The 54097-nt window shown below is 65.3% G+C and carries 60 protein-coding genes (2 of these 60 cut by a window edge); 26 read left to right on the top strand and 34 right to left on the bottom strand.

Annotated elements, in window-relative coordinates; translation table 11 throughout:
* Nucleotides 1–711, top strand: partial view of a dicarboxylate/amino acid:cation symporter gene (locus tag AQZ49_RS13340; protein ID WP_082701768.1) — the 3' portion only. It extends 591 nt beyond the left edge of the window; only the last 711 of its 1302 coding nucleotides appear in the window; the start codon falls outside the window, past its left edge; the stop codon is at nucleotides 709–711.
* 18 nt (nucleotides 712–729) lie between these two features.
* Here AQZ49_RS13340 and AQZ49_RS13335 read toward each other — a convergent pair whose 3' ends face one another.
* The 3 genes from AQZ49_RS13335 to dapB are packed head-to-tail and all read right to left on the bottom strand — an operon-like array spanning nucleotide 730 to nucleotide 2542.
* The gene (locus AQZ49_RS13335; protein WP_067616426.1) at nucleotides 730–1128 is read right to left on the bottom strand and encodes a hypothetical protein; all 399 of its coding nucleotides are present in this window, start codon (nucleotides 1126–1128) and stop codon (nucleotides 730–732) included.
* Complete coding sequence (gene nth / locus AQZ49_RS13330; RefSeq protein WP_067616424.1) at nucleotides 1125–1817, bottom strand: endonuclease III; 693 nt, start codon at nucleotides 1815–1817, stop codon at nucleotides 1125–1127. The genes AQZ49_RS13335 and nth overlap by 4 nt, the downstream gene beginning before the upstream one ends.
* Complete coding sequence (dapB, locus tag AQZ49_RS13325; protein ID WP_067616422.1) at nucleotides 1814–2542, bottom strand: 4-hydroxy-tetrahydrodipicolinate reductase; 729 nt, start codon at nucleotides 2540–2542, stop codon at nucleotides 1814–1816. The genes nth and dapB overlap by 4 nt, the downstream gene beginning before the upstream one ends.
* A 107-nt stretch (nucleotides 2543–2649) precedes the next feature.
* Between dapB and AQZ49_RS13320 the strand changes: the two genes are divergently transcribed.
* Nucleotides 2650–3348 (top strand): NAD-dependent deacylase, encoded by a 699-nt coding sequence (locus tag AQZ49_RS13320; RefSeq protein WP_067616420.1) that lies wholly within the window; start codon nucleotides 2650–2652, stop codon nucleotides 3346–3348.
* Here AQZ49_RS13320 and AQZ49_RS13315 read toward each other — a convergent pair.
* Nucleotides 3341–4105 carry a HesA/MoeB/ThiF family protein gene (locus tag AQZ49_RS13315; RefSeq protein WP_067616418.1) on the bottom strand — a complete coding sequence of 255 codons (765 nt, stop codon included), beginning with the start codon at nucleotides 4103–4105 and terminating at the stop codon, nucleotides 3341–3343. The genes AQZ49_RS13320 and AQZ49_RS13315 overlap by 8 nt on opposite strands.
* 114 nt (nucleotides 4106–4219) lie before the next feature.
* Here AQZ49_RS13315 and AQZ49_RS13310 point away from each other — a divergent pair, with 114 nt between their 5' ends.
* Entirely contained in the window at nucleotides 4220–5239 is a 1020-nt protein-coding gene (locus AQZ49_RS13310; RefSeq protein ID WP_067616416.1) for a ligase-associated DNA damage response exonuclease, read from the top strand.
* 1 nt (nucleotide 5240) lies between these two features.
* On the opposite strand, the gene AQZ49_RS13305 is transcribed toward AQZ49_RS13310, so the two are convergent.
* Nucleotides 5241–5561, bottom strand: a complete 321-nt coding sequence (locus AQZ49_RS13305) for a hypothetical protein (RefSeq protein ID WP_067616414.1) — start codon at nucleotides 5559–5561, stop codon at nucleotides 5241–5243.
* A gap of 104 nt (nucleotides 5562–5665) precedes the next feature.
* On the opposite strand from AQZ49_RS13305, the gene AQZ49_RS13300 reads away from it, so the two are divergent.
* On the top strand, nucleotides 5666–7267 hold the full coding sequence (locus AQZ49_RS13300; RefSeq protein ID WP_067616412.1) for a cisplatin damage response ATP-dependent DNA ligase: 1602 nt from the start codon (nucleotides 5666–5668) through the stop codon (nucleotides 7265–7267).
* A gap of 33 nt (nucleotides 7268–7300) precedes the next feature.
* The gene (locus AQZ49_RS13295) at nucleotides 7301–7744 is read left to right on the top strand and encodes a globin domain-containing protein (RefSeq protein ID WP_067616409.1); all 444 of its coding nucleotides are present in this window, start codon (nucleotides 7301–7303) and stop codon (nucleotides 7742–7744) included.
* Here the strand turns inward: AQZ49_RS13295 and AQZ49_RS13290 are convergent.
* The 4 genes from AQZ49_RS13290 to AQZ49_RS13275 are packed head-to-tail and all read right to left on the bottom strand — an operon-like array spanning nucleotide 7728 to nucleotide 11152.
* A complete protein-coding gene (locus tag AQZ49_RS13290; protein ID WP_067616407.1) occupies nucleotides 7728–8009 on the bottom strand; it encodes a DUF167 domain-containing protein in 282 nt (93 codons plus the stop codon). The two genes, AQZ49_RS13295 and AQZ49_RS13290, sit on opposite strands and share 17 nt — an antisense overlap.
* The gene (locus AQZ49_RS13285; protein ID WP_067616664.1) at nucleotides 7990–8550 is read right to left on the bottom strand and encodes a gamma carbonic anhydrase family protein; all 561 of its coding nucleotides are present in this window, start codon (nucleotides 8548–8550) and stop codon (nucleotides 7990–7992) included. Before AQZ49_RS13285 ends, AQZ49_RS13290 begins: the two co-directional genes overlap by 20 nt.
* The gene (hemB, locus tag AQZ49_RS13280) at nucleotides 8550–9542 is read right to left on the bottom strand and encodes a porphobilinogen synthase (RefSeq protein WP_067616405.1); all 993 of its coding nucleotides are present in this window, start codon (nucleotides 9540–9542) and stop codon (nucleotides 8550–8552) included. Before hemB ends, AQZ49_RS13285 begins: the two co-directional genes overlap by 1 nt.
* Before the next feature lie 47 nt (nucleotides 9543–9589).
* Nucleotides 9590–11152, bottom strand: a complete 1563-nt coding sequence (locus AQZ49_RS13275) for a M23 family metallopeptidase (protein ID WP_082701783.1) — start codon at nucleotides 11150–11152, stop codon at nucleotides 9590–9592.
* Nucleotides 11153–11281: 129 nt separating this feature from the next.
* Between AQZ49_RS13275 and AQZ49_RS13270 the strand changes: the two genes are divergently transcribed.
* A complete protein-coding gene (locus AQZ49_RS13270; protein ID WP_067616401.1) occupies nucleotides 11282–12313 on the top strand; it encodes a DUF3667 domain-containing protein in 1032 nt (343 codons plus the stop codon).
* Between the two features lie 228 nt (nucleotides 12314–12541).
* On the opposite strand, the gene AQZ49_RS13265 is transcribed toward AQZ49_RS13270, so the two are convergent.
* The 7 genes from AQZ49_RS13265 to AQZ49_RS21870 form a co-directional block, all read right to left on the bottom strand.
* Nucleotides 12542–13522, bottom strand: a complete 981-nt coding sequence (locus AQZ49_RS13265; RefSeq protein ID WP_067616399.1) for a quinone oxidoreductase family protein — start codon at nucleotides 13520–13522, stop codon at nucleotides 12542–12544.
* A 5-nt stretch (nucleotides 13523–13527) separates the two neighbouring features.
* Nucleotides 13528–15480 carry an ATP-dependent zinc metalloprotease FtsH gene (gene ftsH / locus AQZ49_RS13260; protein WP_067616398.1) on the bottom strand — a complete coding sequence of 651 codons (1953 nt, stop codon included), beginning with the start codon at nucleotides 15478–15480 and terminating at the stop codon, nucleotides 13528–13530.
* Between the two features lie 122 nt (nucleotides 15481–15602).
* Nucleotides 15603–16538, bottom strand: coding sequence for a tRNA lysidine(34) synthetase TilS (gene tilS, locus AQZ49_RS13255; protein ID WP_231739224.1), 936 nt, complete (start codon nucleotides 16536–16538; stop codon nucleotides 15603–15605).
* Nucleotides 16535–17548 carry a tetratricopeptide repeat protein gene (locus tag AQZ49_RS13250; protein ID WP_231739223.1) on the bottom strand — a complete coding sequence of 338 codons (1014 nt, stop codon included), beginning with the start codon at nucleotides 17546–17548 and terminating at the stop codon, nucleotides 16535–16537. The genes tilS and AQZ49_RS13250 overlap by 4 nt, the downstream gene beginning before the upstream one ends.
* Nucleotides 17549–17669: 121 nt before the next feature.
* A complete protein-coding gene (locus AQZ49_RS13245; RefSeq protein WP_067616395.1) occupies nucleotides 17670–18704 on the bottom strand; it encodes a helix-turn-helix domain-containing protein in 1035 nt (344 codons plus the stop codon).
* Nucleotides 18705–18818: 114 nt separating this feature from the next.
* Nucleotides 18819–21098, bottom strand: a complete 2280-nt coding sequence (ptsP, locus tag AQZ49_RS13240) for a phosphoenolpyruvate--protein phosphotransferase (RefSeq protein WP_067616391.1) — start codon at nucleotides 21096–21098, stop codon at nucleotides 18819–18821.
* Nucleotides 21099–21251: 153 nt separating this feature from the next.
* Nucleotides 21252–21410: a YdcH family protein gene (locus AQZ49_RS21870; protein ID WP_082701767.1), complete on the bottom strand. Its 159-nt coding sequence runs from the start codon at nucleotides 21408–21410 to the stop codon at nucleotides 21252–21254.
* A 346-nt stretch (nucleotides 21411–21756) separates the two neighbouring features.
* Here AQZ49_RS21870 and AQZ49_RS13235 point away from each other — a divergent pair, with 346 nt between their 5' ends.
* From AQZ49_RS13235 to AQZ49_RS13210, 6 genes are all read left to right on the top strand, one after another.
* Entirely contained in the window at nucleotides 21757–21954 is a 198-nt protein-coding gene (locus AQZ49_RS13235) for a YdcH family protein (protein ID WP_067616389.1), read from the top strand.
* A 79-nt stretch (nucleotides 21955–22033) separates the two neighbouring features.
* Nucleotides 22034–22567 carry a DUF1465 family protein gene (locus tag AQZ49_RS13230; RefSeq protein ID WP_231739222.1) on the top strand — a complete coding sequence of 178 codons (534 nt, stop codon included), beginning with the start codon at nucleotides 22034–22036 and terminating at the stop codon, nucleotides 22565–22567.
* A gap of 52 nt (nucleotides 22568–22619) precedes the next feature.
* Nucleotides 22620–23561 (top strand): MBL fold metallo-hydrolase, encoded by a 942-nt coding sequence (locus tag AQZ49_RS13225; protein ID WP_067616387.1) that lies wholly within the window; start codon nucleotides 22620–22622, stop codon nucleotides 23559–23561.
* Nucleotides 23562–23593: 32 nt separating this feature from the next.
* Nucleotides 23594–24592, top strand: coding sequence for a quinolinate synthase NadA (gene nadA / locus AQZ49_RS13220; RefSeq protein WP_067616385.1), 999 nt, complete (start codon nucleotides 23594–23596; stop codon nucleotides 24590–24592).
* Between the two features lie 146 nt (nucleotides 24593–24738).
* Nucleotides 24739–25842, top strand: a complete 1104-nt coding sequence (locus AQZ49_RS13215; protein WP_067616384.1) for an alkene reductase — start codon at nucleotides 24739–24741, stop codon at nucleotides 25840–25842.
* Between the two features lie 57 nt (nucleotides 25843–25899).
* Complete coding sequence (locus AQZ49_RS13210) at nucleotides 25900–26778, top strand: HpcH/HpaI aldolase/citrate lyase family protein (protein WP_067616381.1); 879 nt, start codon at nucleotides 25900–25902, stop codon at nucleotides 26776–26778.
* On the opposite strand, the gene AQZ49_RS13205 is transcribed toward AQZ49_RS13210, so the two are convergent.
* Complete coding sequence (locus AQZ49_RS13205) at nucleotides 26775–27062, bottom strand: hypothetical protein (RefSeq protein WP_156428295.1); 288 nt, start codon at nucleotides 27060–27062, stop codon at nucleotides 26775–26777. The genes AQZ49_RS13210 and AQZ49_RS13205 overlap by 4 nt on opposite strands.
* A gap of 17 nt (nucleotides 27063–27079) precedes the next feature.
* Nucleotides 27080–27745 (bottom strand): lipoyl(octanoyl) transferase LipB, encoded by a 666-nt coding sequence (gene lipB, locus AQZ49_RS13200; protein ID WP_067616377.1) that lies wholly within the window; start codon nucleotides 27743–27745, stop codon nucleotides 27080–27082.
* Nucleotides 27746–27904: 159 nt separating this feature from the next.
* Between lipB and AQZ49_RS13195 the strand changes: the two genes are divergently transcribed.
* Nucleotides 27905–28678: a hypothetical protein gene (locus tag AQZ49_RS13195; protein ID WP_067616375.1), complete on the top strand. Its 774-nt coding sequence runs from the start codon at nucleotides 27905–27907 to the stop codon at nucleotides 28676–28678.
* Here AQZ49_RS13195 and AQZ49_RS13190 read toward each other — a convergent pair.
* Nucleotides 28656–29282 (bottom strand): class I SAM-dependent methyltransferase, encoded by a 627-nt coding sequence (locus tag AQZ49_RS13190; RefSeq protein WP_067616656.1) that lies wholly within the window; start codon nucleotides 29280–29282, stop codon nucleotides 28656–28658. The genes AQZ49_RS13195 and AQZ49_RS13190 overlap by 23 nt on opposite strands.
* Nucleotides 29283–29516: 234 nt before the next feature.
* Between AQZ49_RS13190 and AQZ49_RS13185 the strand changes: the two genes are divergently transcribed.
* On the top strand, nucleotides 29517–30797 hold the full coding sequence (locus AQZ49_RS13185) for an MFS transporter (RefSeq protein WP_067616655.1): 1281 nt from the start codon (nucleotides 29517–29519) through the stop codon (nucleotides 30795–30797).
* Here the strand turns inward: AQZ49_RS13185 and AQZ49_RS13180 are convergent.
* Nucleotides 30763–31701 carry a CDP-alcohol phosphatidyltransferase family protein gene (locus AQZ49_RS13180; protein ID WP_067616654.1) on the bottom strand — a complete coding sequence of 313 codons (939 nt, stop codon included), beginning with the start codon at nucleotides 31699–31701 and terminating at the stop codon, nucleotides 30763–30765. The genes AQZ49_RS13185 and AQZ49_RS13180 overlap by 35 nt on opposite strands.
* A 222-nt stretch (nucleotides 31702–31923) precedes the next feature.
* On the opposite strand from AQZ49_RS13180, the gene AQZ49_RS13175 reads away from it, so the two are divergent.
* Both AQZ49_RS13175 and AQZ49_RS13170 read left to right on the top strand, forming a co-directional pair.
* Nucleotides 31924–33024, top strand: coding sequence for an inositol-3-phosphate synthase (locus AQZ49_RS13175; RefSeq protein ID WP_067616373.1), 1101 nt, complete (start codon nucleotides 31924–31926; stop codon nucleotides 33022–33024).
* 89 nt (nucleotides 33025–33113) lie between these two features.
* Nucleotides 33114–33875, top strand: coding sequence for a phosphocholine cytidylyltransferase family protein (locus AQZ49_RS13170; RefSeq protein WP_067616370.1), 762 nt, complete (start codon nucleotides 33114–33116; stop codon nucleotides 33873–33875).
* On the opposite strand, the gene AQZ49_RS13165 is transcribed toward AQZ49_RS13170, so the two are convergent.
* Nucleotides 33872–34822, bottom strand: coding sequence for a 2-hydroxyacid dehydrogenase (locus AQZ49_RS13165; RefSeq protein WP_067616368.1), 951 nt, complete (start codon nucleotides 34820–34822; stop codon nucleotides 33872–33874). The genes AQZ49_RS13170 and AQZ49_RS13165 overlap by 4 nt on opposite strands.
* A 17-nt stretch (nucleotides 34823–34839) precedes the next feature.
* Entirely contained in the window at nucleotides 34840–35331 is a 492-nt protein-coding gene (locus tag AQZ49_RS13160) for a DUF2141 domain-containing protein (protein WP_067616366.1), read from the bottom strand.
* A 330-nt stretch (nucleotides 35332–35661) separates the two neighbouring features.
* On the opposite strand from AQZ49_RS13160, the gene rpe reads away from it, so the two are divergent.
* Genes rpe through AQZ49_RS13140 form a run of 4 tightly spaced genes read left to right on the top strand, consistent with a single transcriptional unit; the run spans nucleotide 35662 to nucleotide 40716 of the window.
* Entirely contained in the window at nucleotides 35662–36363 is a 702-nt protein-coding gene (gene rpe / locus AQZ49_RS13155; protein ID WP_067616652.1) for a ribulose-phosphate 3-epimerase, read from the top strand.
* 5 nt (nucleotides 36364–36368) lie between these two features.
* Nucleotides 36369–38264 (top strand): heparinase II/III family protein, encoded by a 1896-nt coding sequence (locus AQZ49_RS13150; protein ID WP_067616363.1) that lies wholly within the window; start codon nucleotides 36369–36371, stop codon nucleotides 38262–38264.
* A 27-nt stretch (nucleotides 38265–38291) separates the two neighbouring features.
* On the top strand, nucleotides 38292–39869 hold the full coding sequence (gene purH, locus AQZ49_RS13145) for a bifunctional phosphoribosylaminoimidazolecarboxamide formyltransferase/IMP cyclohydrolase (protein WP_082701765.1): 1578 nt from the start codon (nucleotides 38292–38294) through the stop codon (nucleotides 39867–39869).
* A gap of 10 nt (nucleotides 39870–39879) precedes the next feature.
* Nucleotides 39880–40716: an acyl-CoA thioesterase domain-containing protein gene (locus AQZ49_RS13140; protein ID WP_067616359.1), complete on the top strand. Its 837-nt coding sequence runs from the start codon at nucleotides 39880–39882 to the stop codon at nucleotides 40714–40716.
* A gap of 58 nt (nucleotides 40717–40774) precedes the next feature.
* Here the strand turns inward: AQZ49_RS13140 and AQZ49_RS13135 are convergent, their stop codons facing one another.
* The 9 genes from AQZ49_RS13135 to AQZ49_RS13095 all read right to left on the bottom strand — a co-directional run bounded on the left by AQZ49_RS13135 (nucleotide 40775) and on the right by AQZ49_RS13095 (nucleotide 47062).
* Nucleotides 40775–41350 (bottom strand): cell wall hydrolase, encoded by a 576-nt coding sequence (locus tag AQZ49_RS13135; protein WP_082701781.1) that lies wholly within the window; start codon nucleotides 41348–41350, stop codon nucleotides 40775–40777.
* Between the two features lie 338 nt (nucleotides 41351–41688).
* Entirely contained in the window at nucleotides 41689–42024 is a 336-nt protein-coding gene (locus AQZ49_RS13130) for a DUF1491 family protein (protein ID WP_067616355.1), read from the bottom strand.
* A gap of 8 nt (nucleotides 42025–42032) precedes the next feature.
* Nucleotides 42033–42494, bottom strand: a complete 462-nt coding sequence (locus AQZ49_RS13125; RefSeq protein WP_067616353.1) for a PTS sugar transporter subunit IIA — start codon at nucleotides 42492–42494, stop codon at nucleotides 42033–42035.
* A 160-nt stretch (nucleotides 42495–42654) separates the two neighbouring features.
* Nucleotides 42655–43254, bottom strand: coding sequence for a ribosome hibernation-promoting factor, HPF/YfiA family (gene hpf, locus AQZ49_RS13120; RefSeq protein ID WP_067616351.1), 600 nt, complete (start codon nucleotides 43252–43254; stop codon nucleotides 42655–42657).
* Between the two features lie 46 nt (nucleotides 43255–43300).
* Nucleotides 43301–43993 carry a DNA polymerase III subunit epsilon gene (gene dnaQ, locus AQZ49_RS13115; protein WP_067616349.1) on the bottom strand — a complete coding sequence of 231 codons (693 nt, stop codon included), beginning with the start codon at nucleotides 43991–43993 and terminating at the stop codon, nucleotides 43301–43303.
* Nucleotides 43994–44125: 132 nt separating this feature from the next.
* The gene (gene coaE, locus AQZ49_RS13110) at nucleotides 44126–44725 is read right to left on the bottom strand and encodes a dephospho-CoA kinase (RefSeq protein ID WP_067616346.1); all 600 of its coding nucleotides are present in this window, start codon (nucleotides 44723–44725) and stop codon (nucleotides 44126–44128) included.
* Nucleotides 44722–45579 carry a shikimate dehydrogenase family protein gene (locus AQZ49_RS13105; protein WP_067616344.1) on the bottom strand — a complete coding sequence of 286 codons (858 nt, stop codon included), beginning with the start codon at nucleotides 45577–45579 and terminating at the stop codon, nucleotides 44722–44724. The genes coaE and AQZ49_RS13105 overlap by 4 nt, the downstream gene beginning before the upstream one ends.
* Nucleotides 45576–46178 (bottom strand): Maf family protein, encoded by a 603-nt coding sequence (locus AQZ49_RS13100; RefSeq protein WP_067616342.1) that lies wholly within the window; start codon nucleotides 46176–46178, stop codon nucleotides 45576–45578. The genes AQZ49_RS13105 and AQZ49_RS13100 overlap by 4 nt, the downstream gene beginning before the upstream one ends.
* A complete protein-coding gene (locus AQZ49_RS13095) occupies nucleotides 46175–47062 on the bottom strand; it encodes a pyruvate, water dikinase regulatory protein (RefSeq protein ID WP_082701763.1) in 888 nt (295 codons plus the stop codon). The genes AQZ49_RS13100 and AQZ49_RS13095 overlap by 4 nt, the downstream gene beginning before the upstream one ends.
* A gap of 351 nt (nucleotides 47063–47413) precedes the next feature.
* Here AQZ49_RS13095 and hemE point away from each other — a divergent pair, with 351 nt between their 5' ends.
* Nucleotides 47414–48442, top strand: coding sequence for a uroporphyrinogen decarboxylase (gene hemE, locus AQZ49_RS13090; protein ID WP_067616650.1), 1029 nt, complete (start codon nucleotides 47414–47416; stop codon nucleotides 48440–48442).
* Here hemE and AQZ49_RS13085 read toward each other — a convergent pair.
* A complete protein-coding gene (locus AQZ49_RS13085; RefSeq protein WP_231739220.1) occupies nucleotides 48381–49907 on the bottom strand; it encodes a hypothetical protein in 1527 nt (508 codons plus the stop codon). The two genes, hemE and AQZ49_RS13085, sit on opposite strands and share 62 nt — an antisense overlap.
* A gap of 62 nt (nucleotides 49908–49969) precedes the next feature.
* Here AQZ49_RS13085 and AQZ49_RS13080 point away from each other — a divergent pair, with 62 nt between their 5' ends.
* The 3 genes from AQZ49_RS13080 to rho all read left to right on the top strand — a co-directional run bounded on the left by AQZ49_RS13080 (nucleotide 49970) and on the right by rho (nucleotide 52123).
* Entirely contained in the window at nucleotides 49970–50149 is a 180-nt protein-coding gene (locus AQZ49_RS13080; RefSeq protein WP_067616648.1) for a hypothetical protein, read from the top strand.
* Between the two features lie 79 nt (nucleotides 50150–50228).
* A complete protein-coding gene (locus AQZ49_RS13075) occupies nucleotides 50229–50672 on the top strand; it encodes a CopD family protein (RefSeq protein ID WP_067616338.1) in 444 nt (147 codons plus the stop codon).
* A 194-nt stretch (nucleotides 50673–50866) separates the two neighbouring features.
* Nucleotides 50867–52123 carry a transcription termination factor Rho gene (gene rho, locus AQZ49_RS13070; protein WP_067616336.1) on the top strand — a complete coding sequence of 419 codons (1257 nt, stop codon included), beginning with the start codon at nucleotides 50867–50869 and terminating at the stop codon, nucleotides 52121–52123.
* 58 nt (nucleotides 52124–52181) lie between these two features.
* Here rho and AQZ49_RS13065 read toward each other — a convergent pair whose 3' ends face one another.
* On the bottom strand, nucleotides 52182–52568 hold the full coding sequence (locus AQZ49_RS13065; protein ID WP_067616333.1) for a nuclear transport factor 2 family protein: 387 nt from the start codon (nucleotides 52566–52568) through the stop codon (nucleotides 52182–52184).
* Between the two features lie 75 nt (nucleotides 52569–52643).
* Nucleotides 52644–53339, bottom strand: a complete 696-nt coding sequence (locus AQZ49_RS13060) for a dienelactone hydrolase family protein (protein WP_067616330.1) — start codon at nucleotides 53337–53339, stop codon at nucleotides 52644–52646.
* Here AQZ49_RS13060 and AQZ49_RS23005 point away from each other — a divergent pair.
* Nucleotides 53311–53727, top strand: a complete 417-nt coding sequence (locus AQZ49_RS23005) for a DUF6489 family protein (protein ID WP_369819126.1) — start codon at nucleotides 53311–53313, stop codon at nucleotides 53725–53727. The two genes, AQZ49_RS13060 and AQZ49_RS23005, sit on opposite strands and share 29 nt — an antisense overlap.
* On the top strand, nucleotides 53724–54097 hold the 5' end (the start) of the coding sequence (mnmE, locus tag AQZ49_RS13050) for a tRNA uridine-5-carboxymethylaminomethyl(34) synthesis GTPase MnmE (RefSeq protein WP_067616328.1). The gene runs 925 nt beyond the window's last position; the window shows 374 of its 1299 coding nt (coding positions 1–374); its start codon is at nucleotides 53724–53726; its stop codon lies off the right edge, out of view. The genes AQZ49_RS23005 and mnmE overlap by 4 nt, the downstream gene beginning before the upstream one ends.

The following is a 54097-nucleotide window of genomic DNA, read 5'->3' as shown; positions in this document are numbered from 1 at the left end:
CCGCTGGCGGTGTTCGGTGCGCTGGCCTCGGTGATTGCCACGCGGGGCCTGGGGATCGTGATCACCTATGGCGAATTCGTCGCCGAATTCTACGGCGGGCTGGCGCTGTTCTGCGCGCTGCTGCTGGCACTGGCCTGGGCGTTCATGGGGCGGCGCGCCGGGCTGCTGCTACGCTATATCCGCGAACCGCTGTTGCTGGCCTATTCCACCGCCAGTTCGGAAAGCGCCCTGCCACGGCTGTTCGAGGCACTCGATCGCTATGGCGTTCCGCGCCGCATTTCGGGGTTTGTGCTGCCGCTGGGCTATTCGTTCAACCTTGGCGGTTCGATGATGTACACCAGCTTTGCCACGCTGTTCATCGCGCAGGCCTACAACATTCCGCTGTCGGCGGGGCAACAGGTGGCGATGTTGCTGACGCTGATGATCACGTCAAAGGGCATCGCCGGGGTGCCGCGCGCCAGCCTGGTGGTGATTTCGGCCACGCTGACGCAATTCGGCCTGCCGATCGAGGGGATTGCGCTGCTGCTGGGGGTCGATACGTTCCTCGACATGGGCCGCACGGTGACCAACGTGTTTGGCAACGCCATCGCCACGGTGCTGATCACCCATTGGGAAGGTATGCTGCAGCCGCCACACGATCCCGATGCCCCCCTTGCGCTGGCCCCGCACGACACGCCCGAACACGGGCGCAAGGGGCTGCATCTCGAATAGGGTGTCCCTGCGCCGAGGCTATTTCCCGACCAGTTCAACCGGCTGGAACATGCCCATCCCGCACGATCCGCGCGGGCCGCCACCGGGGCCGCCGAATTCCATCACGGTGATGATATCGGTGTTGCACAGCTCGCTCAGCGATGTTTCGTATTTGAACGCGCGATACGTGCCCAGGCTGTTGCAGCGTTGCGGCAGCGTGACGCGATACCATTGCGTGCCGCCGGTGTGGAAATCGATCGTCCAATCATCCTGCACCCGGCTTTCGCGGATGCTGGTGATCGGGATACAGCTTACGGCCTTGCCGGTTACGCGCACGGCGGGCACATTCTTGCCATGGCCATCGTCGCCGCCCGCCATCGGTGCGCAGCCAGCCAGCGCCAGCACGGCGCAGCCCAGGGTCAAAGCGATCCGCTTCATGTCTTCGTCTCCCTAGCGACTCGCGCCTTTTTCACCGGCGCGGGTTTTGCCCCCGCATCCAGGATCTTGGGCTTGAAACCGCAAAGGTCAACCACCCCGCAGTGCCAGCATTCGGGTTTGCGCGCCTTGCACACATAGCGTCCGTGCAGGATCAGCCAGTGATGCGCGCCCAGCCGGAACGGGCCGGGCACTTTCTTGTCCAGGCCCTGTTCCACCGCCTCGGGCGTCTTGCCCTTGGCCATGCCGGTGCGGTTGCACACGCGAAAGATATGCGTGTCGACGGCAAAGGTTTCCGCACCGAATGCGCAATTGAGCACCACATTGGCGGTCTTGCGCCCGACGCCAGGCAGCGCGGTCAGCGCGTCGCGATCGTTGGGCACTTCGCCGCCGTGATCGCGGATCAGCAGTTGCGACAGCGCGATCACATTCTTGGCCTTGGCGTTGAACAGCCCGATCGTCTTGATGTGCTCTTTCAGCCCGTCTTCGCCCAGCGCGACCATCTCGGCGGGCGTGTGCACAATCTCGAACAGCCGCCGGGTCGCCTTGTTGACCCCCACATCGGTCGCCTGCGCCGACAGCGTCACCGCCACCAGCAACTGATAGGTGTTGCCATAGGCCAGCTCGGTTTCGGGCGCCGGATTGGCCTCGGCCAGACGGCGGAAAAATTCGAAGATCGCCGCGCGATTCAAAGGTCCAGCACCTCTGGCATGGTATAGCGCCCAGGCGCGCGGCCCAGCAGCCAGTGCGCCGCGCGCACCGCACCGCGCGCGAAAATGCCCCGGTTTTCTGCCATGTGCGACAGGGTCAGACGCTCGTTGTCGGCCAGGAAATGCACCGCATGGTCCCCCGCCACGGTGCCCCCGCGCAAACTGGCAAAGCCGATCGCGCCGACCGGGCGCGCGCCGGTGATCCCGTCGCGCCCGCGCTCGGCCACCGCGTCGAGGTCTTCCCCGCGCCCGCGCGCCGCCGCCTGCCCCAGCAGGAGCGCGGTACCCGACGGCGCATCGACTTTCATGCGGTGGTGCGTTTCGACAATCTCGATATCCCAGTCGGGCCCCAGCCGCTGTGCCGCCTCGCGCACCAGATGCGCCATCAGCGTGACGCCAAGGCTGGTGTTGCCGGTTTGCAGCACCGGGATCGACACCGCCGCCGCATCGATCAGCCAGTGATGACGCTCTTCCAGCCCGGTCGTGCCCACCACCACCGGCACCCCTGCCGCAATCGCTGCCTCCAGATTGCCTTCCAGCGCGCCCGGCGCCGAAAAATCGACCAGCACCTCGCTCGCCCGTGCCAGCGCCGCGACATCGCCATCGCGGTCGATGCCCCCGGCATAGTCGTGCCCCGCGTCGGCAATCGCCGCCTGCAAGGCCTGCCCCATGCGCCCCGCGCTGCCGATAATGCCGATCCTGGCCATGGTATCCCCTGTTGCGCGATCGCGTCTTGTGCGCATCTAGCGAGTGGCGGGCAACCCGGCAATCGGCCCCATGGTCAACCGCGATCGGGCGCGCCATGATGCAAGCCATGACCAAGCCCCCTTCGATCGTTATCCTGACCGGCGCCGGCATTTCCGCCGAAAGCGGCATCGACACCTTTCGCGGCGGCGGCGGGCTGTGGGAACAGCACCGTGTCGAAGATGTCGCCACGCCCGAAGCCTTTGCCCGCGATCCCGATCTGGTGCTGCGGTTTTACGACATGCGCCGCGCCGCGATCCAGACCAAATTGCCCAATGCCGCGCACCAGGCGCTGGCACGGCTCGAACGCGAATGGCCGGGACGGGTCACCGTGGTCACCCAGAATGTCGATGATCTGCACGAACGCGGCGGGTCACAGGGCGTGATCCACATGCACGGCGAACATCTCAGCGCCTGGTGCACCGCCTGCGACACCCGCCATCGCTGGACCGGGCCCCTGCTCGACCGGCCGCCCTGCCCCACCTGCGGCGCACGCGCGCTGCGCCCGGATATCGTGTGGTTCGGCGAAATTCCCTATCGCATGGACGATATCCAGCGCGCGCTGGCCGATGCCGATCTGTTCGTGTCGATCGGCACGTCGGGTGCGGTCTATCCCGCCGCCGGATTTGTCCGTCTGGCGCGCGAATTGGGCGCGCGCACGCTCGAGCTCAATCTCGAACGGTCGCAAGGGTCGGCCTGGTTCGACGAATCGCGGCTGGGCCCGGCCAGCGCGGTGGTCACCGGCTGGGTCGAGGACTTGCTTACCTAACCCCGCAAGTGCCGCAATCCGGGTCCTTGGCAATCCGCATCGTGCGCAGGCCGGGGCTCAGCCCGTCGATCACGTGCAATTGCCCCCATTGCGGATCGCCCAGCGCGGCCACCCCCGCCGTTACGACGCGCAGCGCGTGCATCGCGGCAAAGGCCCCGACCAGGCCGACCATCGCGCCCAGCACGCCCAGATCGGCGCACGTATCGCAATCTTCGGCATCGAAGGCATCGCCGACGAAACAGCGGTAACACGCCGCATCGGGCAAATGTCCGGCGAAATTGGCGACCTGGCCCTGAAACCGGCCCAGCGCCGCGCTGGTCAGCGGCACGCCGAGGGCGACACAGGCATCGGCCACCGCCAGCCGCGTGGCAAAATTGTCGGTGCCGTCGAGCACGACATCGGCCCCCGCCAGCAATTGCGCCGCGTTGTCCGGCCCGATGCGCGCATGGTGCGCAACCACCGCCAGCGCGGGATCGAACCGCGCCACCCATTGCGCCGCCACCGCGACTTTGGGCTGGCCGATATCGGCAGGCGTGAACAGGGTCTGGCGTTGCAGGTTCGAGGCCTCGATGACGTCATCATCGATCAGCGTCAGCCGTCCGATCCCCGCGCCTGCCAGATACTGCAGGGCCGGATTGCCGATCCCGCCCATCCCCACCAGCACGACATGTGCGCGCGCCAGTGCGGTCTGCCCGGCCCCGCCAAGTTCGGGCAGGACAATATGGCGGGCGAAGCGATCGAGACGGTCGGGGGTCATGCCAGTCGAAATAGGGTGGATGGCGGATTTTGCGAGCAGTTTTGATGCCCCGGCAGACCCGGCGGAACGCAAGGGCAGTGGTCGTTGCCCGCCCGACGCACTACCTGATGCACGATGATCGCCGAATTTGCCTGGATTCGCCCCGAACCGGGCGGGCTCTATATCCGCCCCGCCGATGTGTGGGTCGATCCGACGCGCGCGGTGCCCCGGGCGCTGATCACCCACGGTCATGCCGATCATGCGCGCAGCGGGCATGGGGTGACCATGGCCACGGCGGCCACACTGGCGATCATGCGCGAACGCTATGGCAATATCGGTTTGGCCGAAACAATGGCCTATGGCGAACGAGTCGCGATCGGCGGCGGGGTCCATGCCACATGTCTGCCCGCCGGGCATGTGCTGGGCTCGGCGCAGATCCTGTTCGAATGCTGCGGCGAACGCGTGATCGTGACCGGCGATTTCAAGCGGCAGCCCGATCCAACGTGCGCGCCGTTCGAAATCGCGGCGTGCGATGTCCTGATCACCGAGGCGACGTTCGGTCTGCCGGTTTTTCGCCATCCGCCGATTGGCGCGCAAATCGCGCGGTTGCTTGCCGCGCGCGAGGCGGCGGCGGGCCGCGCCATCCTGGTGGGGGCCTATGCGCTGGGCAAGGCGCAGCGGGTGATCGCCGAATTGCGCGTGGCCGGCTATCACGATCCGATCTGGCTGCACGGCGCAATGGAGCGCATGTGCCGGCTATACGAGGCTCACGGGGTCGCGCTGGGCGATCTGCGCAGCATGGCCGGGGTGCCAAAGGCCGTGCTGGAAGGGGCAATCGTGCTCTGCCCGCCCTCTGCGCTGGCGGATCGCTGGTCGCGACGCCTGCCCGATCCGCTGACCGCGATGGCCAGCGGGTGGATGCGGGTGCGGCAACGGGCGCGTCAGCGCGGGGTCGAATTGCCGCTGATCATCTCGGACCATGCCGATTGGGACGAATTGACCGCGACGATCACAGAAATTGCTCCACGTGAAACATGGATCACGCATGGGCGCGAAGAGGCGCTGCTGCGCTGGTGCGAATTGCATCAGCGCAGCGCACGGGCGCTGTCGCTCGTCGGCTATGAAGAGGGCAGCGACGAGGACGAGCGTGCGTAGATCAGTTCAGGCTGGCCAGTTCGGTCTTGACTTTGTCGAGCTTGTCCGGGGTCAGCTTGTCGGGCGCGAAACCCGACAGCGCGGTCAGGCTCATCGACTTGAACTGGTCGAACTGCGGATGCGTGGTCAGGCCCGGCAGATTGGTGTCGAGCACGGTCTTGGCGCGCGGATCGGCCACCAGCGTCTCGATCGGGGTGTCGAGCGTGAATTTGGCCGCAGGCGCCACAGGCGCTGCCGGTGGCATTGGCGGATCGGCCAGGACCGGCTGAACACCGATCAGCATAAGCGAAACAGCAGCAACCAGCGCGGAGATCGATTTCATGGGCGGTGAATTCCTGTCGGTGGACGATGTGCGCGATAAAGCTAGCATGGTGGTGCGCGTCGGTAGAGCGCAAATCGACGAACCCTGCATCGCGACCCGATGACATGCAGCACTTTGCCGCCTTGCTCGACACGCTGTTGCTCACCCCTTCACGCAACGCCAAGCTGGCGGCGATCGTGCGCCACTTGCGCGAAAGCCCCGACCCCGATCGCGGCTGGACGCTGGCCGCGCTGACCGGGGGCATCGATTTCCCGGCGATCAAGGCGGGTGTGGTGCGCACGCTGATGGCGCAGCGGGTCGATCCGGTGCTGTGGAGCCTGTCGCGCGATTTTGTCGGCGACACGGCGGAAACCGCCAGCCTGCTGTGGCCCGAACCGGCGCAGCGTCCCGGCCCCCCGCCCGCCTTGCCCGAAGTGGTAACCGCGCTGGCATCGGCCACGCGGGCCAGCGCGGCGACCGTGCTGGCGGAACTGCTTGACCGGCTCGATGCCGATGGCCGGTTTGCGCTGATCAAGTTTGCCACCGGCGCCTTGCGTATCGGGGTTTCGGCACGGCTGGCCAAGCTGGCCTTTGCCGACGCGTTCGCGGTTTCGGTCGATCTGGTCGAGGAATACTGGCACGGCCAGACGCCGCCTTATGCCGCGCTGTTTGCCTGGGCCGCCGAAGGCGCTCCGGCCCCGGCCTCGGACCGGGTTCCGCTGTTCCGCCCGTTCATGCTGGCGCATCCGCTGGAAGCCGACAGCCTCGACCTCGCCGATTATGCCGCCGAATGGAAATGGGACGGCATCCGCGTGCAACTGGTGCATGTCGCGGGCCAGACCCGGCTCTATTCGCGCGGGGGCGAGGATATTTCTGCCGCCTTTCCCGAACTGGTCGGCGCGCTCGACCGCGCGGCGGTGATCGATGGCGAATTGCTGGTGCGCGGCGAGTCCACCGGGATCGGCATTGCGGGCGGCGGCGCGGCCAGTTTCAACGCCTTGCAACAAAGGCTGGGGCGCAAGACGGTCAGCGCCAAAATGCTGGCGCAAGCGCCCGCCTTCGTGCGCGCCTATGACCTGTTGTTTGCCGATGGCGAGGATTTGCGCCCGCTGCCCTGGCACCAGCGGCGCGCGCGGCTGGAGACGCTGATCCCCACGCTCGATCCCGCACGGTTCGATCTGTCGCCGCTGATCGCGGCCGACAGTTGGGATGCGCTGGTGGATTTGCGTGCGGGTGCGCGCGATGCCGCGATCGAGGGGATCATGCTCAAACATCGCCAGTCGGCCTATCTGGCGGGGCGGCGCGCAGGGCTGTGGTACAAATGGAAACGCGATGCGCTGCGCATCGATTGCGTGCTGATCTATGCGCAGCGCGGATCGGGCAAGCGGTCGAGCTTCTATTCCGATTTCACCTTCGGGTGCTGGCACGGCGATCCCGAGGCGGGCGGCGAACTGGTGCCGGTGGGCAAAGCCTATTTCGGGTTCACCGATGCCGAACTGAAATGGCTCGACCGCCATGTGCGCCAGCACACGGTGGCACGCTTCGGCCCGGTGCGCGAAACCGACAAGTCGCTGGTGTGCGAAATCGCGTTCGATTCGGTCCATGCCAGCAAACGGCACAAATCAGGGGTTGCCATGCGCTTTCCCCGTATCGCGCGCATCCGCACCGACAAGCCCGCACACGAAGCCGACCGCCTGGAAACGCTGATGGCGATGATTGCGGATTGATCCCGATCAAATGGCGCGCGGCGCTGGCGCTCTATGGTTCGGGCCCGACCCCCGCCCGATTCAGGACCATCCGCCTTGACCACCGCCGAACCCGGCCTTTCGCCCTTTGACCGCATCGGCGGGTTGACCGCACTGCGCCGGATCACCGACCGGTTTTACGACCTGATGGAGCAAGACCCTGCCTATGCGGCGTTGCGCGCGATGCATGCGCCCGATCTGGCGCCGATGCGCGAGTCGTTGCCGCTGTTTCTGGCGGGTTGGTCGGGGGGCCCGCGCGACTGGTGGGATGCCAACCCCGGCAAATGCATGATGTCGATGCACGCCCCGTTTGCGATCACCGGGCAAACCGCACGGCAATGGGCCGATGCGATGCGCCGCGCGATCGCCGATGCCGCGCCCGCCGATGCCGAGATTGCCACGGCAATGTCCGACGTGCTGCAACGCATGGCACTGGGAATGGCTAAATCGGAATCCTGATCAGCTTTTCGCGCGAAGTTGCGCCACGCAACATCTCGACGCGGCTGACCGCCACACCCAGCGCCTGGGCCAGCAGTGCCAGCACCGCCGTGGTCGCCTTGCCGTCCTCGGGTTTGGCGCGCACTTTGACGAGCACGCGGCCATCGCTGATCGACACCGCCTCTTCGCGCGCGCCGGGGGTTACCCGCACGGCCAGGCGACCCTCGCCATCGGCCAGCGCACGGATCGCCGCCGCCGTGGGCAGATCAATCTGCGGTCGCGCCATTGGCCTGCGCATGCGCGCGCGCATTGGCCACGTAATGCGCCACGCCCAATTGCATATCGGCCAGCGCGGCCTCGGTCAGATCGCGCATGAACGTCGCCGGGCGACCGCTCCACAATTGCCGCGCGCCGATCCGCTTGCCCGGCGTCAACAGCGCGCCTGCGGCCAGCATGCCGTCGCTTTCGATCACGCAGCCATTCATCACCGTGGCCGACAGCCCGACAAAGCCGCGATCGTGGATCGTGCACCCGTGCAACATGACCATGTGCCCCACCAGCACGTCATCGCCGATCAGCGTGGGAAACCCGTCGGGGTGGCGCGGATCGGGGCTGTCGCAATGGATCACCGTGCCGTCCTGGATATTGCTGCGCGCGCCGATCACCACGCGGTTGACGTCGGCCCGGATCACGCAATTGTACCATACCGAGGCCTCGGCACCGATTTCGACATCGCCGATGATGCGGCATCCCGGCGCGATGAACGCGCTGGGATGAATGCGCGGTGCCTTGCCGCCAAATGGCACGACGGTGACGTCGGGCCGGATCACGCGCCCATCACCCGCGCGGCGTGGAGCGCATGGTATGTCAGCACGCCCGAACAGCCCGCGCGCTTAAACGCGACCAGCGTTTCGAGCACCATCTTGTCGCGATCGGCCGCACCCGCCGCCACCGCCGCCTCGATCATCGCGTATTCGCCGCTGACCTGATAGGCGAACACCGGCACGCCGAACGCCGCCTTTACCCGATAGGCGATATCCAGATAGGGCAGCCCAGGCTTGACCATCACGCTGTCGGCGCCTTCGGCCAGATCGAGTTCAACCTCGCGCAGCGCCTCTTCGGCATTGGCCGGGTCCATCTGATAGGTTTTCTTGTCGCCCTTGAGCAGCCCGTTGCTGCCCACTGCGTCGCGGAACGGGCCATAGAAGGCAGAGGCATATTTGGCGGCATAGGCCATGATCTGCACATTGATATGGCCCGCGTCTTCCAGCGCCGCGCGGATCGCGGCGACGCGCCCGTCCATCATGTCGGACGGGGCGATGATGTCGGCCCCGGCGGCGGCCTGGTTCAGGCTCTGCCCGACCAGCACTTCGACGGTTTCGTCATTGACGACATAGCCTTCGCCATCGATCAGGCCGTCCTGTCCGTGGCTGGTATAAGGATCGAGCGCGACATCGGTCAGCACGCCGATCGCATCGCCACAGGCGTCCTTGATCGCGCGAATCGCCCGGCACATCAGATTGTCGGGATTGAGCGCCTCGCCCCCGTCGGGGCTGCGCCGTTCGGGCTGGGTGTTGGGAAACAGCGCCAGCGCGGGAATGCCCGCCGCCACCGCCAGCCTGGCCTGATCGACAATGCGATCGACCGACCAGCGCGATACGCCGGGCAGCGATGCCACCGGCACCTCCAGATCGTGGCCCTCGGTCACGAACAGCGGCCAGATCAGATCGGCCGGGGTCACTTCGACTTCGCGGTGGAGCGCGCGGCTCCAGGCCGAAGTGCGGGTACGGCGCAGGCGCACGTGGGGATAGCTGGTCATGGCCGAAGTCTTATCGGTCAACCCGGCCAAGGGAAACGGGTTTTTCTCTAGCCTCCACGCCGGGGCAGCGCCAGCAACTGCGTCATGCGCGCGCGGAATGCGGCCACTTCGTGCGGATCGACCTGCACATGGTGCGGGACAAAGCGGATCGACAGCGGATCGACTGGCTGACCGCCACGGAACAGCTCGTAATGAAGGTGCGGCCCGGTCGCCAGTCCGGTGGCGCCGACATAGCCGATCACTTGCCCGCGCGCGACATGCGTGCCCACGCCGACCGCGAACCGGCTCATATGGCCATAGCCCGTCTCGATCCCGCCGCCATGCACCAGCCGCACATAGTTGCCATGCCCGCCGTGCCATCCGGCATAGGACACCACCCCGTCGGTAACCGCATAGATCGGCGAACCCCAGGCGGCGGCAATGTCGATCCCCGCGTGCAGCCGGACATAGCCCAGGATCGGATGGCGGCGCATCCCGAAGTATGAGGTGATATTGCCCGCCACCGGCGCGGCAAGCAGGCTGTTGCCCTGGTCAGCCTGCCCCGCCAGCGCCTCCGGCGTGTAGAAATTGCCGTCATTGCCCCAGCGCATGACTTGCAGCAGCGGCTTTCCGTCGCGCACGATCCCGGCATAGAGCAGTTCGCCATCCTGTCCGACATTGCCGGCCGAACCGTCGAGCGCCTGCTTGTGTGCCACCACCAGTTCGAACCGGTCGGTCGGTGCAATCTCTTCAAAGGGCAGATATTGATCAATTGCCTGGAGATAGGCCTGCACGGTGTCCGGCTCTGCCCCCGCGCCGCGCGCCGCGCGATAGAGACTGCTGCCAACCGCGCCGACTAGATGCAACGGGGTCGCATCGACCGGAATTGGCTGCCTGGTCAGCGTCAGGCCGCTGCCGCTGCGCGTGATCGTGACATTCAGGTCATAGGCCGGACGATAGGACAACGCGGCCAGCGGGCGTGGTTCGCCAACCGCGGCGCGTGGCCCCAGCGTCACGGCAAAGCGTGTGCCCGCAGCCGGCGCGCCCAGCGGGGCGGCGATCGCCTTTACCGCGTCGGCGTCGCGCGCGGCCAGCCCGAGGCGTTGCAACATATGCCCCAGATCGTCGTTTTCGCCCAACACCGCCGTCAGCGCGATCGTCGCGCGTTCGGGCACCGAATCGATCCGGGCAACCAGATCCGAGGCGGCGAAATGCCGACCGGTGGCGCCGCCCGCCGCCAGGGGACGAATCGCCTGAGCACGCAATTCGGCAATCTCGCCATCGCCCGGCAGCGAAGCCGCCTCGAACGGCGCCAGCGTCGGCCAGCACAGCAGCGCGGGCGCGATATAGGCGCCCAGCAAGGCGAGCCCGGCAAACCAGCGCCGCGACGCAAAATCCTGCCGCAGATCGATCGTCGGCGTGCGCCCGGCCAGCCGCGCCTCGACCCGGCGGCACCAGCCGTCCCAGCGTTTCGCCAGCGGATGGTGGCCATCGCGCAGGCCCTTGGTCGGCACCACCGGTTCGGGTTCCGCACGTGGCAGCGCCATGCGTCGCAAGCCCGGTTGACCGGGGCGGGCGCGGCCAAAGCTGCGCCCTTCTACAGCCAGCGAATCCGGGCCGACAAAGGCCATGCGTGGTGTCTTTCCATCCTGCGGCACATGCATCGCGATCCCTGCACGAGCAGGGTTAACGCCCGGTAAAGGGGTGGCCGGATGCGCCACAGCCATGATAGGCGTGTCGCCTTGATCGGGGGGTGTGCGATGAGTGGATCGGAAATGGCGGGCGATCTGGTCGATGCGGCGCTTGTCGCGCATGCGGTCGAGCCGCATCGCGGAGCAGCACCAGCCGACGATGGCCATAGCCACGAAACCGCCTGCCTTAATTGTGGAACCGCGCTGACCGGGCCGTTCTGCAGCCAATGCGGGCAGGCTGCGCATGTTCATCGTACGCTCGGCGCATTCTTTCACGACCTGCTGCACGGCGTGTTCCATTTCGAAGGGCGCGTCTGGCACACGCTGCCTATGCTGGTGTTGCGTCCGGGCCAGTTGACCCGGCGCTATATCGACGGGCAGCGCGCGCGGTTTGTGTCGCCGCTGGCGCTGTTCCTGTTTTGCGTGTTCGTGATGTTTGCAGTGATCCAGCAGACCGACAGCCGCAACGCCGTCAGCGTCGATACGCCCGACGGCCACACCTTGCACGGCCTGCCCGCGGTGACGGCCCGGCTGAACCAGCTCGACGCCGAGCGCCGCGCCGAAGTCGCGCGGCACGACGATACCGATGATACCGACACCGAAATCGCCGCTCTGCGCAAGACCGAAGCGCTGATGAAAGGCAATGGCGGGCACGACACGGGCCTGCCGCAGACCACCACGGGGTTGTCATTCCTCGACGCGATGATCGACAAGGTGCGGGACAACCCCGAGCTGGTCATCTACAAAGTGCAAATGCACGCCTACAAATACAGTTGGCTGCTGATCCCGATCTCGGTGCCGTTCGTGTGGCTGCTGTTCCCGTTCGACCGCCGTTTCCCGATGTACGACCACACCGTGTTCGTGACGTATTCGCTAAGTTTCATGACCCTGTTGAGCGTGGTCGCGGTCATCGCTGAAACGATCGGCTGGGGCGAAGGATTGCTGGCGCTGGTGCCGCCATGGCACATGTACCGCCAGTTGCGCGGTACCTATGGCTGTACACGCGGCGGCGCCATCGTGCGCACGATCGGGTTGCTGATGTTTGCCGGGATCGCGCTGGCGATCTTTGCCTCGGTCATTGTAGCGCAAAGCACTGATTAATCGAATCCGCCAGACCTGACCGTCTTCGATCCTCCCCAGGATGGGGAGGGGGACCAGCGAAGCTGGTGGAGGGGTCTCACGGCTGGGTAACACCTTGAGAACACGCGGAATCATGCCCGGTGGCCTGGTGCGTCTTCGCTACGCGGCGCAATCCGGTGGGGCCCCTCCACCACCCTTCGGGCGGTCCCCCTCCCCGTGCCGGGGAGGATTTTCTTGATCGGAGGGTTCTCAGCAATCGAGCACGAACGGTCCGGCGGCACGCGATTCCAGGGCTTCGTGTGCGGCGGCGGCGTGCGCCAGGGGAAAGCGCCCGCCCAGCGTCACCGGCAATTGCCCGGCAGCCAGCGCGGCAAACAGGCTGGCCGAGGCGGACAACAGCTTTTCGCGCGGCTGGATATAGGGCCACAGGAACGGGCGCGAGACTTTGGCCGATTTCGCCCCCAGCCGCGACAGGTCGAACGGCGGGATCGGGCCCGAGGCCTGGCCATAATGCACCAGATGGCCCTTGACCGCGAGCGCGGCGAGCGAGCCTTCGAAGGTGTCCTTGCCAACCGCGTCAAACGCCACATCGACGCCGCGCCCATCGGTCAGTTCCAGCACGGCGGCGGCCACATCGGTATCGCGATAGGCGATCACATGATCGCACCCGGCGGCACGGGCAATGGCGGCCTTTTCGGGCGAACCGGCGGTGCCGATCACGGTTGCGCCGCGCAACTTTGCCATGCGCGCAACCAGTTGCCCCACACCGCCACCGGCGGCCTGGGCCAGCACCACGCTGCCGGCGTGGACCGGCTCGACATCATCGACCAGCGCCTGCGCGGTCAGGCCTTTCAGGAACCATGCCGTGGCAACGCCATCGTCGATCCCGTCGGGCACCGGCACCGCCAGCACCGCGTCGAGCACGCGCAACCGGGCATAGCCGCCATAGTTGCGCGCAATATAGGCCACCCGGTCGCCCACCGCGAACCCGGTGACGCCTTCACCCAGCGCCTCGATCCGGCCAACCGCTTCCAGCCCCGGAATTCCCGGCAGCGGCAGCGTCTGATAGGCGCCCGAGCGGACATAGACATCGTGAAAATTGACCGAGGCCGCGCTCTGCCGGATCAGCAGTTGCCCCGGCCCCGGTGGTTCGACCGCGATCGGTTCGAGCACGAGCGCTTCGGGCCCGCCCGGCACGCGCAGGACGATCGCTTCGCTGGCAAAGCTCATCGCGTTTACGCTCCGAGCGGACGCGGGGCGCCTGCGTTGACGTCGATCCCGACAAACCGGCGGCCCGCGCGGGGCACCGAAACGGTCTGCGGCATCGGCGGACGGCCATCGCTGGTCGGCGCATCGGGCCGGTCAAGCTTGCCCTCGTCGATCAGCTTGCGGATTTCCTCGCCGGTCAGCGTTTCGTACTCGAGCATCGCTTCGGCCAGCAGGTGCAGCTTGTCCTGCTGTTCCTTCAGGATGGTCTGCGCACGGGCATGGGCATCATCGACCAGTTTGCGGATTTCGCTGTCGATCACCTTGGCGGTTTCGTCCGACATCATCGTGCGCTGCGACGTGCCCATGCCCAGATAGCCGTCCTGGCTTTCTTCATAGAGCAACGGCCCCAGCTTTTCCGACATGCCCCAGCGCATGACCATGTTGCGCGCCAGGCTGGTGGCGTACTGGATATCCGACGAGGCACCCGACGACACTTTGTCGTGGCCAAAGATCAGTTCTTCGGCAACGCGGCCGCCCATGCTGACCGACAGGTTGGCCAGCATCTTGTCGCGATGATACGAATAGCTGTCGCGTTCGGGCAAGCGCATGACCATGCCGAGCGCGCGACCGCGCGGGATGATCGTGGCCTTGTGGATCGGGTCGCTGGCCGGTTCGTTGACCGAAACGATCGCATGGCCCGCCTCGTGATAGGCGGTCATCTTCTTTTCGTCATCGGTCATGACCATCGAGCGCCGTTCCGCGCCCATCATCACTTTGTCCTTGGCGTCCTCAAATTCCTGCATCGCGACCAGACGCTTGTTGCGTCGCGCGGCCAGCAGTGCCGCCTCGTTGACCAGGTTGGCCAGATCGGCACCCGAAAAACCGGGCGTGCCGCGCGCAATCACGCGCGGGTTGACGTCGGGTGCCAGCGGCACTTTCTTCATGTGCACGCCCAGGATCTTTTCGCGGCCTTCGATATCGGGGATCGGCACGACCACCTGCCGGTCGAACCGGCCCGGACGCAGCAGCGCCGGATCGAGCACGTCGGGGCGGTTGGTCGCGGCGATGATGATGATGCCTTCGTTGGCTTCAAACCCGTCCATTTCGACCAGCAACTGGTTGAGCGTCTGTTCGCGTTCGTCGTTCGAATTGCCCAGGCCATGGCCGCGATGACGGCCGACCGCGTCGATTTCATCGATGAACACGATGCACGGGGCATTCTTCTTGGCCTGTTCGAACATGTCGCGCACGCGGCTGGCGCCGACGCCGACGAACATTTCGACAAAGTCCGAACCCGAAATGGTGAAGAACGGCACGCCTGCTTCGCCCGCGATCGCGCGCGCCAGCAGCGTCTTGCCGGTGCCGGGGCTGCCGACCAGCAGCGCGCCCTTGGGAATCTGTCCGCCCAGTTTTGAAAAGCGGCTGGGATCGCGCAGGAATTCGACGATTTCCTGCAGTTCCTCGCGCGCTTCATCGATCCCGGCAACATCATCAAACGTCACCCGGCCTGACCGTTCGGTCAGAAGCTTGGCCTTCGACTTGCCAAAACCCATTGCGCCCGAACCGCCGCCCTTCTGCATCTGGCGCAGCGCAAAGAACACCATGCCCAGGATCAGCAGGAACGGCAGCGAATTGGCGAGGATGTAGAGCAGCATGTTGGGCTCTTCGGTCGCCTTGCCGGCATACTGCACATTCTTGTCCTGCAGCAGCTTGGGCAATTCGGTGTCGCCGGGGATCGGCACGGTCTGGAATTGCTGGTCGTTTTTCAGCGTGCCGGTGATGCGATCGGCGCCAATCTGCACCTCGCGCACGGTACCCGCCGCGACATCGGCGCGGAAATCCGAATAGCGGATCATCGTGCCGGTCGAGTCGGTGCGCGCGCTGAACATCGACACCACCAACAGCAGCACCAGGAAAATCCCGCCGTACACCATCAGGTTCTTGATCCAGGGATTTCCCTGCGGCTGATCGTCGTTCATCGCGTGTCGCTTTCCGTCGGGCGGATTCGCCCGTTTCCAGTGTGCCAATGTAGGTCGGCGCAAGTGAATGGCAATATAACCATACGTGCGAAATTATCCGCCACTGTGGTCGAATTGCTCGATTACCGTGTCTTGTGTGCCGGTGCAGCCGCAAATTGCCAAGTCGCGCCCCGTCCATCGCCCCGCACACCGGCCAGAGTCGCGATCTCGCCGGCGGCGAGTCGGTCGTGCCAGCGCGCCAGATCGCGTCCGCGCGGGACCGTCCCGCCCAGCCGCGCGATCACCCGTTCGAGCACCCGCAGCGCCAGCGCGCGCGGCAGATCGGGCGCGAAATCGATGACCGGCCCCACCATATCCGCGCAGACGCGGTCCGCCGCCCAGTCGAGCGCCGCATCCGCCTGCGCAAGATGCCCGGCGCTGGCGGCAAATCCGGCAGGGTCGAGCCAAGGCGCAGTGGCCAGTCCCTGGCGTACCCGCACGCGTTCGTGGCGCGGATCGCGGTTCGACAGATCATCGACCGCTGCGATCCGCGCCTCGGCCACCACCGCCAGCAACGCAGCGCGGCGCAGGCCGAGCAGCGGGCGCAACAGCGGCAGTGTATCGCCCGGCACCACCGCGCGCGGGCGCATCCCGGCCAATCCGCGCAGCCCCGCACCCCGGTTCAGCCGCATCACCACGGTTTCCGCCTGATCGTCGGCATGGTGTGCGGTAACCAGCGCGGCCAGATCATGCGCCCGGCACCATGCCGCCAGCGCGCGATAGCGTTCCGCACGGGCGCGTTCCTGCACGGCCGTGCCCGGCGCCATGGCCAGCGTCAAAGTGGCATGGGCAAGGCCGCGTGCCGCGCACAGGCGCGCCACATGGGCCGCCTCGTCCGCGCTTTGTGCACGCAATCCGTGATCGACAGTGGCCACTGCCAGGCGATCGGGGCCCAGCGTGTCATGCGCCAGCAGCAGCAGCGCCAGACTGTCGGGCCCGCCCGATACCGCCAGTCCGACCCGGTCGGGGCCCGGACACAGCCGTTCCCATGCGTCCGCAAACGCGGCGCGTGCGGTCAATGGCAGGTCACCATCTTGCTCAGCGCGTCGAACTGGCCCTTCAACCGGCCATCGAGTTCGGTCGGATACGTCTGCCGGAATTCGTCGATCACCACACAGGCGCGCTTGGGTTCCTTGAGCCGGGTCATCGCCACGCCCAGAAACAGCAGGCTGTCGGCGGCACGATCGCCCGCCTTGTCGGCCAGATAGTTCTGCTGGAACCATTGCGCCGCCGCGCCCGGCTTGTTGTCGTCGAGATAGGCGCGCCCGAGCAGGTTGCGGGCAAAACTGATCCGTTTGTGCTTTGGATATTGCTGGACGAAATCGAGCAGCACCGCTTCGGCTTCGGGCAGGAACTTGGCCTCCCACAGGCGATAGCCATAGGTATAGGCATCTTCGCCCTTGTCGTCGCTCGATGGCCGCTGGATCGCCGCGACGGCGGCGGCGTGATCGGCCGCTTCGGGTGCCGACGGAGTGGCATCGGGCAATCTGGCGGGCGCCTTGCCCTGGCCTTTGGCCGGTTTGACCGGCGGCGGGGGCAGGGTGGTATCGGGGGCGGGCACGGGCGCAGGCGGAGGGGCCGCAGCCGCCGCAGCGGCGGCCTGTGCGGTTTCGATCGCACCGACCCGGCTGTCGAGCTGGCTCAGACGGTTCTGGTTGTCTTCGCTGGTTGCGGTCAGCGCCTTCAATTGCGATTCGACCGCATCCATCCGCGCCAGCAGATCGCCCAGCGCGGGGCCGTTGCTGGCAGGCGGGGGGGGCGGCGCCGCATCATCGCCCGTGGTGATCTGCGGGGCAAACGTCCTGCCTGCGCCATCGGGGAACACCTTGCGCTGCAGGGCGCGCAATTCGCCTTCGATCCGGCGCAGGCGCGCCTCGGTGGTTTCGGGCGCGGGGCTGTCGGCGTGGGCCACTGCCGGTGCCACAGCGGGCACCGCGATGGCCGCAATCAGCACGGGCGACAGACATCGGGCAAGCAGGCGCGCGCCACCGCGAACGGTCAGGGCGCGCATCGGCAGGGTGCTGGTCATGGGTACTCCCGCAGGATCAAGAAACTGAAGCGTGCCGCCCTGCACCAGGATTGCCGCAGTGTCACCCCGATGTCGAGCGCGCGTTGCCGGTTCATATTGGCCAGGCCTTGCTGGCCTGGTTTTATTGCGCAGCGCTTGCCGGGGTGGCCTCGGCTGATGGCGAGGCGCCACCGACAGGCGGCAGGTCGATCGCTTGCACAGCATCGCTGTCGGTTTCGTGAACGGGGCTGTGCCGGGCCTTGTGATGCACCGGCCCGGTCGTCGGGACGCCATTGAACGGTGTCACCGATGGTATCGACGATGACGTCAGGGGGGGCGTCGCCGCCGCAGGCTGTGCCCGCGCCAGCAGCGCCTGCGCCGTCACCGGCACGTCGCGCACGATGCCGCGATGATCAGACAACGGCGCCGCGGGTTGTCCGCCAATGGTTATCGTCAGCGCGTCGGGACGCCCGGTCCACAGTTTTGGCTCGAAGGCGTCGGCGGGCACGGTATAGCTTTCACCCAGCGCAAGCTGCTTTTGCATCAGTTGCTGGCCATGGCCGTCATAGAACTTGACCCAGATGCGGTCCTCGCGCGCGGTAAACACCACCGGCCCTGCCGCTGCGGGCGGCGGCGTCGGCCTGGCCGCAGCGGGTGCAGCCGCCGGCGAAGGCGTGGGGTCAGGCTGGATCAGCGAGGGCAGATCGGTCGACGGCGCATAATAGCTGCGCCAGAACACCCCGCCTGCCACCAGTACGGCGACGAACAGGCCCAGCGCCAGCCAGGTCAACAGGCGCGACGGCGTCTTGGCCGGATCATCGACATCGAACTGGTGCACCACGCGCGGCGCCGGCCGGGGCGCCGCACTGTCGAGTTCGCTGCGCACCAGCGCGGCCAGATCGGCTTCGTCGAGACCCAGCGCACGCGCATAGTTGCGCACAAAACCCAACACATAAGGTCGCCCTGGCAAAGCGGCGAGATCGCCCCGGTCGAGCGCTTCGACATGGCGCAGCGTGATCCGCGTGCGCGCGGCAATGTCGGCGGTGGTCAGCCCTTGCATTTCGCGCGCGGCACGCAGGCGCGCGCTGGCAGTCGCTGGCTTGATCGTGGCCAGCGGCGCGTCATGCCTGTCGTCGTGATCGCCGTTCTGAGCCACGGCGTCGCGCGCGTTTTCCATTATGTTTGTGCAACCCTTGATCCTGTGGGAATCCCTTAGCAAGGGTTGGTTGCAATTGTGAGAAAGTCAACGGGATTCGCGTCACAAATGCGACCGCGCGGCATCGTCGCCGGGTCAGTCGCAATCGATTCCATGGTTTGCCGCCCACTCGGTCAGCACCGCACGCATGTTGGCCGGCGGATCGATCAGCCAGCCACTCATCGCCAGGCGAATCGCACCGAGATCGACTTTGCTGACCAGTTCCTTGATCGGGCCGACCGCCGCCGGGGTAATCGACAGCCGCGTGATGCCCAGCCCGAGCAACGCCAGCGCCTCCAGCCGACGCCCACCCATTTCGCCACAGACCGTGATATCGGTGCCAAACGGCGCCACGGTTGTCACCACACGGTTGAGAAACCGCAGGATTGCGGGCGACACCCAGTCATACCGTTCGGCCAGCTTGGGATGGCCGCGATCAGCGGCAAACAGGAACTGGGTCAGATCGTTGGTGCCGATCGACAGGAACGACAGGCGCGGCGCCAGCACATCGAGCCATTCGGCAATCGCGGGCACTTCGACCATCGCGCCATAACGAACCGCCTCGGGCAGGGTCTTTTTCTGCCGCTTGAGAAACGCCAACTGGCTTTCGAACACCGCCTTGGCGGCGTCGAATTCCCACGGTTCGGTGACCATCGGGAACATCACGTTGAGCGTGCGACCCGCCGCCGCCTCGATCAACGCGCGCGCCTGGACTTTCAGCAGGCCATCGCGTTCGAGCGCAACGCGCAGCGCGCGCCAGCCCATCGCCGGATTTTCCTCCAGCGTGGCGTTGTCCTGGCGCAGATAGGGCAGCACTTTGTCACCGCCGATATCGACCGTGCGAAACACCACCGGACGATCGCCCGCCACATCGAGCACATCGCGATAGAGCCGCGTCTGACGTTCGCGCGCGGGCAGCGTGGCGGACACCAGAAACTGGAATTCGGTGCGAAACAGCCCGATCCCGTCGGCCCCGGTCAGATTGAGCAGCGGCATGTCGTCGCGCAGCCCGGCGTTGATCATCACCGTCACGCGCGTGCCGTCGAGCGACACCGGCTCGACATCGCGCAGCGCGGCATAATGCGCCTGGCGCTCGCGGCTTTTGGCAAAGCGCGCCTCGAACGCCTCGGTCATGCTGGGCGTCGGGCGGACATCGACCACGCCGCGGTCGCCATCGATCAGCAACTGGTCGCCATCGCGCAATTTGCCGCGCAGGCCACGCAGCCGCCCGATCACCGGAATGCCCATCGCCCGCGCCACGATCACCACATGCGCGGTCAGCGATCCTTCTTCGAGAATCACGCCTTTCAGGCGCCGCCGGTCGTATTCGAGCAATTCGGCCGGGCCCAGGTTGCGCGCAACCAGGATCGCATCGCCCTTCAACCCCGCGCTCGCCGCCGTGCCCAACTGGCCCGAGACGATGCGCAACAGCCGGTTGGACAGATCCTCCAGATCGTGCATGCGATCGGCCAGCAGCGGATCGTCGATCTGGCGCATGCGCATGCGGGTGCGTTGCTGCACCCGCTCGATCGCCGCCTCTGCGGTCAGGCCCGAATCGATCGCTTCGTTGATGCGCCGGCCCCAACCTTCGTCGTAGGCGAACATCTTGTAGGTCTGGAGCACTTCCTCATGCTCTCCACCCACGCCGAATTCGGCCTGGCTGGCCATGCGGTCGATCTGTTCGCGCATCTTGTCAAAGGCCAGATAGACGCGCTGGCGTTCCGCCTCGATATCATCGGCGACGACTTGTTCGATCGTCACGCGCGGCTGGTGGAACACCGCCGTGCCCGATGCGATGCCCTTGACCAGCGCCATGCCCTGCAGGCGCTCCGGCCCGGTCAACAGCGCGCCCGATCCAAGGAAATCATCTTCGTCGATCAACCCGGCGTTGGCGATCAGTTCCGACAGCACCATCGCCACGGTCTGCAACGCCTCGATCTCGACTTCTTCATAGCGGCGCGGTTCAACATGCTGCACCGCGACCACGCCGACCGCGCGTTCGCGGCGCACGATCGGCACCCCGGCGAACGAATGAAACCGCTCTTCACCGGTTTCCGGGCGAAAGGCAAAGTCGGGATGGGCCGTCGCCTCGGCCAGGTTGAGCGTTTCGATGTTCGATGCGATCGTGCCGACCAACCCCTCACCCACCGCCATGCGGGTCACGTGCACGGCCTGCTGGTTCAGCCCGCGCGTGGCGAACAGTTCCAGCATGCCTTCGCGCAGCAGGTAGATCGAACAGACTTCGCTGTTGAGATTTTCGCCGATGACATCGACGACCTGGTTCAGTTTGGCCTGCGCACCAGTGCGCGCGGCCATGATCTCGTGCAACGAGTTGAGGATTGCCCTGGCGGCGGCGGTGGCGGTCTGCAAAGCCATGACCTTGGCCTAGAGCATCGCGCGAAAAAGTGGAAACCGGTTTTTGCGGCCGGTGTCGTTGCAGGCCGCTACCCGGCCCAGCAAAAAGGCGGCAGGACATTGTCCTGCCGCCCTGACGGCGCGATTTCGCACCAAACCGGATCGGAATCTTGCCTAGTGGGGCTGCGTCAGCTCTTCCTTGATCTTCAGCTTGCGTCGCTTCAATTCCATGAGCAGGACTTCATTGGGCATCGGGCGCGATCGCTCTTCCGCGATGCGGCGTTCAAGTCCGGCGTGTTTGCTTTGCAAAGCATTGAAGTGCGTGGATTCCATCCAAAGCCTCCTTCATGGAGTTGCTGCCTGTCGTCCCGGCGGCATGGCCGACCGGGCGTTGACCGCGCCCGCTGTCGCGACTCGGGTTGGATATGCCAACCGGGCAGAGGGCGCGTTGTCATGCTCCCACATTCGCCGTATCTTGCAAGCGGTGTCGCGTCGGTACGCAATGTTTGTGGGTCGGGTCGAAAGGCTTTGGCAAGCATGCGAGGTGCGTTACGAGGGTCCGTATATCCAAGGGTCCTTACAAGGGTTCCATTGCCGGTCGGCCCCGGGGCAATGGATGACACAGCACACGTTCGCCGGGACTGATCGACAAGACCGACCGATAAGGAGTTGTTCCGGGGTGACCGAAGACGAAATGCGCAAGCGGTTGACCGCGCTGCGACTGGAACATCGTGATCTGGATGCCGCAATCGACGCGCTGAGCACGGCGGGGTCCGGCGACCAGTTGCAGATCGCCCGGCTGAAAAAGCGGAAATTGCGGCTCAAGGATCAGATCAGCATGATCGAAGACCACCTGATCCCCGATATCATCGCGTAACCGCTGGATTTTTTTGCCTGCCCGGCCTGCGACGGGCAAATTGCACCGTGCCAATCCGATACACCGGGCCAGGCGCCGGTTGAGCATTGCCGGGGTGGCCCGCTATGCCATCGGGATGACCGGGGTAGCCTCCATCAATTCCCATATCGTCGAAGCGCTCTATGTCGAGGCGCTGGTGTTGTCAGATGCCGCGCGGGGCGGCTTCGATGCCTTGCGCGACACGCCGCCGAGCCGAGTCCACGCGGTCCATGCCGTGGCGAGCGAGGCGATGCCCGATCGCCCGGTCTGTCCCGAAGATGTCGAGGTGACCTGCGAGGCCTTGCGTACGGCGACCCGCGTGATGCATTGCCTGGCCTGGCTGCTGAACCACCGCGCGTGGTTCGCAGGCGACATCAGCGCGGCGCAATTGCGCCGCCATGGCCGCCTGATCAGCCATTTCCCGGCCAGCGACCCGGTCGTGGTCAGCCGGTTGCCCGACGATCTGGCCGACCTCGTGCAACAGAGCGAGCGGCTCTATGCGCGTATCCAGCGGCTCGAGACGGCCTGGCGCAGCGATCGCCCCGCCCTGCCCGGCGCGCTAGACCGGCTGCGAGACAGGCTGGCGCACGGCTGAATAGCGCCACATCCACGTTGCGCCACGCCGAGAGATGCCCCATCTTGGTCGTATGACCGAGGTGATCCCCATCGAGAACCCGCACGATCCGGCCACCTGGCCGACCGGGCGAGCGTTGCAGCTCGAACCACTGGTGCGGCGCGTGCTGGCGCCCAATGCCTCTCCCTATACGTTTACCGGCACGCAGACGTATCTGGTCGGCGCGGGCGACGACGTGGCAGTGATCGATCCGGGCCCGGCCGATACCGGCGCCGCCGGTCATGCCGACACGCGCGGCGAAGGCCATGTCGAGGCAATCCTGGCCGCCATCGGCACGGCACGCGTGGCGGCGATCGTGTGCACGCACACCCACCGCGATCACAGCCCGGCGTCGCGCGCGCTGCAGGCGGCAACCGGTGCACCGATCATCGGCTGCGCGCCGCTGACGCTCGACGATGACGGGCCGCGTGCCGATGCCGCGTTCGACCCCGATTACCGGCCCGACCGCGTCCTGGCCGACGGCGAACGGTTGCACGGCCAGGGCTGGACCATCGAGGCAGTGGCCACCCCCGGCCACACCAGCAACCACTTGTGCTATGCCCTGATCGAAAGCGGCGCCTTGTTCACCGGCGATCATGTGATGGGCTGGTCGACCAGCGTGGTGTCGCCCCCCGATGGCGACATGGCGGCCTATATGGCCAGCCTTGCCGTGCTGCACGACCGCGAGGACCGCGTCTATTATCCCGCGCACGGGCCCCAGATCGACAACCCGCGCCAGTTTGTGCGCGTCATGATCGGCCACCGCCGCCAGCGCGAACGCCAGATCGCCACGCACCTCGAATCCGGGCCGCGCACCATCCCCGATCTTGTCGCCGCGATGTACAAGGGTCTCGATCCGCGTCTGCACGGGGCCGCCGGGCGATCGGTGCTGGCGCACCTGATCGACCTGCAGCGGCAGGGCCGGGCTGTCCCCGATGGCGAACGCTGGCTTGCCCTCGACCGGCCCCCGGCCTAAATCGCCGCAAACTCTTTCACAGGACCCCTTCCATGACGGCCCAGACTGCCTCGCTCGCCGGCCTTGATCTCCGCACCGAAATCAACCGGCTGCGCAAGGAGCGCAACGCGGTCATCCTGGCGCATTATTATCAGCGCCCGGAAATCCAGGACCTGGCCGACTATATCGGCGATTCGCTCGAACTGTCGCGCAAGGCGGCTGCTACCGACGCCGAAGTGATCGCGTTTTGCGGCGTGCGGTTCATGGCCGAGACCGCCAAAATCCTCAGCCCCGACAAAACTGTCATCCTGCCCGACATGGACGCGGGCTGCAGCCTGGAGGATTCGTGCCCGCCCGACAAATTCAGGGCGTTCCGTGAGGCGCATCCCGATCACATCGCGCTGACCTACATCAACTGTTCGACCGAAGTGAAGGCGCTGTCCGACGTCATCGTCACCAGTTCCAGCGCCGAAACGATCCTCGCCAAGATCCCGCCCGAACAGAAGATCATCTTTGGCCCCGACCGGCACCTGGGCGGCTATCTCAACCGCAAGTTCGGGCGGGACATGCTGTTGTGGCCGGGCGTGTGCATCGTGCACGAGGCGTTCAGCGAAACCGAGCTGTTGAAACTGAAGGCGCAATATCCCGCCGCACCGGTCGCAGCGCACCCCGAATGCCCGCCGCATATCCTCGATCATGCCGATTATGTCGGGTCGACCACCGGCATTCTCAACTATGCCAAGGCGACCCCGGCGCAGACGCTGATCGTCGCCACCGAACCGCACATCATCCACCAGATGCAACTGGCGATGCCCGACAAGCTGTTCATCGGCGCGCCCGGCGCCGACGGCAACTGCAACTGCAACATCTGCCCCTACATGGCACTCAACACGCTGGAAAAGCTGTATATCGCGCTGCGCGATCTGACGCCTGCGGTGCACATCGAGGAAAACCTGCGACTGGCGGCAAAGAAAAGCCTCGATGCGATGCTCGACATGGCGGCGGGCACCGTCGGCCAGGGCGATCTGGGCCTGCGCCCGGTGACCGCCTGACAAAGCTGCGGTTTGCAGCGCCAAGGATTTTTGTGCCGAGCGGGTAGTTGCCATGGCCGGAGTGACTGCCTAGCTTGGGTTGCAAATGGAAACGGTTATCGCCCCGCGCGATACCATTTCCTCTCCACCCAGCAAAAGGCACGCCCATGGTCGAAAATCTGCTTAAACCGATTTCTCTTGGGGCCATCGAGGCACCCAACCGCATTGTGATGGCCCCGCTGACGCGTGGCCGCGCCACCCCCGGCAGCGTGCCGACGCCATCGATGATCACGTATTACCGCCAGCGCGCGAGCGCCGGGCTGATCATCAGCGAAGCGACCGGGATCAGCCGCGAAGGCCTTGGCTGGCCTAGTGCGCCCGGCCTGTGGACCGATGAACAGACCGAAGCGTGGAAACCGGTGACCGAGGCGGTGCATGCCGCAGGCGGGCGTATCGTCGCCCAGCTTTGGCATATGGGCCGGATCGTGCACCCCTATTTCCTGGGCGGCGAACCGCCGGTTTCGGCCTCTGCGACGCGCGCACCGGGCCATGCCCACACCCCCGAAGGGACCAAGGACTATGCCACGGCACGGCCCTTGCGGCTCGACGAGATCCCTCGTCTGCTCGACGATTACGCCCTCGCCGCGCAAAACGCCAAGAAGGCCGGGTTCGACGGGGTGCAGTTGCACGCCGCCAACGGCTATCTGATCGACCAGTTCCTGCGCAACGGCACCAACTTGCGCGATGACAGCTATGGCGGTTCAGTCGAAAACCGTGCGCGTCTGCTGGGCGAAGTGACCGAACGGCTGATCTCGGTCTGGGGCGCCGGTCGGGTGTCAGTGCGCCTGTCGCCCAACGGCGATTCGCAAGGCACCGACGACAGCGATCCCGCCGCGATCTTCGGCGAAGCGGCACGCGTGTTGCAGGCGTTGAACATCGGCTTTCTCGAACTGCGCCAGCCGGGCCCCGATGGCACGTTCGGCAAAACCGACGTGCCGCAGCAGGACGCACTGATCCGGTCGATCTACAAGGGCCCGCTGGTGCTCAACAGCGACTATACTGCCGAACAGGCCGAGGCGGATCTGGCATCGGGTCGCGCCGATGCCATCAGCTTTGGCCGTCCGTTCATTTCCAACCCGGATCTGGTCGAACGCATTCGCGTCGGCGCGCCGTTTGCGCCCAACGTGGGCGTGCCGCAGACGTGGTATTTCCCCGGCGATGCCGGCTATATCGACTATCCGACGCTGGCCGAGGTCGCTACGGACGCCTGACCGGGGCTGCCGCCGCCCGGATTGGGCGGCGGTACCTCTCTTTCGGGTGAGTGACGCATGACATCGACACCGCGTTCCTGGCTGTTCATTCCCGGCGACAGCGATCGCAAGCTGGCCAAGGCGCAAGCCACCGGTGCCGATGCGCTGATCATCGATCTGGAAGATGCGGTATCCGACGAGCGCAAACCGATTGGCCGCGCAACCACGGCCGCATGGCTGGGCGATGCCGCCAACCGGGGCGGCGACAGCCAGGTCTGGGTGCGCATCAACGCGCTCGACACCCGGCTTTGGCGCGACGATCTGGCCGCGATCATCGGCGGCGCGCCCACCGGGATCATGGTGCCCAAGGCCGCCGGGCCCGATCAGATCGCGCAGATCAGTGCCGAACTCGACACACTGGAACACACCCACGGCTTGACGCCGGGGCAGACCCGCATCCTGCCGCTGGTAAGCGAAACCGCGCGCGCGGCGGTCACCATTCCCGCCTATGTCGAGGCCACGTTGCCCCGCCTGGCCGGGCTGACCTGGGGCGCGGAAGACCTGGGCGCGGCACTGGGCGTGACGCGCAAGCGCGATCCGCGCGGGCACTGGACCGACACATTCCGCTGGGTGCGCACGCAGACCCTGCTGGTCGCGCACGCGCTCGAAATCTGGGCGATCGACACGCTGCACGCCGATTTCCGCGATGAGGCAGGGCTGGCGGTCGTCGCCGCACACGCGGCGGCGGATGGTTTTGCGGGCATGCTGGCGATCCATCCCGCGCAAGTGCCGATCATCAATCGCGCTTTTGCCCCCGATGCAGCCGCACTGGCCGAAGCGCGCGCGATTGTCGCGGCGTTTGCCGCCAACCCCGGTGTCGGCGCCTTGCAGATTGATGGCAGGATGATCGACCAGCCGCATCTACGGCAGGCGCGCGCGCTGCTCGGCCTCGATTAGTTGGTCGGCGCAGGTGCAGGCGGCGGCGCCGCGCTATCGGCGGCAGCGGCTTCGCTTGGCGCATCACTGGCCGTGTCGGTGGCGGCGGTCGGGTTGCGCGGCACCGGTTGCAGCAAGGGCCGTGCGCGCGACTGGTCCAGATCGAGCATGCTGTCGCTGATCGTTCCGGGCAGCACATCGGCCCCGGCGGCCTTGCCCGGTGCCGGCTGCGCCGGTTTGTCACACCCGGCGAGCATCAGCGCGCAAGTCAAGGCAGGCAGGACACACACGGATCGGATGGACATGGGTACGGTTCCGCCTGTCAGGGACACGGTTGATCGAGGTTTGCCAGAAAGCCGTCGAGACGCGCCAGCAACGCTCTATCCCACGCCTCGCCCGTAACCTCCAGCCCCAGGTCAGCCAGGCTGGTGACACCATGGTCGGCAATGCCGCAGGGCACGATTCCGCCGAAATGCGACAGGTCGGGCGACAGATTGACGGCAAACCCGTGCATCGTCACCCAGCGGCGGATGCGGATGCCGATTGCGCCGATCTTGGCCTCCTGACCGTCGCGGCCGCGCGTCCAGATGCCGATCCGTCCCGGCGCGCGCCAGGCTTCGACGCCGAAATCGCCCAGCGTGTCGATCACCCAGCCTTCGACCGCGTGGACAAACCCGCGCACGTCGCGCGCGCGGGTGCGCAAATCGAGCATCAGATAGCCGATGCGTTGCCCCGGGCCATGATACGTATAGCGCCCGCCGCGCCCGGCCTCGACCACGTCAAACCGCGGATCGAGCAATTCGGACCGCACCGCGCTGGTTCCGGCGGTATAGACCGGCGGATGTTCGAGCAGCCAAATCAATTCGCACGCACGGTGCTCGGCGATCGCGGCATTGCGTTCGGTCATCGCATCGAGCGCCGTGCGGTAGTCGACGCGCGCGGATTCGCGTCGAATCTCGATCGCGTCGTGGGTCGGGTCGGCGTCCATGTGGCGTCTCTTGGCGTTGCTCTGCGGGCCATGCAAGCGGGATATCGCGAAAACCGGTTCCCTCCGGTCGTCCCGATGCTCTAGAGACAGGCTTGAACAGCGAGGTTTTGAATAGTGGTGACTCTGGACAGCAGCAGCGCATGGCAAAGCGCAAGACGCATGGTTTCGGCCAATCGCGACATGCTGACCGCGATTGGCGGGGTGTTTTTTCTGCTGCCCGGGCTGATCGGGGCCGTCGTCGTGCCGACCCCTGCGCTGACCGGCACGATGAACCAGGCCGCGATGACCGATGCCATCATGGAATTCTACACCAAGGCCGGGCCCATCCTGGTGGTGCTGTCGTTGCCGATGCTGGTCGGGTATCTGACTTTGCTGGTGATGCTGCTTGATCGCGACCGGCCGACCGTGGGCAAGGCAATCGGTGTGGGCATCCGGCTGTTGCCAAGCTATCTCGCCGCGCAGATCCTGACATCGCTGGCGCTGTCGGTCATGTGGGTGGTCGTGGTCAGCGCGCTGTCGGCGATCCTGCCCACACTGGTCGCCGCGTTCGTTTCCTTGGTGGTGATGATCTATCCGCTGGTGCGCGTCGTGCTGGTCGGGCCCGAAATGGTCACGCAGCGGTTGCGCAACCCGATCCGCGCGATCATCGGCGGGCTGGCGCGCACGCGCGGCCACACCTTGCGGATCATGCTCTATGTCGGCCCGGCGATCACCCTGTTCCTGGTCGTCTACGTGCTGGCGATGATCGTGGCGGGCGTGCTGGCAACGGCTGTACCGCAAGCCGAGGTGCAACGCATGATCGGCGAGGCGATTGGCGCGGTGCTGTTTGCGGTGGGCTATACCTATTACACGGCGATCATCGCCTCGACTTATGACCAGCTCGGCCCCGTGCACGGGGCCGGGTCATCGGTCAGTCCTTCCAGCCCCAGCTGATCACGCAAGGCGGCACGTTGATCGGTTCGAACCCTTTGTCGATGCGCGGAAAATAGGGCCGCATCAGCGCGCGGGCACGCGCAGTGTACTGATAGACCAGAAACGCCCCGCCGGAACGCAGCACGCGCTGGGTGGCAGCCATGATCGCGGGCCCGACACCGGGCGGCAAAGTCGTGAACGGCAGGCCCGACAGCACGTAATCGGCGTGATCGAACCCGTGGGCTGCCACGATCGCTTCGACATCGCTGGCCGATCCGTGCACCGCACTGAACCGCGAATCGCCGATCGTCGCCTTCAGGTAGGCGATGAAATCGAGATTGGTGTCGATCACGATCAGCGTGCCGTCGCGCCGCAGGCGATCAAGCACCGGCTTGGTAAAGGTGCCGACACCCGGCCCGTATTCAACAAACAGTCGGCACCGGTCCCAGTCGACCGGCGCCAGAACCCGCGTGATGGTGCGCCGTGATGACGGCACGATGGCCCCGACCATCACCGGATTCTTGACGAAACCCTTGAGGAAAAAGCCCATTGGGCCAAGCAGCGCACGCACTTTGCGACGGATGCGAGCAGGCAGTGGTTCGGTGGCAAAACCGGTTGGTGCCATCATCGAAATGTCTCTTTCGGCAACAGATTAAGTCTGGGCACCATCCGCTCGCAAAATATGCCCCCCATTGCAAGCCTCGTGCAGGCATCCTACCGGACTTTCCCGATGGGTTGCAAAACGCAACATGGTCCTGTTTGCCCGCGCAACAGGCCAAGAACGGGAGGGGATGTGGCAACCGAAGCCGCCTTGACGCACGCCGATGACGACAACACCGACGCTTTGCCGCCGGGGCGCATGGCACTGCTGTTTGCGGTCATGCTGATCGTTGCGGCGGGCAACACCGCGATGCAATCGGTGATGCCCTCGATCGGCACGCATCTGGGCATTCCCGATGTCTGGGTCAGCCTGGCCTATTCCTGGTCGGCGCTGTTGTGGATGCTGCTGGCGCCGTTCTGGGCGCGCCGGTCCGACCGGCTGGGTTGCAAGGCGATGATGTCGCTGGGGCTGGCCGCCTTTGCCCTTTCGTTTGCGCTGTGTGGCGGTGCCCTGCTGGCGGGCCTGAAGGGCGCGGTCAGCGGGATGGCCGCGATCGGGCTGTTTGCCGCCGCGCGCTCGCTCTATGGCACGTTCGGGTCGGCCGCGCCGCCTGCGGTCCAGGCCTATGTCGCCAGCCGCACCAGCCGCGCCGAACGCACCAAGGCGCTGTCGATGATCGCGTCGAGCTTTGGCCTGGGCACGGCGCTGGGTCCCGCACTGGCGCCCTTGCTGATCGTGCCGGGGGTCGGGCTGATCGGTCCGTTCATCGCCTTCACGCTGGGCGCGCTGGGGGTGCTGATGATGCTGCGCCTGCGCCTGCCCGATGATTCGCCCGATATCGATCATCTGCGCGAACATGCCCCCGCGCATCGGGCATCACCGCGCTATGACGAAAATGCCGATGGCTGGCCGCACGACCCCGATATGGCCGATCGGGACAACACCGCCGCGCCGCTGCACTTGCGCTGGGGCGACCGGCGCATTCGCCGCTGGCTGATTGCCGGCATGCTGGGCGGGCAGGCGCAATCGATCATGCTGGGGGTCATCGGCTTTCTGCTGCTCGACCGGTTGGGGTTGCGCCATCAGCCCGATGCCGCGGCAGGGCCGATCGGGCTGGTGCTGATGTGCGGCGCGATCGCCATGCTGCTGGCGCAATGGGGCCTGATCCCGATGCTGGCGCTGGGCCCGCGCACGTCAACCATGCTGGGCATGGCACTGATCGCGGTGGGGGCCCTGCCGGTGGCGCTGGGCACCAATCTCCATGCCATTGCCACCGGCTTTGCGATCTGTTCGCTGGGCTTTGGCCTGTTCCGGCCGGGGTTTACCGCGGGTACCAGCCTGGCCGTGGGGCCAGGCGAACAGGGCCAGGCCGCGGGCATTGTCGCGGCGGTCAACGGATCTGCCTATATCGTGTCACCCGCCATCGGCGTGTGGCTCTATAACCATTCGCACTGGATGGTGTGGGTGCTGATCGAGCTGTTGGTGCTGGGCGTGCTGGCGCTGTTCATAGAGGGGCGTGCGCCAGCCCGAGACGATTGACCACGCGCAAGGCCGCCGCATCGCCGCGCTGCACCGCGACGAACAGCAGTGCGTTGAGCGCCAGCGACTGATAGACGAAATACCACAGCGGGCTGCCGATCAGCATCGCGATGCCCAGCGTGATCGCGCGCGGATTGGGGCCGAGCACCTTGAGCAGGACCAGCAAGGGACGCTGTTCACGCTGCACCTCACCGCGAATCCGCGCCAGCGCGGTGCCGTCACCGGCGCGATCGGCGGCAATCGCGGCGGTTACCGCGCGATCGATGATCAGCGCATTGGGGCTCATCCCCGAGGCAAGCCGCAGATAGCCGAGCACAAACCCGCGCAAGATCCACGAAACCCCGCGCTTGTCGCGAAACAACGCGGCATCGGCCTGCGTGGCGTTGTTGAGCCACGGCACACCATAGGTCCAGTACTGGTAGAACCGCCGTTGCACTTCGACGAAATTGGCCTGGGCCACGTGGCTGGCCCCCGCCGCCAGCGCCCAGAACCATGCCCAGCCCCACCCGATCGACGGCGCCAGAATGATCACCAGAATGATATAGAGCACGACGTGACCGGCATAATCGCAGATACCGTCGATCAGTTCGCCCAGCGGACTGGTCCGGCCGGTCAGCCGCGCCAGATCGCCATCGGCGCCATCGACGACGTGCCAGGTCATGTGCAGCGTCAAGCCAAGCAGCGGACTCCAGGGCCACAGCAGCCCCCAACCCGGCCCGCGCCAATAGACGATGCCGGCCGCGACCACGAACAGCGCCCCTGCCACCGAGACCATATTGGGCGTTACCGGGGTCCGCGACAGCGCCCTGGCCAGGCGCCAAGCCAATGGATGATAGAGATAATAATTGAGCGAATCCTGCAATTCGCGCGGGCGGCGCGGCCGTTCGCGGGGGGCATTCGCCATGGCGGTAATCTTCATCCTGCGTCTAAAAGCGCCGTGCCGGCCGGATTCGTCGGCCATAGTCTGCCTTTGCGGCGAGCGCCACTGTGCTGTAAAATCGCCATGGTTTCCTTGGCTTGCTTGACAATCGGGGGATTCCGCTTGCATTCCGGGCCGATTTCGCAAACTAAGGCACTTTGGTGACAGCCATCCAGTAGCGGTGCCTGTCGAAGAGGACGTGCTTACATGAAGCCAATCAAGGTCGCGGTGATCGGCGTGGGCAACTGCGCCAGCTCACTTGTCCAGGGGGTTTATTTTTACCGTCAGAACAATTCTGCAGGAGGTCTGATCCACGACCGGATCGGCGGATATGGTGCAGGTGACGTGGAATTCGTGCTCGGCGTCGACGTCGATGCACGCAAGGTGGGCAAGGATATCGGCGAGGCAATCTTTGCCGGGCCGAACTGCACCGCCGTGTTCCACGCCGATGTTCCGCAAACCGGTGCCAAAGTGATCATGGGTCGCATCCTTGACGGGGTGGCCGACCATATGACCGGCATGGGCGAACGCGGTTTCATCGTCGCCGATGCACCCGAAGTCACGCATGACGGGATGGTTGCTGCGCTCAAGGCCAGCGGCACCGAAGTGCTGCTCAACTTCCTGCCGGTCGGATCGCAGACGGCGACCGAATTCTATATGGAAGCGGCGCTCGAAGCGGGCGTGGCTGTGGTCAACTGCATGCCGGTGTTCATCGCCAGCACCCCCGAATGGGAAGCCCGGTTCCGCGCCAAGCGCCTGCCGATCGTCGGCGACGACATCAAGGCCCAAGTCGGTGCGACGATCGTTCACCGCGTGTTGTCGAGCCTGTTCGGCGCGCGCGGCGTGACGGTTGAAAAGACCTATCAGCTCAACACCGGCGGCAACACCGATTTCATGAACATGCTCGACCGTCAGCGGCTGGGCAGCAAGAAGGAATCGAAGACCGAGGCAGTGCAGGCCATGCTGGTCCAGCGTCTGGCGGATGAAAACATCCACGTCGGCCCATCGGACTATGTGCCATGGCAAAAGGACAACAAGCTGTGCTTCCTGCGCCTCGAAGGCACGCAGTGGGGCAATGTGCCGATGAACCTTGAGCTGCGCCTGTCGGTCGAAGACAGCCCGAATTCGGCCGCCTGCGTGATGGATGCAATCCGTTGCTGCAAGGTTGCGCTGGAACGCGGTGAAGGTGGGGCGCTGGTCGGTCCGTCGGCCTATTTCTGCAAGCACCCGCCCCAGCAGTTCAGCGACGATGTCGCTGCGCAACTGGTCGAAGAATACATCACCGAACCGGCCCTCGCGGCCGAGTAATCCGGTTTGCACCAGATCGTCAAAGGCGGCGTCGGCACCATGCTGACGCCGCCTTTTTCGGTCGTGCCATGTTTACGGGGAGAAGCGCATTGGACGCTTTGATTATCGCCGCCGGTTACGGCAGCCGCCTTGCCGCGCTGTCGCCTTCCAAGCCGCTCACCCCGGTGTGCGGCATTCCGATCATCGAACTGTCGATTCGCCAGGCCGTGCTGGCCGGGATCACCCGCGTGGTGGTGGTTACCGGGCACGAGGCAAACCGGCTGGAGATGTTCCTGGCCGACCTGTCGCTGCGGCTGGGCATCGCGATCGTGCCAGTGCGGCTGTCGGACTGGTCGACGCCCAATGGCCATTCGGTGATCGCCGGGGCGACCCGGTGCGAAGGCAATTATCTGCTGATGATGGCAGACCATCTGTTCGATGTCGAAATCCTATCGCGGCTGATCACCGAGGCACCCGCCGATTGCGGGCTGACCCTGGCGATCGATCGCCGCATCGACAGCCCGTTGATCGACCCCGAAGATGCCACCTGGGTCGAAACCGACACGCGCGGGATGATCCGCGCGATCGGCAAGACCATCACGCCCTATGATGCGGTCGATTGCGGGGCATTTCTGGCAACGCCTGAACTGGCGCCGGCAATTCGCGCGGCGATCGCCTCGGGCAAGGCCGGCTCGCTGTCCGAAGGGGTGCAAGTGCTGGCCGCCTACAACCGCGCCGCCACGCTCGACATCGAGGACGCCTGGTGGATCGATATCGACGATCCGCATTACCACGCGCTCGCCGAAGAAACCGCCATGTGGCATTTCGCCCAGGCTCTGGCGGAAACCGGCCCAGCCGAGATTGACCGCTAATAGCGCGTTTCGGGCACCGGGGTCAGCGCGCGGCCGGTGGTGAACCACGCGGTCAGGTTGTCGGCCATCATTCGGCCCATGGCCTGACGCGTGACGAGCGATGCCGATCCGATATGCGGCAACACCACCGCGTTGTCGCAGGCCAGCAAGGCCTGCGGCACATGCGGTTCGTGTTCGAACACGTCGAGCCCGGCGGCCAGAATGGTGCGCGCCTGCAACGCCTCGATCAGCGCGGCTTCGTCGACCACGCTGCCGCGCGCCACGTTGATCAGCACCCCATCGGGGCCAAGCGCGGCCAGCACGCGTGCATCGATCAGGTGGCGCGTGGCCGCGCCACCGGGCACGATCACGATCAGCACATCGCAGGCCGCAGCGAGCGCTTCGACCGAAGGATAGCGCGGCCAGGCGACATCGGGCTGTTCACTGCGGCCATACCAGGCAATGTCGACCGCAAACCCGGCCAGCCGCCGCGCCACCGCTTTGCCAATGCCGCCAAGACCAACGATGCCGACCCGGCGCCCGCGCAACGAGGGTGACAGGGCAAAGCCGCCGCCGGGCCACAGACCGTCGCGCACATACCGTTCCGCCGCAGGAATCCGGCGCACGGTGGCCAACAACAGCCCCACAGTCAGATCGGCCACTTCCTCGTCGAGCACGCCTGCGGTGTTGGTCACAACCAGATGGCGGGCAACCGCCGCCGCCATATCGATGTTGTCATAGCCGACACCGAAATTGGCAACGATTTCCAGCCCCGGGATCTGCGCAAACAGCGCCTCGCCCACCGGTCCTGCCAGAGTGCTGGCGGCCATGCCGCGCACGCGCGCCAGATCGGCGGGTGCCACGCCCTGCCACAGCTTGTGTACGGTGAACCGCGCCTCCAGCACATCCATGGTGAATGCCGGCAAGGGTGCGGCGACCAGGATGTCGGGGCGGGCAGGATCGCTCACAGGACCTGGTGCGCCGCTCAGTCGGGGTATTTCAGATGGATCGTCGTGGCCAGATTGGTGCGCGGTATCGCGATTCGCACCGAACGGAACGTCGGCAGGCTGGCCAACGTCGGCGGGTTGTTGGAAAAGCCGTAACCTTCGGTGGGAATACCCAGCACGCCCGACCGGTTGATCGTGCCCGACATATCCTCGTCATGATAGACCGCCAGCGCATAGACCCCGGTCTGCGGCACGAACACGCAGAACTTCGTCGCGCCTGCCACGGTCGGCGTGCGCACGACATAGAGCGACCCGTTCTTGACCAGGAACCGGTCGGGATTGTCGGGATAGACCGTCGTCGTCACTTGCCCGTTGGCGTTGCGCAGGCCATCGACCGTGACGGTGATCCACACATTGCTCTGCGGGCCGAGGCACGGCGGCGCGGCCAGCGCCGGGGTTGCGGCCAGCGGTGCGGCCAGCGCCGTCGCGAAGATCATGGCGAGGCTGGAGATCCGTACGGGGAAACGCATTGCAGTGGCGGGCCTGACTGTTGAATCGAATTTAGCGCATGCGACAAACGCGCGCGGCACGCAAGGTGCTGTCGGCGCGCCAATTTGTCGCGCGGCCAAGACAATTGCACCACAACGGGCAGAATAAATTCGCACGGTTCGGCCCGAAACCGGACAATCGCGGGCCGGGCGTGTGGAAAACGCGGCAGACACCGCTTGTGGCGGACGGGCGGCATGGCTATCGGCAGGAATCGGGCAAGTCCGGGCTGATTGCATCGCAAGCGCGCTCGGGCAGGAATGCCCATCGTCGCCACTGTTCCTGTGGCGCTTCGCATGGACCGGGTTGCCGCAATGACTGATCCATTGGCCAAGGCATTGGCAAGACCGACGCCCGACGCGCCACTGATATCGCCATCCATTCTGTCCGCCGATTTCGCCCGGCTGGGCGAGGAAATCCGTGCGATCGACGAGGCTGGTGCCGACTGGATCCATATCGATGTGATGGACGGCCATTTCGTGCCCAATATCACGATCGGCCCCGCCGTGGTCAAGGCGCTGCGCCCACACACCGCCAAGCCGTTCGACGTCCATCTGATGATTTCGCCGGTCGACGTCTATCTGGAAGCGTTCGCCGCCGCCGGGGCCGATATCATCACCGTGCACCCCGAGGCCGGGCCGCATATCCACCGCACGGTGCAGGCGATCAAGGCGCTGGGCAAACGGGCCGGGGTTGTGCTCAATCCGGGCACCCCTGCCAAAATGCTCGATTACCTGATCGACGATGTCGATCTGGTGCTGGTGATGAGCGTCAACCCCGGATTTGGCGGTCAACGCTTCATTTCCAGCCAGTTGCGCAAGATCGAGGCGATCCGCAAGATGATCGACAAGACCGGTCGACCGATCCACCTCGAAGTCGACGGAGGCGTCGATCTGACCACCGCCGGGGCCTGTGTCGCCGCCGGGGCCGACGTGCTGGTGGCGGGCACGGCGTCGTTTCGCGGAGGACCGGCGCAGTATGCCGCCAATATCGCCGCGCTGAAGGGAACCGGCTGAACCCCATGAATCGCCCCGGCCTGACCATCGCCCCCGCGTCATCCGACCATAACGCTGCCGAAGCAGCCGGGTCCGACCGTCGCATGGCGATCCCGTTGGGCCGGTCGGCCGACCATCACGCCGACCAGGTCGAACTGCGCTTTGACGCCGATGCCGTCGACGCGGGGATGATCGAACCTGGCGTGATCGAACCGGGACGGGCGCTGGCACTGGCCGATTTTTCGCCGCCGCAAGTCAGCGCCGGCGAACGCCTTATCCGCCTGGCCTATCGCTTTGGCACGAGCCCGCGCGCGCTCAACCCGTTTGCGAAACGCACCGCGCCGCGCCTGACCGCGACAGTGGCCAATCCCCTGCCCGGCGAACCCGCCGCCGGTACCGCGTTGCGCGCCGGGCATTTTCTGCTCCACGGGCTCAAGGCGCCGATCGCCGATGTCGAATTCACCGGCCCCCGGCTGGCGCCTCCGCTCGAACGGCTGGTCCACGGCTTTGCCTGGCTGTCCGATCTCGAAGCCTGCGCCGCGCGGCCGCAATGCACCGCCGTGGCCGAGCGCATTCTCGGGCGCTGGCTCACCGCCAATCCGCGCCCCGATGCCACGCCCGCCTGGGATGTCGGCAATGTCGGGCATCGCCTGCTCAACTGGCTGATCCATGCTCCGTTGATCCTGTCGGGACAGGATCGCAAATTCCGCAATCGCGCGCTCCACGCGGTGGAAACCACCGCCGCCTGGCTCGACCGCAATGTCGGCCGCGCCGAGGACAAGCTGGCCGAAGTGGCAGGCTGGACCGCGATCACCGCCGCCGGGCTGCTGCTGGCCGATGGCCGCGCGCGGCAGCTTTATGGCGAGGCGGGGCTGATCCGCGCACTGGGGGATCTGGTCGGCGATGATGGCGGCGTGCTGTCACGCAGCCCGCTGTGCCAGATCGAGGCGATCGAGCTGCTGGTGCGGCTGCGTGCGTGCTATGGCGCGGTGCGTGCCGAACCGCCGAGCCAGATCGACACGATCCTGGCGCTGCTGGTGCCGCCCCTGCTGGCGGTGCTGCACAGCGATGGCGGGCTGGCGGCCTGGCAGGGCGCGCATGCCATGCCCGCGGCACGTATCGATGCATTGATCCGCGCGACCGGCGTGCGCACCCGCCCCTTGCGAGAGGCGCGCCAGTGGGGTTACCAGCGCGTGGCCGCACGCCGCTCGATCCTGTTGTTCGATGCGGCGCCCCCGCCGGTGTCGCGCCATGCCCGCGACGGCAGCGCCTCGACACTGGCGTTCGAATTCAGCCACGCGGGCGAACGGATCATTGTCAATTGCGGCGGCGGGGCCTGCGCCGGGGGGCTGATCCCGGTGCGTCTGGCGCAAGGGCTGCGCGCCACGGCGGCGCATTCGACGTTGACCATCGACGATTTCAATTCGACCGCCGTGCTGATCAACGGCAAACTGGGCACCGGGGTGTCCGAGGTTGATTTTGACCGCCGCAGCGTGGCCGGGGATGGCCCTGGCGGCGGCGCCACCCGGCTGGAAGCCAGCCACAACGGCTATGTCGCGCGGTATGGCCTGACCCACCGCCGGATCCTGATCGCGCGCGATGACGGCACCGAACTGCGCGGCGAAGATTGCCTGGTTCCCGCCGGGCGCAAGGGCAAGCGCGGCACCATCGGGGTGATCTTGCGCTTTCACCTCGGCCCGCATATCGAGCTGGCCCAAGGACGCGATGGACTTGGCGTGACGCTGGCCCTGCCCGATGGCAGCCTGTGGCAATTCCGGTCCGGTCGTGACCAGGTGGTGATCGAGGAAAGCCTGTGGGCCGATGGCCAGGGCCGCCCAATGGCCACGCGCCAGTTGGTGATCACCGCCAAAGTGCCCCGCAGCGGAGAGACATTCTCGTGGCTGCTCAAAAAGATGCGTTGAACTGGGAAAACTGTCTTGAGTGAAGTGATGATCAAGCGGGCGCTGCTTTCAGTGTCCGACAAGAGCGGTCTGGCCGATCTGGGCCGCGCCCTGGCGGCGCAAGGCGTCGAACTGGTTTCGACCGGCGGCACGGCCTCTGCCCTGCGCGAAGCCGGGCTGGTCGTGCGCGACATTGCCGAACTGACCGGGTTTCCCGAAATGATGGATGGCCGGGTCAAGACCCTGCATCCCAAAGTCCACGGCGGGCTGCTGGCGGTACGCGACAATGCCGAACATGCCGCCGCAATGGCCGAGCACGCGATCGGCGCGATCGATCTGGTGGTCGTCAACCTTTATCCGTTCGAGGCGACCGTGGCGCGCGGCGCCGCGCGTGACGACGTGATCGAGAATATCGACATCGGCGGGCCCTCGATGGTTCGCTCCGCGGCCAAGAACCACCAGTTCGTGGCGATCGTCACCGATCCGGCGGACTATGCCGGGCTGATTGGCGAACTGACCGCGACCGGTGGTGCGACAACGCTGGCGTTTCGTCGCAAGCTTGCCGCCAAGGCCTATGCCGCCACCGCCGCCTATGACGCGGCCATCGCCACGTGGTTTGCCACGGTCGATCAGGGCGACCATTTCCCTGCCACGCTGACCCAGGCCCACCGGCTGGTGACCACGTTGCGCTATGGCGAAAACCCGCACCAGAGCGCGGCGCTCTATGTGCCGCGCCAGACCGAGGTGATCGGGCTGCCTCAGGCCGAACAGATCCAGGGCAAGGAACTGTCCTACAACAATTACAACGACGCCAATGCCGCGATCGAACTGATTGCCGAATTTTCGGGCGCGGGCCCGACCGTGGTGATCGTCAAGCACGCCAACCCTTGCGGTGTGGCGACGGCATCCACCCTGCTCGAAGCGTGGCAGGCAGCGCTTGCCTGCGACTCGGTTTCGGCATTCGGCGGGATCGTCGCAACCAACACACCGCTCGACGGCCCGACCGCCGAGGCGATCGCCGCGATCTTTACCGAGGTGGTGGTTGCCCCCGGTGCCGACGAGGCGGCGCGCGCGGTGTTTGCGCGCAAGAAGAACTTGCGCCTGCTGATTCTCCCCGGCCTGCCGCAGGCATCGCGTAGCGGGCTGATTACGGTACCGATTGCCGGGGGCCTGCTCGTGCAGGATCGCGACAACGGGCGCATCGATCCCGCCGATCTGAAAGTGGTGACGCAGCGCGCGCCGAGCGCCAGCGAACTTGCCGACGCACTGTTTGCCTGGACCGTGGCCAAGCACGTCAAATCGAACGCGATCGTCTATGCCCGCAACGGGGTGACCGCCGGGATTGGCGCAGGCCAGATGAATCGCCGCGATTCGTCACGGATTGCGGCAGCCAAGGCGCTAGAAGCCGCCGAAACCCATGGCTGGGATCAGCCGCGCACGGTCGGTTCAGCGGTCGCATCGGATGCGTTCTTCCCGTTTGCCGATGGGCTGCTGGCCGCGGTCGAGGCAGGCGCGACTTGCGTCATCCAGCCGGGCGGATCGATCCGCGATGAAGACGTGATCAAGGCCGCCGATGCGGCCGGCCTGGCCATGGTGTTTACCGGGATGCGCCATTTCCGGCATTGAGAAGGTGCCCGTGACCGAGCCACGCCCCGACCATTTCTTTGTTGCCGAAGGCGACGCGTTCATCCCGACGCGGGCCGCGCACGGCTATTGGCAGGCCAACACATTGAGCGGGGCAGCCGCAGCGTCTTTGCTGGGCTTTGTCATCGAACGCGATTTCTGCGCGCCCGACTGGGTGCCGGTGCGCCTGTCGATCGACATGGTACGCATGCCGCCCGCCGCCCCGCTTACGGTCATCACCGAAGTGCTGCATGAAAGCGGGCGGCTGCGATTGGTCGAGGCGCGGCTTATCGCCGATGGGCGGTTGCAGACGCGTGCGCTGTGCCAGATCGTGCGCAAGGGCACGCAACCCGACAATCCGGTATGGCAGAGCCCGGGCTGGCCCGCGCCCCATCCCGACACCCTGCCCGCGCAAGCGCACTGGCGGTGGGACATGCGCCCGATCCCGGCAGACCACCCGCGTTTCAACCGGGCATCACCCCCCGGCGGCGGCGGTCAGGGCAATCCTCCGGTGCTGGGTCAATTGGCCCCGGCCGCGGCGCGCCAGGCCTGGCTCAAGGTCGGGATGGAAGTGGTCGCGGGGCACCCGCTCAGCCCTTTCCTGATGCTGGTCACCACCGCCGATTTCGCCAGCCCGCTGACGCACAGCAGTGAATCCGGCATCGATTTCGTCAACACCGACTTCACCATCCATTTGCACCGCCAGCCGCAGGGCGAATGGCTGGGCTATGAACTGACCGGTCACAGCTCTGCCAATGGCGTGGCGGTGGGTCAGGCCGCAATCCATGATATCGCAGGGCCGCTGGGCGTGATCGTGGTCTCGGCCATCGCCAACAGCCGCCGCAAATAGCGCACGGCCGCCGCACCGGGGGTGCAGCGGCCGCAACGATCGTCAAACGGTCGATCGATCAGCGATAGAACACGTGATTGTCGATCCGCGCAACGCGGGTCTTGCCGGCCACCGGCCCGACGCGCGCGGCGTGGAAGAACAGCGCGCCTTCGGCCGGGCTTTTCCAGGCGCCGCGATCGGCGATCAGCGCGATCTTGATGACCTGGTGCCAGGTAGCGCTCGACCGGTCGATGCTCGGCATCGCGCCGCCGTGGATGAACGAGAATTGCGAGTGCTGAAACACCACCCCGCAATACGAGCTGGGAAACCGGCCCGAAGTCGTGCGCGCGACGATCACGCGGCCAACCGCCAGTTGTCCGGCCAGGCTTTCGCTTTTGGCCTCGAAATAGATCGCCCCTGCCAGGCAATTGATCTCGGGCGACACGGTGGCGGGCACCGGGACCAGATCAACCAGCTCTTCCAGCGAGGCAGCCGACCAGCGGCTGATTTCTGCATCCGCGCCAAGCGCCGGATCGATCGTTGCATCATGCAACGGCTGCACGGAAATCTGGGCGGCGTCGGTGGATGTTGCAGTCTGCGAGGAGACCGGAGATGGCGTCCCGATCTGGGGGACTTGCGCATCTTGTACCTGCATTTGCAGGTCTTGCGGGTGGGCTTTGGCACCGGACGTACCAAACACCGCGAAACTCAGGGTCACGGCCAGGCTGAAAACCGTGGCCAAACGAACGGAAAAACTCACACTCTATCCAAATTCGGCGGTGAGCGTCGGGACATGGTTTGATCACGGGTTTCGTGAATACGACGGCAGCCTGTGCCAACGCTTCACCCATCCCCTGCCAAGTTCCAGGCCGTCTGCCCCCCGTCTGCGTGCTAGCGCGATGCGGCCTGGTGCCGATCGTCGCCGCCTACGCAACAGCGGAAGCCTTGGCCTTTATGGGCAGGAACGGTGGAGTCAACCTTTCGGTCGGTCAGTCACCCCTGGTTCAGGATGGACCGTTCAACATCCGCGATGGTCAGTTCAACGATCCACACGTCGCGATCAAGCGTTGCGCGCCGATCGAGGTACGCGTCAAAGTCGCTGCGCGAGTCGGCCTGTTGTGTGCGAACGGCGGTCCAGCGGCGCGGTCCGGCAGGATCAGGCAGGCGTTCATACAACGTGCCCAACCCTGCGCGATCGACCGCAACCACCAGAATGGTCCCGGCGTCGGGCTCACCTTTATGCAGCACCATCGCAAATCCACCGGCGGCCTGGGTGCGCCGGACGAGTCCCGATACTTCGAGCGAGGCGGGCAGACGCGCCGGTTCCATCGCGATGATCAGGCGGCGTCGCGGTCGATGACGTTGACCAGCAGGGCAAACAGCGAATCCGCGTCGGGCGCGGCCAGCAGGCGGCTGTGCATGCGATCATCGCGCATCAGCCGCGAAATCGCCGCCAGTGCCTGCAGATGCGCCACGCCTGCCTGATCGGGCGACAGCAGGCCAAACACGCAATCGACCGGCATGCCGTCGGCGGCGGCAAATTCCACCGGGCCTTCCAATCGCAGAAACACCGCCACGGGGCGGGTCAGACCGTCGATCCGGGCATGGGGTATCGCCACACCGCGTCCGAAACCGGTGCTGCCCAGCGCCTCGCGTTCGAGAATGCGGTCCAGCACATGGCCCGGGTCGAGCCCATAGACCGACGCAAAACACTGCGCCAGCACAGACAGGATCTGTGCTTTGGATTCCGCGCGGATCACGCGAACAGCCTGTTGATCAATAGAAAAAAGCGCGCTCATCGCCAAATTGATACCATCGGTCTGGTAAGGCCACCGTCACGTTGGAGGCGCCATGCGCCTGATTTCAACCGCGTGCAAGGGTCGATTGGCGTAGTGGGATCTTGCTGCGACGAAATTGCGGCCCCGCCGGTACTGGCCGGGCGGGGCCGCATCGGGCGATCTATTTCTGCGGCTCAACCCAGCCGATCGAACCATCACCCCGCCGATAGACCATGTTGTGTATGCCGGTTCCGGCGTTCTTGAACAACAGGGCATTGGTGTTGCGCAGATCGAGCATCATCACCGCATCGGACACCGTGGCAGTGGGAACATCGACGCGCGTTTCGGCGATCACCAGCGGGGCATCCGCCGGTTCCTCGTCAGGGGCTGCTTCGGCGAACAGGGTATAAGTCGCGTCCTCGGTACCGCCTGCAAAACCGTTGAAATTGGCATCGTCCTGGCGGCGAGCGTGGAGCGCGTTTTCATGGCGATCCTTGATCCGTCGTTTGTAGCGGCTGAGCTGTCGGTCGATCTTTTCCGCCGACTGGTCGAGCGCCTGGTGCGCATCCTGCGCGATCGAGCTGCCTTTGAGGATCAGGCCCTGGGCAACATGGGTGACGATATCGCATCTGAAACCGCCATGCGGGGCCTTGCCAAGCGTGACTTGCGAAGAGAGCGCGCGTGAGAAATACTTGTCGACGATGATGGCCAGCCGCTGCTGGGCGTGGGATTCAAATGCGGCGCCGGTGTCGACCTGATGGCCGGAAACGCGAATATCCATCGTACTTCTCCTCTTTGGGGGAGTGTTCCCCAACAGGCCGTGCGGATTACCCGCGCGTCCAGAGGGGGTCTCCAAATCCCGCCATGAATGCACCATGACGGGCCAGTTCCGCCTCGCTCGGGCTGTGTGGCCTGGGCGAACGGAATGGGCGGTTGACCGGTCCGTGTGCGGCCTGTTCGGGCACGACGTCCGACCCGGTGGCATCGGCGGCGAGCTCCAGCCCGATCTGCCTGCCACCCAACAATTCGACATAGAGTTGCGCCAGCAATTCGGCGTCGAGCAGCGCGCCGTGCTTGGTGCGGTGGCTGCGATCGATGCCATAGCGCGAACACAGCGCATCCAGGCTGAGCTTTGCGCCGGGGTGCTTGCGCCGGGCGATCGCGATCGTGTCGACCATCCGGTCAAGCGACACCGGACCAAGCCCGCAGGCCGCCAGTTCGGCATTGAGAAAGCCGAAATCGAATGCCGCATTGTGCGCCACCAGCGGCGCATCGCCCAGAAAATCGAGCAATTCGGCGGCATGTTCGGCAAATTTCGGTTTGCCGGTCAGGAACGCGGTCGACAGCCCGTGGACCGCCTCGGCCTCGGCCGGCATGTCGCGTTCGGGATCGAAATAGCGGTGGAACACCACCCCGGTAGCCACCCGGTTGACCATCTCGATGCAGCCGATTTCCACCAGCCGGTCGCCGCTCTTGGGATCAAACCCGGTTGTTTCGGTATCGAAAACGATTTCGCGCATTTGTGTGACGATGAACCTGCAAAGGCGCGCTGACAAGGCGGTAAAACAAAAAACGCGCGGCTGAGGATTAAAATATTATTCAATAAAAACAGTGTTGTACGCATTTTGACGATAGGCTGTTGCAGGAATTTTTCATCGCGCGCGGGCGCGCAGCATGGCAACCAGCGCGGCAACCGCGGCTGCGGTCTCGGCCAGTGCGACTCCAGTATCTATCACGTATGTTGCCCGTGCCCGCTTTTCCGCATCGGGCACTTGCAGCGCCAGGATCTGCGCAAAGCGCGCCTCGGTCATGCCAGGGCGGGCAAGCACGCGGTCGCGTTGCATGGCCAGCGGAGCGGAAACCACCGCGACCGCATCGAGCCCCTCGCCATGTCCCTTTTCATAGAGCAGCGGGATATCGAACACGACCAGCGCCGCATCGGCATGATCGGCCAGAAACGCCGCGCGCTCTGCGCCAACCGCCGGGTGCATGATCGCCTCCAGCCGCGCCAGCGCGTCGCGATCGCCAAACACGTGCGCGCCGAGTTCCTGCCGCCGCACTCCGTCGGGACCGGTGGAGCCGGGGAACGCCGCCTCGATCCGATCGAGCAACGGGCTGCCCGCCGACTGCAGGCGATGCACTGCCGCATCGGCATCGAACACCGGCACATCCAGATCGCGCAACATCTGCGCGACCGCCGATTTACCCATGCCGATCGATCCGGTCAGGCCAAGGATGAACGGACGGGTCATGCCCCAAGCCGCGTGCGAAGGTCGCGGTCGGCCCCACCACGCGGCGGATGCGCGCCGAAAAAGCGGCGAAACGCGTGGTCGGCCTGTCCGATCAGCATGGCCAGACCATCGATTGTGGCAAGCCCGGCGCCGCGCGCCGCGCGCAGGAACGCAGTGTCCAGCGGGCTGGTCACAATATCGTAGAACACCGCGCCCGGCGGCGTATGCGTCATGTCAAAGGCCAGCGGCGCATGACCGGTCATGCCCAGCGCGGTGGCGTTGACGACCAGATCGAAAATACCGTCACGATCATCAAAGGCGAAATCGGTCGGCGCCGCGAAATGGGCCAGGTCGATCGCGTGGTGGTCCCCGCCCGGGGCCAGTTCGTCGAGCAGTGCCCGTGCCTTGGCCGGATCGCGCCCCGCCAGCACCACCACCACCCCGGCCTCGACCAGCGCCGTCACCACCGCGCGTGCCGCACCGCCAGTGCCCAGCACACGTGCCATGCGAAACAGGTGCGCCTGATCAAGCAACGGTTGTAATGGTTCGAGAAAACCCGGCACATCGGTGTTGTAGCCGACCAGCGCACCCGCTTCGGGCACGATGGTGTTGACCGCACCCACCCGCGCCGCCAGCGGATCGAGCCGGTCGAGCAGACCGATCACCGCCTGTTTGTGCGGCATCGTGACATTGCACCCGCGCCAGTCCGGATCGGCGCGCCGTGTGGCCAGATAATCGCCGAGTTCATCCGTGCCGACACGGGTCGCCCGATAAGCGCCATCAAGCCCCAGCCGATCGAGCCAGAACCCATGGATCGCGGGCGACCTGGACTGGGCGATCGGATCGCCGATCACTTCGGCATAAGGCGTGGTCATGCCGGCAAAACACCGCAATTGCGCAGCGCGCCCAGCAGCGCGAGCAAGGGCATGCCCAGTACGGTGAAATGGCTGCCCTCGATCGCGTCGAACAGTTGCACCCCGCGCGCCTCGATACGGAAAACCCCGACACAGGCCGCCACGGCAGGCCATTCGCTGTCGAGATAGCTGTCGATAAAGCTGGGGGAAAGCTGCCTGACTTTCAGCCGGGCGGTTTCAACATGGCGCCACACCACCACCCCGTCGCGCACCAGCACGGCGGCCGATGACAGCGCCATCGTCTGACCGGAAAAGAATGCCAGGTGTTCGGCGGCATTGGCGCGGCTGACCGGTTTGTCGAACTGGCGCCCGGCCACTTCGACCAGCGAATCGCCGCCCAGCACCAATCGCGCCGGCAGCGCCAGCGAAACGCAGATCGCCTTGGCTTCGGCCAGGATCGTGGCAACATCGGCGCCCGACACCCCGATCAGTTCGCGTTTGAGTTCGGCCTCGTCAACGCTCGCCGCGCGCGCCTCGAACGGCACCCCGGCGGCCTCGAGCATGGCCTTGCGCGAGGCGCTTTGCGAGGCAAGCACCAATGGCTGTGGCGATGCAGTCATTGGCGCGACCCCTGCCGCCCGGCATCTGTCCAGTCTTCATCATCGCGGGCGATATCCATGCCGTTGGCGGCGCGGATGTTGTGGCGTTCATTGTACAGGTTGATCACGGCGGCAGCGGTTTCCTCGATCGAACGGCGGCTGACATCGATCACCGGCCAGCCATTGTCGGCAAACATGCGCCGGGCAAACTGCACTTCGCGGGTGACGTGTTCGTTGTCGACATAACTGGTTTCGGGGGCCTGGTTGAGCGACAGCAGGCGATTGCGCCGCACCTGGATCAGGCGTTCGGGGCTGGTGGTCAGCCCGACCACCATCGGGCGGCGCACCGCGAACAGCGACGTCGGCGGCGGGCTTTCCACCACAATCGGTATGTTCGCCACGCGATATCCCCGATTGGCGAGATAGATCGACGTCGGCGTCTTGGAACTGCGCGAGACACCGGCCAGGATGATGTCGGCCTGTTCCCAGTTTTCCCAGCCGATGCCGTCATCGTGGGCAATGGTGAACTGGATGGCGTCAACCCGGTGAAAATAGGCATCGTCCATGATGTGCTGGCGGCCCGGTCGGCCCTTCGCTTCCTGCCCCAACAGCGTTTCGAGCGCGTCGGTCACGGTATCGAGCGCCGAAATGCTGCGCAGACCCAGTGCTGCACAGCGCTTTTCCAGCCGCTCGCGGATTTCGGTGCTGACCAGGGTGAACAGCACGAGCCCCGGATTGCTGGCGATTTCGCCCATGATCCGGTCGAGATGCTGTTGCGAGCGCACCATCGGCCAGAAATGGCGCACGACGTCGGCGGTCTCGAATTGCGCCAGCGCCGCCTTGGCGATCATGTCCAGCGTCTCGCCGGTGGAATCCGACAGAAGATGAAGATGAAGTCGATCCATGGCCCCTTGCAATGCCGCATTCCACAGCCCCGGGATGGATCTGTGGACAGGCGATGGATAAACCACGGGATGATTGCGCCGACAAGCACGAGGGTGCGATCCATCCCCATCATCCCGCACAGCCATGCCATTTTCGCCACAGGCGGAGCACACTTGCCCACATGCTGTGGACAACGGGCACAAGTTTCGCTTGAACGCTTCAAACCGGGGAGTCGCAGAACTGACACAAACATCGGCATGGTGGATGATTCAGGGCAGAGCGCGGCCATCCCCGATATCCACAGGGCCATCAGACTCCTACATCCATATATATAAAAAACTCTTTTTTGATTTTGATTGGAACCGATCACGATGCCAGGTCCCTTGTTCGACACGCTTCTCGGCACGAATCTCGCGCAACGCCCGATCTGGTTGATGCGTCAGGCGGGGCGCTATCTGCCCGAATATCGGGCCTTGCGCGCAGACAAGGGCGGATTTCTCGATCTGGTCTACGACAGCCAAGCGGCGTGCGAGATCACTTTGCAGCCGGTGCGCCGGTTCGGCTTTGACGGGGCCATCCTGTTCAGCGACATCCTCATCGTGCCCCATGCCATGGGCCAGACGCTGGAATTTCTCGCGGGAGAAGGTCCGCGGCTGTCGCCAAAGCTGGTCGATACCGCGCTCGACACGCTCAGCGCCGTGCCTGAACGTTTGGCCGTGATCTATGACACCGTGGCACAAGTACGCGCCGCATTGGCACCTGAAACCACCTTGCTGGGCTTTGCAGGCAGTCCCTGGACGGTCGCCACTTATATGGTCGCGGGCGAGGGTAGCCGCGACCAGCACGACACGCGCGCCATGGCCTATCGCGATCCGGCGGCGTTTCAGGCGATCATAGATGCCATCATCGACGTGACCATCGAGTATCTCTCGGGTCAGATCCTGGCAGGCGCCGAAGCCGTGCAATTGTTCGATTCATGGTCGGGCAGTCTGGCCCCGCGTGAATTTGAACGCTGGGTCATTGCGCCCAATGCGCGCATTGTCGCTGCGCTGGCCGAGCGTCATCCGGGTGTGCCGGTGATCGGCTTTCCAAAGGGTGCAGGGGAAAAGCTGCCCGCTTATGCCCGCGAAACCGGCGTCGCGGCGGTTGGCGTGGATGAAACGATCGACCCGGTCTGGGCGGCGGCAGCGCTGCCCGAGGGATTGCCGGTACAGGGCAATCTTGATCCGCTGCTGCTGCTGGCGGGTGGCGATGCGCTCGATGCAGGCGCCCGTGCGGTGCTTGATGCCTTTGCCGGCCGGCCGCATGTGTTCAACCTGGGACACGGGATTGGCCAGTTTACCCCGATTGCCCACGTCGAACGCCTGTTGGCGGTGGTGCGGGACTGGCGGGCGGGGTAACCAGCACCCAGCCGATGTCGTGGCGGATCATGCGCCCGGAAGTGACCGGATAGCCAGCCTGGCGCAATTCGCGGATCACCGTGGCGGCGCTGGGGTGGAACGCGGCGGCATGGTCTGACCAGAACAGCGTAGGACAAGCCCGCGACATCGTATGCGATCCGACGGGGGCGAGCGCAAACCCGCTCTGCCGTGCCATATAGGCATAGGAAAACGGCACGACTGCCAGGTTATCGCGCGGCGGCATGCCCAAAGGTTCGCTGTTCCAGTATAGATCGGGGTGAACCACGGTGGTCGGGCAGTCGTGTATCAGGCCGGCGATTGTGCGGGCAGTGCCGGTCCAGCTCCATTGCTGCACGGTGGTGCGACAGTTGGCGTGGATCGCCAGCACCGTTGCGATCAGCATGGCGGCATCGATCGGCACGGTGGCGCGATCGGTCAGCCGCCGAGTCAGGTTTTCTGCGCCCAGGGCAAGTATCAGCGCGACAATCGGATCGATCGCGACCAGATAGCGGTTTATGACCAGCGGGCGGTGAAGATGCACGGCAATCAGCACCGCCAGTGCCAGCACCAGTCCGGCGCCGAGTGTGGCCAGATCGATGAACGTCGCGCGCGAGCGGGCGTCGGGGCGCAACAGCAGCAGGACAAGACCTGCCAGGGCGGCAAGCGCCAGCACCGGATTGCAGGTGACCGCATCAATCAGCTCGCTTTCGATGGCCCAGCGCGCGCCGTTGAGACCGGTGGGAATCCAGAAACTTCGGGTGTTGCCGATGATCGTCGGCAATTGCACTGCCATGCTTGCCGCCAGCGGAACGAGCGCGAGCGCAGTGGCCATCGCCAGCCGGCGGGCGGGTTGCCACTCCCGCTCCAACACCAGACGAAGCAGCATGACCGCAACCATTGCCATCACGATCACCGTGGTGACCAGATGTGTGGTGAAGGCCAGCGCCAGCAGCAGGCACGGCATGGCAGGGCGCGAACCCCGGTGCGACCAGCGCAGCACGATCGGCAGGACAAGGGCGGTCAGCGCGAACGACAGGAAATAGGACCGCAACTGGTCGATCCGGTCGAGCGCCGGAAAAGTCGCGGCCAGCGCCAACACATCGTACCACAGCAGCCGGCGAAACCACGCATCGGTGCGCGCGAGGCGTGCGAACAGCAGCGCTGTCGCCGCCAGCACGACCAGATTGACCGTGCGCAGGTCACCGACACTGTCTGCCAGCCCGAACAGGCCAAGCACCCGCGCCCAGAGCCACGCGAGGCCATAGAACAGTGGCGGATGGTTGTCGCGCAGCCAGGCCGGAGCCAGCACATCGAGCGAGGCTCCCGCACGCACCACGTAAAAGGCATAAAACTCGTCGTACCACGGTCCGCGTCTGGCGATCGCAAGGCAGGCCGCGATCACGAACAGCAGCGCCAGCATGCCAAACCCGAACCGGCGCAACAGGATCACCATGCGATAGGCCAACGATTGGTCATTTGCACGCATGCCTCTAAGGTGACGTTCAGCGTATTGGTGGGATGGTGGACATGATGCGAACCAGACTGCGAATCTGCCAGGCCAAAGTGCGCTATGCCGACCAGGCGAGTGCGCTGAATGTGGCGGAAAAGCGTGAATATTTGGTGCGTCCCTATCGTTGTGACCGATGTGGTGCGTGGCACCTGACCAGTCGGCGCAAGGGCAAGCGCATTCCCCGGCCCGATCGGTGATGGCACCGTTGCCCACGCAAAGCCCGTTGCCAAACGCAGCCCCTTCCGGCAGCGAGCGGGACAGACTATCCTGGTTTCCATGATTCAGGTGCTCACGATGCTCTATCTCTGGCTGAAGGCTGCCCATGTCATCTTTGTGGTGTTCTGGATGGCCGGGTTGTTCATGCTGCCCCGGTTTTTCGTGTATCATCAGGAATGTGCGCCCGGTGCGCCAGAAAACGCGCTGTGGGTGGAGCGTGAGGCGCGACTGCTGAAGATTATCCTGTGGCCATCGCTGGTGCTGGTGTGGGTGTTCGGGCTGATGCTGGCGGTCAGCGGGGGCTGGTTCACCCAGGGCTGGTTGCATGCCAAGCTGGCGGTGGTGGTGGTGCTGACCGGCTATCATGTGTGGATGGCCAGCTATGCCCGCCATCTGGCAACCGGTCAGCGCAAGCTGACGGGGCGGCAATTGCGTCTGGCCAACGAAGTGCCCGGCGTCGCGGCCGCGATCATCATCATTCTGGTGATTCTCAAACCGTTCTGAATCGTGATGCGCGCAAGCGCTAAACTGTTCTGAGCTGTCACGCGCGCAAGCGCGTTGACGCCGGCCCGGCGCGGGGATAAGGGCAAACGGCTACCCGGATTTTCCTGTGGTGGGCCCCCCGGGCCCGCACGCGGTCTGCTTTCCCCAAGCCCAATGACCGTCCGGCGCGCGCACTCCCTTGCTGGAAACTGACCATGCATCTGAAAGAATTGAAGAAAACTCCACCTGCCGCGCTGGTCGCGATGGCCGAAGAGCTTGGCGTCGAAGGCGCCAGCACGATGCGGCGTCAGGACCTGATGTTCGCCATCCTCAAGGAAATGGCCGAGGACGGCGAAGAGATTCTCGGGATCGGCACGATCGAAGTGCTGTCCGACGGTTTCGGTTTTCTGCGCAGCCCCGAAGCGAACTACCTGGCCGGGCCCGATGACATTTATGTCTCGCCCAACCAGGTTCGCAAATGGGGCCTGCGCACCGGCGATACGGTCGAAGGCGAAATTCGCGCACCCAAGGACGGCGAGCGCTATTTTGCGATCACGCGCCTGATCAAGGTCAACTTCGACGATCCCGATGCGGTGCGCCATCGCGTCAATTTCGACAACCTGACCCCGCTCTATCCCGATGAGCGGCTGCGGCTCGACGCGCTTGATCCCACGGTCAAGGACAAGTCGGCGCGGGTGATCGACCTGGTCAGCCCGCAGGGCAAGGGCCAGCGCGCGCTGATCGTGGCGCCGCCGCGTACCGGCAAGACCGTGCTGTTGCAGAACATGGCCAAGGCCATCACCGACAACCATCCCGAAGTGTTCCTGATCGTGCTGTTGATCGACGAACGCCCCGAGGAAGTCACCGATATGCAGCGCTCGGTCAAAGGCGAGGTGATCTCCTCTACCTTTGACGAACCCGCCACACGCCACGTGCAGGTGGCCGAAATGGTCATCGAAAAGGCCAAACGCCTGGTCGAGCACAAGCGCGATGTGGTTATCCTGCTCGATTCGATCACACGTCTTGGCCGGGCCTACAACACCGTGGTGCCAAGTTCGGGCAAAGTGCTGACCGGCGGTGTCGACGCCAACGCGCTGCAACGGCCCAAGCGGTTCTTCGGCGCGGCGCGCAACATCGAAGAAGGCGGGTCGCTGTCGATCATCGCCACTGCGCTGATCGACACCGGCAGCCGCATGGACGAAGTGATCTTCGAAGAGTTCAAGGGCACCGGCAACTCGGAAATCGTGCTCGACCGCAAGGTTGCGGACAAGCGCATCTTCCCCGCGCTCGACGTGGGCAAGAGCGGCACGCGCAAGGAAGAACTGCTGGTCCCGCGCGATCAACTGTCGAAGATGTGGGTGCTGCGCCGGATTCTCATGCAGATGGGCACCGTCGATGCGATGGAATTCCTGCTCGACAAGATGAAGGATTCCAAGACCAACGAAGACTTCTTCGCGACGATGAACCAGTAATTGTCTGTACAGGACAGCAAGGGGTACGACCCTTTGCTGTCCTGCACTGTAATAGGGTTCAGACCGGGCGTTCGAGTTGTGCGGCCATCAGTTCCCACACCTTGTTGATCGCCTTGAGCGGCCGCACCATCACCTTGAAATCGACAATCCGCCCTTCCAGATCAAAGCGGATAAGATCGATCCCGTTGATCGCGATACCATCGATATCGACGATGAATTCCAGCATCACTTCGGGCCCGTCGATCAGTTCCCGCACATAGCGAAAGCTGTCGTTGCCCAGCACTTTTCCGGCCGCGGTCAGATAGGCGAACACTTTCGCCTTGCCCGCCTGCGGGGTGTGCACGACCGGGGAATGAAACACCGCATCATCGGCGATCAGGTCCGCCAGCAGCGCCGGATCGTTGCTGAGCATATAGCGGTGCCAGGCGGCAAGGCCGAGTTGCATGGGTGTTCTCCTTTGCCCGGTTGCATGCGGGTGTTCCGGGCCTGCCACATTGATATGCCGCAAGCCCGGTGTCGCCTATCCCAGATTTGCCGCAAAGAAATCCCGGGTACGCTGATCGGCCAGTTTTGCGGCGGTGTCATCGCGGCGGTTGCCTGCATCGGCGGCAAACCCGTGATCGAGCCCTTCGTAATCCCACAAGGTGACCAGCGGCAGGGGATCGAGCCCGGTGTGAATCGCCGCCTGGGCCTCGGGACTGACGAAATGGTCGGCGGTGGGGATGTGCAGCGCCAGCGGATGGGTGATGTTGGCCGCTTCGTCGAGCATGGTGTCGATCATCACTCCGTAATAACCGACGGCAGCATCGACCGTGGTGCGCGTGGCCGCCATATAAGCCAGGCGACCGCCCAGGCAGAAACCGACCAGCCCGGTCCTGGCAATGCCCTGTGCCGAAGTCCAGGTGAGCGCGGAGCGAATATCCTCCACGCCCAGATCGGCGTCGTATTGCTGAAAATAGCCGAACGCTTCCTGCAACTGTTCGGGCACATCGGGATCGAGTTCGACACCCGGGGCAAAGCGCCAGAAGATGTCGGGCGCAATCGCCAGATAGCCCAGCGCGGCCCAGTCATCGACTTTGTGGCGGATGCCTGCGTTCAATCCGAAGATTTCGGGGATGACAATGATCGCGGCTTTGGCCGGGGCGGCAGGTTGCGCGACATAGGCCGGTATTTCGCCGGCGCCGCCCGTGGCGGTGATCGTGATGGAATGTCCCATGCGGTTGAACCTTTCAGAACCGGGGTTGGTCGAACACCAGATTGGCGCCCGGCGTGGACTTTGCCAAGCAGGCATGACAGTTTGGGCGATCGTGGCCTGGCTGCGGGGAGGATGTGCGATGAAAGTGAATGTCGAGGTTGAATGCTCGCCGGAAGAGGCGCGCCGGTTTCTCGGTCTGCCCGATGTGTCCACTGCCAATGCGGCCTATGTCGAAGCGGTGGTCAAGGCGATGAAGGGCGAAAGTTCGCTCGAACAGTTGAACGGCTATGTCCGCCAGCTTGCGCCGATGGGTGAAATCGGATTGAAAATGTTCCAGAATTTGATGGAGCAAGGTGCGGGTGCGGCGATGGCCGGGTTCAAGACGGGCAAGGCGAAAGGTCCTGAATGACCGTTGAGACGATTTTTGCGCTGGGGTCCGGCCAATTGCCGGCAGCGCTGGGTGTAATGCGGATCAGTGGACCGGCGGCGCGTGCGGCGGTGCAGCAGGTGGCGGGTGCGATACCCGCGCCGCGCCGCGCCAGCTTGCGGCGGTTGATCGATCCGCGTGACGGTGCGGAACTCGACCAGGCGCTGGTGCTGTGGTTTCCCGCGCCGCGCAGTGCCACCGGCGAGGACTGCGCCGAATTTCATCTCCACGGCGGCAGGGCCGTGGCGCGCGCAGTCGAGGCCGCGCTGACCGGGTTGGGCTTGCGGCTGGCCGAGCCGGGCGAATTTACCCGCCGGGCTTTTGCCAACGGTCGGCTCGATCTTGCGCAAGT

Origin of the sequence: Novosphingobium sp. FSW06-99 (assembly GCF_001519065.1) — a bacterium.
Lineage (GTDB): Bacteria > Pseudomonadota > Alphaproteobacteria > Sphingomonadales > Sphingomonadaceae > Novosphingobium.
This window is presented reverse-complemented; position numbering and strand designations above follow the sequence as displayed.

What these genes read in the sequence shown, in the direction of transcription:
- AQZ49_RS13335 (WP_067616426.1), bottom strand. Translation starts at nt 1,128, where the DNA reads ATGAAGCGGATCGCTTTGACCCTGGGCTGCGCCGTGCTGGCGCTGGCT.
- dapB (WP_067616422.1), bottom strand. Translation starts at nt 2,542, where the DNA reads ATGGCCAGGATCGGCATTATCGGCAGCGCGGGGCGCATGGGGCAGGCC.
- AQZ49_RS13320 (WP_067616420.1), top strand. Translation starts at nt 2,650, where the DNA reads ATGACCAAGCCCCCTTCGATCGTTATCCTGACCGGCGCCGGCATTTCC.
- AQZ49_RS13315 (WP_067616418.1), bottom strand. Translation starts at nt 4,105, where the DNA reads ATGACCCCCGACCGTCTCGATCGCTTCGCCCGCCATATTGTCCTGCCC.
- AQZ49_RS13310 (WP_067616416.1), top strand. Translation starts at nt 4,220, where the DNA reads ATGATCGCCGAATTTGCCTGGATTCGCCCCGAACCGGGCGGGCTCTAT.
- AQZ49_RS13305 (WP_067616414.1), bottom strand. Translation starts at nt 5,561, where the DNA reads ATGAAATCGATCTCCGCGCTGGTTGCTGCTGTTTCGCTTATGCTGATC.
- AQZ49_RS13300 (WP_067616412.1), top strand. Translation starts at nt 5,666, where the DNA reads ATGCAGCACTTTGCCGCCTTGCTCGACACGCTGTTGCTCACCCCTTCA.
- AQZ49_RS13295 (WP_067616409.1), top strand. Translation starts at nt 7,301, where the DNA reads ATGGTTCGGGCCCGACCCCCGCCCGATTCAGGACCATCCGCCTTGACC.
- AQZ49_RS13290 (WP_067616407.1), bottom strand. Translation starts at nt 8,009, where the DNA reads ATGGCGCGACCGCAGATTGATCTGCCCACGGCGGCGGCGATCCGTGCG.
- hemB (WP_067616405.1), bottom strand. Translation starts at nt 9,542, where the DNA reads ATGACCAGCTATCCCCACGTGCGCCTGCGCCGTACCCGCACTTCGGCC.
- AQZ49_RS13275 (WP_082701783.1), bottom strand. Translation starts at nt 11,152, where the DNA reads ATGGCCTTTGTCGGCCCGGATTCGCTGGCTGTAGAAGGGCGCAGCTTT.
- AQZ49_RS13270 (WP_067616401.1), top strand. Translation starts at nt 11,282, where the DNA reads ATGAGTGGATCGGAAATGGCGGGCGATCTGGTCGATGCGGCGCTTGTC.
- AQZ49_RS13265 (WP_067616399.1), bottom strand. Translation starts at nt 13,522, where the DNA reads ATGAGCTTTGCCAGCGAAGCGATCGTCCTGCGCGTGCCGGGCGGGCCC.
- ftsH (WP_067616398.1), bottom strand. Translation starts at nt 15,480, where the DNA reads ATGAACGACGATCAGCCGCAGGGAAATCCCTGGATCAAGAACCTGATG.
- AQZ49_RS13250 (WP_231739223.1), bottom strand. Translation starts at nt 17,548, where the DNA reads ATGACCAGCACCCTGCCGATGCGCGCCCTGACCGTTCGCGGTGGCGCG.
- AQZ49_RS13245 (WP_067616395.1), bottom strand. Translation starts at nt 18,704, where the DNA reads ATGGAAAACGCGCGCGACGCCGTGGCTCAGAACGGCGATCACGACGAC.
- ptsP (WP_067616391.1), bottom strand. Translation starts at nt 21,098, where the DNA reads ATGGCTTTGCAGACCGCCACCGCCGCCGCCAGGGCAATCCTCAACTCG.
- AQZ49_RS21870 (WP_082701767.1), bottom strand. Translation starts at nt 21,410, where the DNA reads ATGGAATCCACGCACTTCAATGCTTTGCAAAGCAAACACGCCGGACTT.
- AQZ49_RS13225 (WP_067616387.1), top strand. Translation starts at nt 22,620, where the DNA reads ATGACCGAGGTGATCCCCATCGAGAACCCGCACGATCCGGCCACCTGG.
- nadA (WP_067616385.1), top strand. Translation starts at nt 23,594, where the DNA reads ATGACGGCCCAGACTGCCTCGCTCGCCGGCCTTGATCTCCGCACCGAA.
- AQZ49_RS13215 (WP_067616384.1), top strand. Translation starts at nt 24,739, where the DNA reads ATGGTCGAAAATCTGCTTAAACCGATTTCTCTTGGGGCCATCGAGGCA.
- AQZ49_RS13210 (WP_067616381.1), top strand. Translation starts at nt 25,900, where the DNA reads ATGACATCGACACCGCGTTCCTGGCTGTTCATTCCCGGCGACAGCGAT.
- AQZ49_RS13205 (WP_156428295.1), bottom strand. Translation starts at nt 27,062, where the DNA reads ATGTCCATCCGATCCGTGTGTGTCCTGCCTGCCTTGACTTGCGCGCTG.
- lipB (WP_067616377.1), bottom strand. Translation starts at nt 27,745, where the DNA reads ATGGACGCCGACCCGACCCACGACGCGATCGAGATTCGACGCGAATCC.
- AQZ49_RS13195 (WP_067616375.1), top strand. Translation starts at nt 27,905, where the DNA reads ATGGTTTCGGCCAATCGCGACATGCTGACCGCGATTGGCGGGGTGTTT.
- AQZ49_RS13190 (WP_067616656.1), bottom strand. Translation starts at nt 29,282, where the DNA reads ATGGCACCAACCGGTTTTGCCACCGAACCACTGCCTGCTCGCATCCGT.
- AQZ49_RS13185 (WP_067616655.1), top strand. Translation starts at nt 29,517, where the DNA reads ATGGCACTGCTGTTTGCGGTCATGCTGATCGTTGCGGCGGGCAACACC.
- AQZ49_RS13180 (WP_067616654.1), bottom strand. Translation starts at nt 31,701, where the DNA reads ATGGCGAATGCCCCCCGCGAACGGCCGCGCCGCCCGCGCGAATTGCAG.
- AQZ49_RS13175 (WP_067616373.1), top strand. Translation starts at nt 31,924, where the DNA reads ATGAAGCCAATCAAGGTCGCGGTGATCGGCGTGGGCAACTGCGCCAGC.
- AQZ49_RS13160 (WP_067616366.1), bottom strand. Translation starts at nt 35,331, where the DNA reads ATGCGTTTCCCCGTACGGATCTCCAGCCTCGCCATGATCTTCGCGACG.
- rpe (WP_067616652.1), top strand. Translation starts at nt 35,662, where the DNA reads ATGACTGATCCATTGGCCAAGGCATTGGCAAGACCGACGCCCGACGCG.
- AQZ49_RS13150 (WP_067616363.1), top strand. Translation starts at nt 36,369, where the DNA reads ATGAATCGCCCCGGCCTGACCATCGCCCCCGCGTCATCCGACCATAAC.
- purH (WP_082701765.1), top strand. Translation starts at nt 38,292, where the DNA reads ATGATCAAGCGGGCGCTGCTTTCAGTGTCCGACAAGAGCGGTCTGGCC.
- AQZ49_RS13135 (WP_082701781.1), bottom strand. Translation starts at nt 41,350, where the DNA reads ATGCAGGTACAAGATGCGCAAGTCCCCCAGATCGGGACGCCATCTCCG.
- AQZ49_RS13130 (WP_067616355.1), bottom strand. Translation starts at nt 42,024, where the DNA reads ATGGAACCGGCGCGTCTGCCCGCCTCGCTCGAAGTATCGGGACTCGTC.
- AQZ49_RS13125 (WP_067616353.1), bottom strand. Translation starts at nt 42,494, where the DNA reads ATGAGCGCGCTTTTTTCTATTGATCAACAGGCTGTTCGCGTGATCCGC.
- hpf (WP_067616351.1), bottom strand. Translation starts at nt 43,254, where the DNA reads ATGGATATTCGCGTTTCCGGCCATCAGGTCGACACCGGCGCCGCATTT.
- dnaQ (WP_067616349.1), bottom strand. Translation starts at nt 43,993, where the DNA reads ATGCGCGAAATCGTTTTCGATACCGAAACAACCGGGTTTGATCCCAAG.
- coaE (WP_067616346.1), bottom strand. Translation starts at nt 44,725, where the DNA reads ATGACCCGTCCGTTCATCCTTGGCCTGACCGGATCGATCGGCATGGGT.
- AQZ49_RS13105 (WP_067616344.1), bottom strand. Translation starts at nt 45,579, where the DNA reads ATGACCACGCCTTATGCCGAAGTGATCGGCGATCCGATCGCCCAGTCC.
- AQZ49_RS13100 (WP_067616342.1), bottom strand. Translation starts at nt 46,178, where the DNA reads ATGACTGCATCGCCACAGCCATTGGTGCTTGCCTCGCAAAGCGCCTCG.
- AQZ49_RS13095 (WP_082701763.1), bottom strand. Translation starts at nt 47,062, where the DNA reads ATGGATCGACTTCATCTTCATCTTCTGTCGGATTCCACCGGCGAGACG.
- hemE (WP_067616650.1), top strand. Translation starts at nt 47,414, where the DNA reads ATGCCAGGTCCCTTGTTCGACACGCTTCTCGGCACGAATCTCGCGCAA.
- AQZ49_RS13080 (WP_067616648.1), top strand. Translation starts at nt 49,970, where the DNA reads ATGATGCGAACCAGACTGCGAATCTGCCAGGCCAAAGTGCGCTATGCC.
- AQZ49_RS13075 (WP_067616338.1), top strand. Translation starts at nt 50,229, where the DNA reads ATGATTCAGGTGCTCACGATGCTCTATCTCTGGCTGAAGGCTGCCCAT.
- rho (WP_067616336.1), top strand. Translation starts at nt 50,867, where the DNA reads ATGCATCTGAAAGAATTGAAGAAAACTCCACCTGCCGCGCTGGTCGCG.
- AQZ49_RS13065 (WP_067616333.1), bottom strand. Translation starts at nt 52,568, where the DNA reads ATGCAACTCGGCCTTGCCGCCTGGCACCGCTATATGCTCAGCAACGAT.
- AQZ49_RS13060 (WP_067616330.1), bottom strand. Translation starts at nt 53,339, where the DNA reads ATGGGACATTCCATCACGATCACCGCCACGGGCGGCGCCGGCGAAATA.